Source organism: Pseudomonas simiae, assembly GCF_900111895.1.
Classification (GTDB): Bacteria; Pseudomonadota; Gammaproteobacteria; order Pseudomonadales; family Pseudomonadaceae; genus Aquipseudomonas; species Aquipseudomonas simiae.
In genome coordinates, this window is sequence record NZ_FOKB01000009.1 from 115042 (window position 1) to 172712 (window position 57671).

The following is a 57671-nucleotide window of genomic DNA, read 5'->3' on the forward strand; positions in this document are numbered from 1 at the left end:
GCTGGAACATGGCGATAAAGGCCGAAGCGCTGCTGTAGCCCAGATCAAATGCGACATGTTGCACGCTGCGCTGGCTGTCGAGGGCTTCAATGGCCGCCAGGTAGCGCAGGCGCTGGCGCCACTCGCCGAAGCTCATGCCCAGCTCCCGCACAAACAGGCGAGCCAGGGTGCGTTCGCTCACGTGGACTTGCTCTGCCCAGTGAGCCAGGGGGCGATTGTCGGCAGGGTCGGCCTGCAGGCCTTCCAGTACGCCCAGCAGGCCGGGGTGACGGGCGTAAGGCAGGAAGCAATCGTGGATCGGCGCCTGCTTGAGCTGGTCCACCAGCACCTGGGCCAGGCGAATGTCGGCGTCGGTCTGCGGCATGTTCACGTCACGCTGGGCGAAATCGCTGAGGATGGCCTTGAGGATATCGCTGATGGCCAGGGTGCAAGGCTGTTGCGGCAGCCGCTCACAGAGTTCCGGCGCCAGCCCCACCGAGTGATAGACGATCGCCTCGGCATTGTAGGAGCTGTGTTCGGTGTGGGGTGGCACCCACACCGCGTATTGCGGCGGCGACATGAAGCGGTTACCGGCCACTTCCATGCGCATCACGCCGCTGGCCGAATAGTCCAGCGAACCCCAGAAGTGCTGGTGCGGGGTGCACTCGGTGTCGGGCGCGAAATCCGAATAGCGAAAGTACACCGGGCTCGGCAGCCGGGGAAAATCCGGAAGGCGTACGTTGTGCTTGGCCATATTGTCTGGATACAGAGGTGGTTTGTCTGGATCGCAGTATAGGCTTCGATCCAGACAATGGATAATCCTGCCTCATCAACACACTTGGTTCATTTCGATGCAATACGCTTATCCCTTGCTGGCCATTTTCATCTGGGCTGGCAACACCGTCGTCAACAAGCTGGCCGTGGGCGCGCTGTTCCCTGCAGAAATCGGCTTTTACCGCTGGTTGCTGGCGGCGCTGCTGTTTACACCGTTCATGATCAAGCCGGTGATCGCCAACTGGGCGCTGATCCGCCCGAACCTGGGCAAGGTATTCATCCTCGGCGTGCTGGGCATGGCGGTGTACCAGAGCCTGGCGTACTACGCCGCGTCGCTGACCACGGCGACCAACATGGGGATCATCCTGTCGTTGATGCCGTTGATGGCGCTGACGGCGGCGATCATCAGCCTGGGCCAGCGCCTGACCTACGGCGCGCTGACCGGTGCCGTGCTGTCATTTGCCGGCGTCGTGGTGGTGGTCTCCGCCGGCAGCCTCGACGCATTGCTGCAACACGGGGTCAACCTGGGTGACGGCATGATGCTGGTCGCGACACTGGCCTACGCGGTCTACAGCACCCTGCTGAAAAAATGGCAGCTGCGCCTGCCGCCGTTGGTGTTGCTGTATCTGCAGGTGCTGGTGGCGGTGGTGGTGCTGTTCCCGCTGTTCCTGTTCTCCGCGAAAGCGGGCCTTGGCTGGGCGAACATTCCGTTGGTGCTGTATGCGTGCCTGCTGGCCTCGATGTTGGCGCCACTGGCGTGGATGCATTCGGTGAAGACCTTGGGCCCGAGCCGCACCACGCTGTTTTTCAACTTGCTGCCGTTGATCACTGCATTGATCGCCGCCGTAGTGTTGAAGGAAGAGTTGGCGCTGTATCACTTGGTGGGCGGTTTGCTGACCTTGGGCGGGGTGATTCTGTCGGAGCGCTGGACCACCCCGGTGCGCTAAACCCCGGCAGCCTTCAAGCGCCGGGCATGCTCGACAAACAGTCGGATAGGCTCGGCGCCCTTGCCCACCAGGCCCAGGGACTGGTTGACGATATCGAAGTGGTCCAGGGCGTAGTCATCGCCGATCACCCATCCCAGGTGCGAGCTGTAGCGTCCGACCATGCCGTCGCACTGACCCTTTTCACGCACAAAGCTGCGGGCGAACAGGCGGCAACTGCGGTGGGTGCCATCGAACAGGTTGCGACCACGGTCAGTGATGCCCGGCTGCAAAGTGCCGGACCACGAGTAATAACGCACGCCGTTGACCTCTTCTGCCCCCTGCCCACCCCATGTCTGTGGCAACCCCTGTGGATAGTGCTGATTGAACAGCGCCACGCCCGCACTCGTCAGCGAATGATGGGAGGCCTGCAAGTCCGCCTTGAAGCGCGGCCCGCGATAGCCGGTCTCCAACACGCCCATCACCCAGGCGACCAGGTGAAACAGCGCGCTCATGATCCGCCCCTTCACGCCGTCCACTGGGTAATTGAGATGAATGTGGTCCGCCAGCTCGGAGCCATGGTTGGGCCCGGCCACCGACGTGACCGACGCCACCCACTCCGGGCGCTTGGCCGCCGCATACCGCGCGGTGAGCGCGCCCTGGCTGTGACCGATCAGGTTGACCTTGTCGGCCCCCGTTTCACGGCGGATGCGCTCGATCTGCACCAGCAATTGCTCGCCACGTACCTCACTGGAGTCCAGCGGCGCCACCTGCACAGGAAACACCTGTGCGCCACCCGCCTGTAGCGCCGGGACGATGCCGTACCAATAGGGAAACCAAACGAGGCGCACGAACCCGAGCATGCCGGGGACCAGCACCAAGGGGTAACGCGTGGCAAGGGATTGCGGCATGGAGCAGGCGTCCAGGGCGATGGAAGTAATAGGTCCATCCTAGATCAACCGACGTGACCACCCCATGACATCCGGGCTTTTTAGAAGTGCCCAGCCAGGTCATGCAACTGGCGCTCGGCGTCGGCATAGGCACGTTGGAATACGCTCTTGTCCGACTCTTCACCTTCGGCAGCAATCACCCGCACATCCTCGATACCGATATAGCCCAGTACCGTGCGCAGGTGCGGGTCGGCATGGTTCATCCATTCAAACTCGCCACCCGGACCAAAGCCATTGCCGCCCCGGCTGGTGATGATGAGTGCACGTTTGCCCTGGAGCAAAGGCTGATACTGCGCGATGCCCTGGCTGTCTTGAGTGATATCAAAGGTCAGGCCCATGCGCACGATCTGATCAATCCAGGCCTTGAGGCCGCTGGGCACGCCGAAGTTGTACAGGGGCATGGAAATCACCAGGATTTCGTGGTCAATCAACTCTGCGACCAGTTCATCGCTCAGTTGCAGGTCGGCCTTCATCACCTTGGGCATGGATTGCGGTTCGGGGTAGAAATTCGCCGCGACGAACGCTTCGCTGACGTGAGGAATCGACGCTCGACCCACTTCGCGCCGCGTGACCTGCGCGCCAGGGTTGGCGGCCTGCCACACGTCGAGAAAGGATTCGGCCAGGCGCCGCGAGTGGGAACGTTCGCCACGGGGGCTGGCGTGGATAACTAGCATTTTTTTCATCTGTATGACCTTCGCGAGTTAGACTCAGACGGTCTGGATAGCCGTCGTTCTTAAGCGCAAATCTAGAGTCGCTGGGTACTTCCGACAAATGAGCAATAGTTGATCCGGATGAATCCATTTCATCCATGGAGCTGAAATGTTTGCCTCGCTACCCCTCACCGCGCTGCGCACCTTTGAATCGGCGTCGCGCCTGCTCAGTTTCAAGGCTGCCGCCCAGGAACTGTCGGTCACACCCACGGCGGTCTCCCACCAGATCCGCAGCCTGGAAACCTGGCTGGGGGTGCCGCTGTTCGAACGTCTGCCACGCCAGGTGCGCCTGACGGAGTGTGGCGAACGGCTGTTCCACAGCGTGCACGGTGCCCTGCTGGACGTGGCGCAAAGCCTCGACACCCTGCGCCCGCAACGCAGCACCGGGCACCTCACCGTATCCACCACGCCAGCCTTCGCCGCCTTATGGCTGGTGCCACGGTTGGGACGGTTTTACGCCGCACACCCTGGTATCAACCTGCGCCTGGATACGCAGTGTGAAGTCGTCGACTTGCAGCAAGATGCCAGCGTCGATCTGGTGATCCGCTATAGCCTCGATGACTACCCCAACCTCTATGGTTTGTGCTTGTTCGATGAATCTTTTGCGGTATACGGCTCCCCCGAGCAGGTGGTGCTGGCCCAAACGCAAGCTCCCACACTGATCAGCGTGCGCTGGCACAACTCCAAGCTCTACGCGCTGGGCTGGCAAGCCTGGTGCGAGAAGGCTGGGGAACGCTGGTTGCGGGACGCGCCGATATTGCGCGAATACGACGAAGAGCACTACGCGCTGCAAGCAGCCATCGCCGGTCAGGGCCTGGTCCTGGCCAGCAACATTCTGGTATCGGAAAGTCTGGCTTCGGGGTTACTGGTGCCTTACCGGCCCCGGATCAGCGTGGACGGGGCGGGTTACAGCGCGTTGTGCGTACCGGGCCGCGAGCGCCATCCGCCAGTGCGAGCATTCTTCCAGTGGATGCAGGAGGAAGTCAGGCTGTCCGGTCACGCCTTGTAAAATCCGATAAAACTTTTTGTGTTGCGCGGGACTCACAACTTGGAGCGATCACGCCGGCAGAGCGTGGCGCAAAACCGGATTAGTACCAGGAGATTGAGATGACCGAAGCAAACTTGACTGACGTTGCGACCCTGCGCAGCCGCGCCCGCCAGAACGTCGAGAACGGTGCCGTGACCGAAGGCTACGATGCCGACCGCGAAGAAATCATTCGCCTGCTGAACGCCTCGCTGGCCACCGAGCTGGTCTGCGTACTGCGCTACAAGCGCCACTACTTCATGGCCAGTGGCATCAAGGCTGCAGTGGCCGCGCAGGAGTTCCTTGAGCACGCCACCCAGGAAGCCGAACACGCCGACAAACTCGCCGAGCGTATCGTGCAGTTGGGCGGCGAGCCGGAGTTCAACCCGGACCTGCTGTCGAAAAACTCCCACGCGCAATACGTGGCCGGCAAGGACCTCAAGGAAATGGTCTACGAAGACCTGGTCGCCGAGCGGATTGCCGTCGACAGCTACCGCGAAATCATCCAGTACATCGGTGATAAGGACCCAACCACGCGCCGTCTGTTTGAAGAAATCCTGGCTCAGGAAGAAGAGCACGCCGACGACATGGCGGATATTCTCGAAAGCCTGTAGGCCACCCTCGATAGGCGCCGCCAAAAAAGCCCCAAGGGGAGCGACCGCTCCTACTTGGGGCTTTTTTATACGCAATCACTGCGATAGAAACGGGCATCTACCTGTTAGCGTTGACAGTAGACGAGTTACCGTCAACAGGGCTAATGGATATTTCCCTTCAGGCTCCTGCATATCAGACGCGATTTTCATCCCTACCGGAGGCTAGCCTTTTACTGTTTTCGGCGCCTTGCCTTCCTTCATCTGCTGCAGCAACGGCGCGCACTCATTCGGCTCACCACCGCTCGGCGCGACCAATGCCAGCAACCCGGCCGCCGGGCCGGCAACCACACCCAGCGCAACCATGCCCGCCCCCCGCAATGCCAGCGGAATGGCTTTCACACCCGCATTGGGCTTGATGAACGGCCCGTTGACGTACAGCGGTGAGCGCAGGGAGAACAGGCGGAAGCCTTTGGATTCCGGATTGATGGTCAGGTCCAACTGTTCCGTGGCCATGTTCGCCGTGCCCTCGATGTAAATGATGGCGTTCTCGGTATCGAACACAAACAAACGCGTGGTCGCCAGGCCTGTCTTGATACCGAAGTCCGCCGCCGCGCAGTTGATCTTCACTTCCTTGTCGCCAAACAGGCGGCCCACCACGTAGTTGCCCACGTTGAGCCCGGCGATTTCCATCAGGCCACGGCTAATGGCGCCGTCGTTGATCAGCATCTTCAGGTCACCGTTTGAGGTGCCCAGGAGTGCCGCCACGGAGTTGCCACGCCCGGAAATGTCGGCATCGCCGTTGAGTTCACCGAAGCTGGTTTTCATCGGTTCGAAGGTCGGGAACAGCTGCTTGAGCTTGAAGTTGCGCGCAGTGAGTTTGGCGCGACCTTCCATTGGCGTGATACGGCCGTTGAGGCGAATCTGCGCATCCAGCTTGCCGCCGGCGACGCCGAAACGCAGGGGTTCGAGGCTCAGCTCGCCATCATTGAGCACCAGGTGGGTGTAGAGGTCGGTGAAGGGCAAATCGGCACTGTGCACGATGCGCTTGCCGGTGAACTCCACATCGGCATCCATGACACGCCAGCGCTCGGTGCGGAACTCTTCCACCGGCAACACTTTGGTCGCCGGCTGTTTGCTGTCACCGCCACGGGCTTTTTGTTTGGCGTTGGAGTCGGCGCCGATCAGCGGTGCGAGGTCGGTCATCAGCAGTTGGTTGGACACCAAGGCGCCACTGAGCTTGGGCCGTGGCTGGCTGGCGACGTAGGCGAGGTTGCCGTGGATGTCGCTGTTGCCGATCTTGCCGTTGAAATTTTCATAGCGGAACGAAGCGCCGTTGGGCTCGTGCAGCTTGGCGATGAGATGACCGTCGGTGGAATAGGCTGGCGAATCTGGCAGGGTCACGCCGGTCAGTGGGTAGAGATTGCCCAGACTGGAACCGGCGAGTTTCAGGCGCAGGTCGAGCGCGCCGAGGTTCATCGGGTCGGTCAGCGTGCCGGCCAGGGCGATGCGGGTGTCGCCAATGTTGACCTGGGCTTGCAGCGGGAACGGCTTGGCCGCGTCCTGCAGGGCCAGCAGGCCACCGATCTTGCCGCTGCCGTCGAGCTTCTGGCCGTGGTACTGACCTTTGACCTTGAGGCCGAACGCATAGTCCTGCGGGGCGGAGCCTTTTTCCAAGGCCTTCTTGGCATCAGCGTCGCCGACGATTTCGCCGAAGGGAATGGGTTTGCCCAGCGGGTCGATGATCACATCCAATTGAGTCTTGAGAGTCTGGTCGTCGAGGGTCACGTGGCCCTTATCGAAGCCGATGGCACCGATGTCCACCACCCAGTTGGAAGGCGCGGCGTTTGGGTCCTTGGGGTCGAACTTGAAGGTCCAGTTGGCGCGGCCATCGCTCAGGCGCTGCAATTGCGCGCTCGGCTCGGTGAGATCGATACGCGGGATCACCACACGCTGCACCAGCAACGCCAGGGGAGAAATGCGCAGTTCCACCTTCTTGAGGGTGACCATCTGCGGGTTCTTCGACCAGTCCGGGTTGCCCAAGGTCAGGTCTTCGGCAATCACATGAGGCCATGGCACCCAGGCGCGCCAGCCGTCTTCATCGGGTTCACGCGCCCACACCACCGCCAGGTTGCCGTTGATGGCAAATGGCCGATGCAGTTCTTCAGAAACCTTGGCATTGAGGGGCGGCTTGATGCGGTTCCAGTCAAAGAACACCAGGACCAACACCGCCACAGCGATTAACAGAGCGAAGCTGGCGCAGCTCCAAGCGACAATTTTACGAGTGCGCGTCATTGCACAGGACTCCTGAATACGACTGGCTGGGTGACAGCCTTTTAAGACAGTTTATAGAACTCCGACTGGCAAACCGCCTGGGGGTTTAACCCAATCCCCGATTTGCCTGGAAAAACCTCAATTTCTGACCAACTCGACAGATTCGGCCTACGACGGCGCACCATTGTTACCCACGAACGTGTCGAAAATACCCACCCCGGTGCAAAACCGCGTGCTTGAGAGGCCCGTTCTAGAGCCTCCGCCTAGAACAATCAATTCTGTTGATTATTACCATTGTGTTTATGAACTTTTATATCGACTTATCGAGAGTAGCATTAGCCCTGTACCCACTTTATCGCCCTCCCAAGGAGCAACCCATCATGAAACGCCAACTACTCGCTACCGCCCTGTTATCTATCCTGGCTTCCAGTGCCTTCGCCCTGCCAGCCGCCGAACAGGCCACACCCCAAGTCAAAGCTGACGCCATTCATTTCAGCCAGACCGTCGCTCGCAGCGGTTCGCAAGAAGACGAGAACCGTGACTACGCCAAAGGCGCTGTCGCTGAAAATGGTTCGGAACACGCCAACAAACGCGCTTACACCGAAGGCCTGACCGAAAACGGCCGCAACCGCCTGGAAGAAAAAGGCCTGGTTGAAGGTGGTGCTGATCGCCTGCTGGAGCGCAATGCTGTTGCCGAAGGTGGCCGTGATCGCCTGGAACAGAAAGGTCTGGTCGAAGGCGGTGCAGAACAAGCCAACAAACGCGCCTACACCGAAGGCGTTGCTGAAGGCGGTGCTGACCGTCTGCAAGAACTGCATCAAGCACAGAGCTAACCCCGTGGTGGCCGAGAAAAAAGCCCGATCTGTCGATCGGGCTTTTGCTTTCCTGTAGATCGCGTCACGCCCTTCCCCGCCAAGTTCGACGCCAACAGAACTGTTTTGCTAGAGTGCGTCGCTGTACTCGCCGACAAAGCCCGCCCGCCCATGCTGCCCCGCGCCGAACAGAAGCAACAGACCCGCCTCGCCCTGATGGACGCAGCCCGCCATCTGATGGAGTGTGGCCGTGGGTTTGGCAGCCTGAGCCTGCGCGAAGTGGCAAAAACGGCTGGTATCGTGCCCACCGGTTTCTATCGGCATTTTGCCGACATGGACCAATTGGGACTCGTGCTAGTGAGTGAAGTCGGCCAGACCTTCCGCGCCACGATCCGTCTGGTGCGCCACAACGAATTCGTGATGGGCGGCATTATCGATGCCTCCGTGCGGATCTTTCTCGACGTGGTCTCGGCCAACCGTTCGCAATTCCTGTTCCTGGCCCGCGAGCAATACGGCGGCTGCCTGGCGGTGCGCCAGGCGATCGGTGCATTGCGTGAAGACATCACCCGCGACCTGGCGGCCGACCTGACGCTCATGCCAAAACTGCAGCACCTGGATGCCGAAGGTCTGCATGTGATGGCCGACCTGATCGTCAAAAGTGTGTTCGCCACCCTTCCCGACATCATCGACCCACCGGCCCAGGCGCTGCCTGAACACCTCACGCCCCAGGCAAAAATCACCCAGCAATTGCGCTTTATCTTTATCGGCTTGAAGCACTGGCAGGGTTTGGGCAGCACCGAGTAAAGCCATCACCCTGCCGTGTGGAAACGCTTGGCGGTGGTGTAATTCTTGTTCCAGTAGCTGTTGCTCAATGAGTCGATGCGGATGTGCTTGCCTGCGCGGGGTGAATGGATAAATTTGCCCTCGCCTATATAAAGGCCCACATGGCTGACTTGTCCGCCCCCATTTCCTTTGAAAAACACCGCATCACCCGCCTTGAGCGCATTGCGCCTGATAGTGGCTGCTGTTGACCGCTGCATGGCCGCAGTGGTGCGCGGTAACTGGATATTGGCTTCGGTCTTGAACAGATAGACCAGCAGGCTGCTGCAATCAAAACCCTGGTCCGCCGAGGTGCCACCCCACTTGTAAGGCGTACCCAGCAGTTCGTGGGCGCGGTCGACCACATCCTCGATAGACGCTTGCTTCAGCGAAGTGCTGAAGGACGGATGGGACTTCAAATTCGCGGAAGCCGATGAAAGCGCGAGAGATAGGCTGACAATAACCAGGCAACAAAATGATTTGAACATGATGAACGTCGCAGTGAATTAAACACGGCGCACAGCCTAATGATCTCGCAGGTAAGGTGATGAACGCCGATTCCCCATAACGTGTAGGGAAAATCCGAAAATGCCCATCACGCGTGCAACACGCAACATTGCGCACCACTTTGGCGCACGTCGAGCATTTTTCCTCGCCCTGTTTAGTGGCATGCCGCGCTTGCCTACAGGCAATTCCTACTCCCCATCGAGGTTGGCAAGCCCCTTGCTCTAGCTGCTTCATCGCTCATAGCTGGAAGCTTCCTGATGCTGGTGATCCACCGCCGAATCGCCCCCCAAGCCCTCTGGGCCGCCGAGTTGCTGCTGAACTTCGAAGCCCGCAGCAAAAGCCGCCTGCGCTGTTTCAGTGCCGACGGTGAAGACGTCGGCCTTTTCCTGGAGCGCGGCCAGCCACCGCTGCACGATGGCGAATTCCTACAGGCCGAGGACGGACGAGTCGTACGCGTGTGCGCCCGGCCTGAACACCTGCTGCACGTCACCTGCAGCAGCGCATTTGAACTGACGCGTGCGGCGTATCACCTGGGTAACCGCCATGTGGCATTGCAGGTCGGCGATGGCTGGTTGCGCCTGCTCGATGACTATGTGCTCAAGGCCATGCTCGAACAACTGGGCGCGCAGACGGCAACCATCGAGGCGCCGTTCCAGCCGGAACATGGCGCCTACGGCGGCGGACACCACCACTCGCGCCATGGCGATGAAGATTTCAACTACCCGCCCAAGCTGCACCAGTTCGGCGTGCGTCTATGAACCCAGCCTGGGCGCTGTTGCGTCTGGCCAGTCCGCAATTGCCGATTGGCGGCTACAGCTATTCCCAGGGCCTGGAAATGGCGGTGGAGAACGGTCGCGTCAGCGATGCTGCCAGTGCGCGACGCTGGATCAGCGATCAGTTGCTGCTCAACCTGGCGCGCTTTGAAGCCCCGGTGTTGCTCGCCCACTGCCAAGCGGCGGTCGATGCTGACTGGCCGCGTCTGACCCAGCTGTGCGAGGCACATCGCGCCAGCCGTGAGACCCGCGAGCTGTATCAAGAGAGCCGGCAGATGGGCTACTCCCTGCAACAACTGCTCAACGGCCTGCCGGAACTGGATGAAGCCGCCCGTGCCGTCCTTCAAGCGTGCTCCGAACCGCATTTGGCGTTGGGCTGGGCCCTGGCCGCACGCGCCTGGCACATCAGCCCCGCCGATGCCCTCGCCGCCTGGCTGTGGAGCTGGCTGGAAAACCAATTGGCCGTGCTAATGAAAACCTTGCCCCTCGGCCAGCAAGCCGCCCAGCGCCTGACCAGCGAATTGCTGCCGTTGCTGCAACAAGCCCAGCAGGACGCCAGTCGCATCGACCCCCACCATTTCGGCAGCGCCGCGTTCGGCCTGTCCCTGGCATGCATGGCCCACGAGCGCCAGTACAGCCGCCTATTCCGTTCCTAGGAGAAAAGCACATATGAACACCCAACCTTTGCGTGTCGGTATCGGCGGCCCGGTGGGCTCCGGCAAGACGGCCCTGACCCTGGCCTTGTGCCTCGCGCTGCGTGATCGCTACAACTTGGCGGTGGTCACCAACGACATCTACACCCGCGAAGATGCGGACTTCCTGGTGCGCAACCAGGCCCTCGCGCCGGAGCGCATCATCGGCGTGGAAACCGGCGGCTGCCCGCACACGGCGATCCGCGAAGACGCCTCGATCAACCTGGAAGCCGTCGACCAGCTCAACCGCCGCTTCCCTGGACTCGACCTGATCCTGGTGGAGTCCGGCGGCGACAACCTCTCGGCCACCTTCAGCCCGGAGCTGTCGGACCTGACCATCTACGTGATCGACGTGTCCGCCGGCGACAAGCTGCCACGCAAGGGCGGACCTGGCATCTGCAAATCCGACCTGCTGGTGATCAACAAGATCGACCTGGCGCCCTTGGTCGGCGCGTCGCTGGAGCTGATGAACAGCGACACCACCCGCATGCGCAACGGCAAACCCTTTGTGTTCAGCAACCAGAAAACCGGTGTCGGCCTGGAGGACATCGTCGCCTTCATCGAACGCCAAGGCTTGCTGACCGCCGCCTGATCAACCCTTAAGGAACCTGTCCATGAGCCTCAAGAAACTCTTCACCGCCGCCCTGCTGCTGGCCCCAGCCCTGGCCTTCGCTCACCCTGGCCATGGCGACAACGGCCTGGTGGCCGGTATCAGCCACCCCCTGAGTGGCATCGACCACTTGCTGGCCATGGTGGCGGTCGGTTTGTGGGCCGCCCAACAAAAAGGCGCAGCGCGCTGGGCACTGCCGTGCACCTTTGTCGGCACCATGCTGATCGGCGGCGTGCTGGGTTTTGAAGGCTTGGCGTTGCCGGCGCTGGAAAGCGGGATTGCGGCGTCGGTGCTGGCCCTGGGCCTGGCGGTAGCGCTGGCGGTGCGTCCGCCGTTGTTTATGGCGGTGGGGGCGACGGCGTTGTTCGCACTGTTCCACGGTGTGGCGCATGGTTTGGAGCTGCCGGACATGTCCAGCCCTTGGGCGTATGCAGCCGGGTTTGTCGGTGCAACCGCGGTGCTGCACGCGGCCGGTTATGCGGTGGTGCGCTTTCTGCCGGCGGCAGCGGCGCCGTTGGTGCGGATTGCCGGGGCAGCTTCGGCGGCGACTGGGGTTTGGTTGCTCGCTGGCTGATTTGCAGCGCTGCTGAAGGCTCCTTCGCGAGCAAGCCCGCTCCCACAGTTGACCGAGTACATCCTTGAAATACGGTCCAGATGTGGGAGGGGGCTTGCCCCCGATAGCGGTAGACCAGACACCACCGAACCCAAGCCTGATACCATGCGCGCCTACACCCCTGCCGTGACGACGCCAGCCAATGCCCAGCGCTTCCCAACCCTCCTTGAACACCGTGCTTTCGCACTTCCACAGCCTGATCGTGCCGCTCTGGCAAGGTCCGGGCTGGAATGCCGAACTGGCATTGCCCTATGAGGCGCTCGACGCCGATCATCGCCCTCTGCCCCCGCAACGCTACCGCGCCATGGCCTGCGCCCGGCAGTTGTACCTGTTTGCCAGCCTAATCGACGAGCCCGGCGCTGCCTTCGCGCAAGAGCGTGCAGCGGCACTGTTCCGGTCCCTGCAACGGCACTTCCACGACGCCGAGCACGGCGGCTGGTTCTACAGCATCGACCCGTCCGGCCAGCCGCTGGACAAGCGCAAAGACCTCTACACCCACGCCTTCATCATCTTTGCCTGCGCCCATTACTGGGCCAAGGTGCGTGAGCCGTTGGTGGAATCGGTGCTCAATGCCGCTCTGGAAGTCGTTGCCAAACGGTTTTCCACAGGCGACGGCCTGTACGAGGCCGTATTGGAGCGCAACTGGTCATCGCTCAAGTCCGGCCCGCTGCAAAACCCGCTGATGCACTTGGCCGAAGCGTTCCTTGCCACCCTCGCGGTACGAGCAGACGCCGAGGTGCAAGCCGCCCTGCTGGCGCTGGCGACGGCCATGCAGCAGCGTTTCATCGACCGCCAGCACGGCGTGATGATGGAAAAACCGCTGGGCGCTGTGGATAACTGGTTCGAGCCGGGGCACCAGTTCGAATGGTTCTTTTTGCTGGAGTCTTCGGAAGTGCTCCGGGGTACGCCGCTGCATGCGTCCCTGACCCGGGCTTTCGCCTACGCGGAACTCAAGGGTGTGGATAACGTCAGCGGTGCGGTCAGCGGCATGTTGGCGCTAGACGGCACGGTCCGCGACGGCACCCAGCGTATCTGGGCCCAGGCCGAGTACCTGCGGGCACTGACCTTGCGGCCGGACAGCGAAGCGCTGCTGCAACGCCAATTGCTGGCGTTGCAACAGCACTTCCTGCATGCAAAAGGCTGGAATGAATGCCTGGATGCCAAGGGCGTCGTGAGCCGACGGGACATGCCGTCGACCACGCCATATCACTTGGCGACCTGCTACCAGGGCCTTATGCAATCCACTTGCGATCTCCGGTAAAGCTGATCGTCAGCCAGCGCGCCGCATCCGGCGTGCCGAGCCCTGTGGATATCTCTTCACGCAGCCCGTCCAGGGTCGCAACGTTATCCACCGGGTAATCCGCCGGCAACACCACATGTATCTCGATAAACCGTGCCCGTCCGTGCTTTTGCACGTAGGACACATAGTCGTCAAAACCATGCCTGGCCTGGGCCGCATCCATCACTTCGCGCACCTTGTCGTCCAACTGGTCCGGAGCGATCCCCAGTACCTCGCGCAAGGCCGGGCGCAGGATCTTGAACGCTGGCGCCAGCATGCTCAAGGCCAGCAGGATCAGGATCAATGGGTCGACATACACCGCCCACTCGCCATAGCCTTGGGACTTGAGCAACAGTGCCGCGAGGAAACTGATCAGCAAGCCCACCGACAGCATCGCGTCCACCAGCCAGCTGATGTTGTCGAACTGGATCAGCGATGATTTCAGCTGGCGATTGCGATAACGCACGTAGAAGAAGTAGGCGAACTCGACGACGGTAAACACCGCCGCGTAGATGATCACCAGCCCCAACTCGATCTCGCGGCCGCCATTGATAATGCCGAACACGCCGTTGAGGAACGCATAGATGGCGATCAGCAACAGGAAACTGCCTTCGATCAGCAGCACCATGGGCTCCAGATGCCAATAGCCGAACTGGAAACGTTCGTTGCTTTTCTTCGCGATCAGCTTGGCCGTGATCAACATCAACACCTTGATGGCGGTGGCGATCAGCGAGAAAAACCCGTCGAACAGAATGGATTGGGCGCCGGATACCACACCCGTGACAATCCCGGCGATCGCGACTGCGAACATCAGGATGGTCGATTGTTTGAGCAGTGCCTGCTCACCTCGGTTACTCACATTTCCTCCCGTCAAAACCTTAAATCCGCACGGTGCGGAGGGGTTTTACCGGGTGGAGTGTACCTTATGTCGTGTTTTGGCCGATTTGGCGCCATCGCCGGCAAGCCAGCTCCCACCTTTGACTGTGTGAATACGCTCAAATGTGGAGTTGGCTTGCCGGCGATGCGGGCGAAGCGGTCTTAAGCCTTGGCCCCACGCTCGATCGCAAAGCCAGCCCAGGTCTGGCTCACCGGCATCAACTCCAACCGGTTGATGTTCACATGCGCTGGCGTATTCATGACCCAGAAGATCGTGTCTGCAATATCCTGCGGCTGGATCGGCTCGGCCCCCGCATAAGTCGCGTCATACCGCGCCTGGTCACCGCCAAAACGCACCAGCGAGAACTCGCTCTCGCACAAGCCCGGTTCGATATTGGTTACCCGCACGCCAGTACCTTGCAGGTCACAGCGCAGGTTCAGTGAGAACTGCTTAACGAACGCCTTGGAGCCACCGTATACGTGGCTGCCCGGATACGGGTAATTGCCAGCAATCGAGCCCAGGTTAATGATACCCGCGCCACGACCGTGAGCGATCAAGCGAGGCAGCAGCAGGTTGGTGGTGGTCAGCAGGCCCTTGATGTTGGTGTCGACCATGGTTTCCCAATCATCGAGGTTGCACTTGGGCGCAGGGTCGGTGCCTACGGCCAGGCCGGCGTTGTTGATCAGCCCGCGCAGCGTGGCGAACGACGGCGGCAGGTTGGCGATCGCGTCTTCCATGCCTTTGCGATCCCGTACGTCCACCACCAGGCCGTGCACTTCGGTTTGCTTGGAAAGCTCTTCGACCAGCGCATTCAAACGCTCGGCACGACGGCCGGTGAGCACCAGTTTCCAGCCGGCTTCGGCAAAACGACGGGCGCAGGCTTCGCCGAAACCTGAGGTTGCGCCAGTAATAAACAGCGTGTCGGACATGGTGTTCTCCTTGCGGGCATCGGGAAAAAATCAGCCAGCAGAATGCCCTTACGCCGCGATTGCGGCAACCGCTAAGCACACAACTTGACACTGGACTGATCACTTTTTAACCATGTCACGCAAAGCCCTACAGACCGTGGCTTGTAGCCATATGCGCGCAGGTTATCCACAACTGCGCCCACAGTCTTTGGGGGCAACTACACAATGCTTCAGGCCTCTATTCATAAGGGCTACAGACGGTTTTAGAAAGTTTTTTGCTTGACCTTGGCCGGGGCGTATGTAGGCCCGTCGCCCCTCGAAAAACAGAACGATGGCTCCAGGCCAGTCATTCCGGCCTCTGCGGCCGTCTTTCCAGAGTTTAGTCACAGACTTATCCACAGGCTGGCGAGACATATTTCGGTCATATACCTGTGTCTATAAACAGGTTGACAAAGACCTCTACCGGTTGCCAAAAACCAGCTGATCAAAAAACAACCGTCGCGCTACAAGCCACGCGGTTATTGGCTTTCAGCCAGCTACTCCCACGTTACCCACAGCCGGTTCCACAGCGGATGGGGACAAGTCAAAACTGTGACAAAACAGAGATTTGCGGCGGCTATATGTCGCGCTTTGGAGGGAGCCTGGATTTGTTTTCCACAATTTGGCGGAGACGTTGTGAATGCCACAAAACAAATGTGGGAGCGGGCTTGCTCGCGAGTGCGGTGGGTCAGTTTCAGGTGTACTGACTGATCCACTGCATTCGCGAGCAAGCCCGCTCCCACAGGGGGGCTGCGCCAACCTTTAGATTAGTGCCCGCCGAGGTAGGCGTTGCGCACTTCCTCATTCACCAGCAATTCCTTACCGGTGCCTGTCAGGCGAATCTCGCCGTTAACCATCACATACGCGCGGTCCGACAGGCGCAGCGCGTGGTTGGCGTTCTGCTCCACCAGGAAGATGGTCATCCCGGTGGATGCCAGCTCACGCAGGGTGGAAAAGATCTGCTTCACCACAATCGGCGCCAGGCCCAGGCTCGGTTCGTCGAGCAGCAACAGCTTGGGCCGGCTCATCAGCGCGCGGGCGATGGCGAGCATTTGCTGCTCGCCGCCGGACATGGTCATGGCGCGTTGATTACGTCGTTCCTTGAGCCGTGGGAACAGCTCGAACATGCGTTGCATGTCTTCCTGGGCAAACTTGTCGCCAATGGGGATGGTGCCCATCAACAGGTTTTCCTCGACGGTCATGTCGGGGAATACCCGCCGCCCTTCCGGTGACTGCGCAATACCGTTGGAAGCGATGTAGTGCGACGATTTGTGGGTAATGTCGACACCGTTGTAGAGAATCTGGCCCGACTCGGCCCGTGGCTGGCCGAAGATCGACATCAGCAGCGTGGATTTGCCCGCGCCGTTGGAGCCGATCAGGCTGACGGTTTCGCCTTCGTTGATATGCAGCGAGACTTTTTTCAGGGCCTGGATCGGGCCGTAGTACACGTCCAGGTCCTTCATTTCGAGGATAGGTGCACTCATACCAGCTCCTCTTCGTCGGCGCCCAGATAGGCGGCAATCACTTTCGGGTCGTTGCGGATCGCGTCCGGCCCGCCCTCGGCGATCACGTTGCCGTGGTCCAGTACCACGATGTGGTCGGAAATACTCATCACCATGCCCATGTCGTGTTCGATCAGCACCACCGTCAGGTCGTGTTCGTCGCGCAGCAGGCGAATCATCGCGCTGAGGGCTTCGGTTTCCTGAGGGTTGAGGCCCGCAGCAGGTTCATCCAGGCAGATGATCTGCGGCCGGGTGCACATGGCGCGGGCGATCTCCAGGCGGCGCTGCTGGCCGTAGGAGAGCTCACCGGCCAGGCGGTTGGCGCAGTCGACCAGGTCCACCACTTCCAGCCAGTAGAAGGCGTGATCGAGGGCATCGCTTTCGGCCTTGCGGTAGCCCTTGGTGTTGAGGATACCCGCGAGCATGTTGCGGTTGACCCACATGTGCTGGGCCACCAGCAGGTTTTCCACCACTGACATTTCCTTGAACAGGCGAATGTTCTGGAACGTCCGCGCCAACCCGGCGCGGTTCACCCAGTGGGTGCCGCCGAACATCTTGTAGAACACCCGGCTGAAGAAGCGTTTGGGCGACACAAAGTCGGTGGGCTGGAAACGTTCACCGAGCAACTGGATCACGTTGGTCCGCTTGCCGCGAATGTTCAGTTCGATCTTGCCGCCGCTGGCTTTGTAGAAGCCGGTGAGGCAGTTGAACACCGTGGTCTTGCCGGCGCCGTTGGGGCCGATCAGGGCGAAGATCGAGTTGCGTTCGACCTTGAGACTCACATCGCTCAAGGCCTTGATGCCACCGAAGTGCATCATCAAATGTTCCACGGAGAGCACGACTTCCTTGCTCATGGCGCCACTCCTTTACGTGGGGTCACACCGGTACGGCTGATCCGAATCAAGCCGCGCGGTCGCCAGATCATCATCACCACCATCAACACGCCAAATAGCAGCACGCGGTATTCGGAGAAGCTGCGCAGCAGTTCCGGTGCGACGGTCAATACAAACGCCGCGATCACCACGCCGACCGTCGAGCCCATGCCGCCCAGTACCACGATGGCGAGGATCAGCGCCGACTCGAAGAAGGTGAACGACGACGGGTTGACGAAGCCCTGGTAGCTGGCAAAAAACACCCCGGCCAGACCGGCGGTGGAGGCACCGATGGTGAACGCCGAAAGCTTGACCAATACGTGGTTCAGGCCCATGGAACGGCAGGCGATTTCATCTTCGCGCAAGGCTTCCCAGGCGCGGCCGACCGGCATGCGGGTCAGGCGATGTTTGATGTACAGCACGGCCAGCACCACCAGGAAAAGCACGATGTAGATGAACAGGAATTTGATGTTGGGGTTGTAGTCGATGCCGAAGAACTCATGGAAAGGTATCCCGCCATCCTTGGCGCGCTTGCCGAACTCCAGGCCGAGGAAGGTCGGCGATGGCACCGGCATGCCGTTGGGCCCACCGGTAAACGACAGCCAGTTGTTGAGCACCAGGCGGATGATTTCACCAAAGCCCAGGGTCACGATGGCCAGGTAGTCACCGTGCATTCGCAACACCGGGAACCCGAGTATGCATCCCGCTAACGCCGCCGCGATGGCCGCCAGTGGCAGCACCGTCCAGAAGCCCAGGCCGAGGTATTGATAACCCAATGCCAGGCCGTAGGCACCGATGGCGTAGAACGCCACGTAACCCAGGTCGAGCAGGCCCGCCAGGCCGACCACAATATTGAGGCCCAGGCCAAGCAACACATAGATCAGCCCGAGGATCACCACCGTGAGCAGGTACTTGTTGGCGAAGATCGGGAACACGATGGCAATCACGATCAGTGCCGGGATGATCCAGCGCAGCCGCGACTTGTAGTCCGGCGCCAGTACGTGCACGCCGGAGCCGGTGCTCTCGAAGCCCTGCAGGATCTTCACGCCCTTGGGGGTTTGCAGGAACAGGCTCATGGCAAAGCGGCCGACCATCACGATGGCCACCAGCAGGGCCACGCGGGCCGGTTCCAGGTTGAAGCTGTAGCCGTCGAGGACCACGCCGACGATCGGACCGAACACGACCAGTGAAATCAGCCCGGCGAGGACTGTATCGACCACACTTTTCTTGATATCGATGGGTTTGGCAGCAGACATGTTTACACCTTCGCCACAAGTGGGCGACCAAGCAGGCCCTGGGGACGGAAAATCAGAATCACCACCAGCAGGGAGAAACTGAACACGTCTTTGTAGTCAGAGTTGATCAACCCCGAAAACAACGACTCGGAGATACCGAGGATGATCCCGCCCAACATCGCCCCAGGCAGGGAGCCAATGCCGCCGAGTACCGCCGCGGTGAACGCCTTGATGCCGATGATGAAGCCGGCATAGAAGTCGAAGGTGCCGTAGTTGAGGGTGATCAGCACGCCGGCCAAGGCAGCCATGGCGGCGCCGATGACGAACACATAGGAGATCACCCGGTCGGTGTTGATGCCGAGGATCGATGCCATCTTGCGGTCTTGCTGGGTAGCGCGGCACATGCGGCCGAGCTTGGTGTATTTGATGACATAAGTGAGCAACGCCATGCCGGCAAACGCCGCCACAAGGATGAACACCTTGGTATAGGTGAGCTGGACGAACCCGCTGCCGATGTCGACACGCCAGGCCCCGGCCAGCAGGGTAGGAATACCCTGTTGCTTGGCGCCCTGGGCGATCTGCGCGTAGTTCTGCAGGATCAGCGAGATACCGATGGCGCTGATCAGCGGTGCCAGTCGGGTGGAGTTGCGCAGCGGTTTGTAGGCGACACGCTCGATGACCCAACCGTAAACGCCGGTGACGACCACGGTGAAGATCAAGGTGCCGAGAATGAGCAGCGGGAAGGATTCGATGCCGAAGTAAGCCAGCAGTGCCAGACTGATCGCCGCGAGGTAAGCGGAAATCATATAAACCTCGCCGTGGGCGAAGTTGATCATGCCAATGATGCCATAGACCATTGTGTAGCCGATGGCGATCAGGCCATAGACCGACCCGAGGGTCAGGCCGTTGACCAGTTGCTGCAGGAAAATACCATCCATAACGCAATCTCACGCGGTGAGCACCTGCACACCGGAGGGTGTGCGGCGCTTCTGGAGGAAAAAACAGATATTCATCACGACACCACTCCCCTCCGGGAGCGGGCTTGGGTGGGGGCTGGCTTGCCTGCGATGTACACGCCTCGGTACTTCAGCGCTACAGAGGTGATGCAATCGAAGGCAAGCCAGCGCCCACACAAACCCTGCTCCCACAGGGTCTTTGGGTGATTAGTCTTACTTCTGCTTTTCCAGCTGGTGGTATTTGCCGTCTTTATCCCACTGGTAAACCACGTAGTCGGAGATTTTCAGGTCGCCCTTGGAATCCCAGGCTTTTTCGCCCATGACGGTTTTTACCGGGTGAGCCTTGAGCCACTTGGCGGCATCTTCGCCCTTGTTGGACTTGGCACCGTTGAAGCCGGCGGCCAGGGCCTGGACCGAGGCGTAGGCGTACAGGGTGTAGCCTTCCGGCTCGGTGCCGTTTTTACGGAACTCTTCCACCACCGCTTTGCTGTCTGGCAGCAGGCGCGGGTCGGCGCCAAAGGTCATGTACACGCCGTCGACGTATTGCGCGCCGCCAGCAGTGGCAACCAGTTCGTCGGTCACTACGCCGTCATCGGACATGAACTTGACGTCTTTCAAACCGGCTTCACGGATCTGGCGAACCAGTGGACCGGCTTCCGGGTGCAGGCCGCCGAAGTACACAACGTCAGCACCGGTGGAGCGGATCTTGGTGACCAAGGCGCTGAAGTCTTTCTCGCCACGGGTCAGGCCTTCTTCCAGCACCGGCTTGACGCCGCGCTTGGTCAACTGGGCTGCGGTGGCATCGGCCAGGCCTTTGCCGTAGGTGTCCTTGTCGTTGATGACGGCGACTTTCTTGCCCTTGAGCACGTCGACGATGTAGTCGCCGGCAACGATGCCTTGCTGGTCGTCACGCCCGCACATACGGAACATGGCCCCCAGGCCGCGCTCGGTCACTTGTGGGTTGGTGGAGCCTGGGGTGATGGCGATGATGCCGGCTTCGTCATACACCTCGGAGGCCGGGATGGTGTTGGAGGAGCAGAAGTGCCCGACCACGCCGATCACTTTGTCCTGGTCGGCCAGGCGGTTGGCAACAGCGACGGCCTGCTTGGGTTCGCAAGCATCGTCACCGGCCACCAGCACGATTTTCTCGCCGTTGATGCCGCCGGCCTTGTTGATCACATCGGCTGCCGCCTGGGCACCCTTCATGTACTGCTCACCGAAAGCGGCGTTGGCACCGGTCATCGGCCCCGCGACGCCGATCTTCACATCAGCTTGAACAAACGTAGAAACACCCAGCGCCGCTGCAACGGCGAGGGCCAGAAAACCTTTCTTGTAAAACGTCTGGGACATGAGTGGTGCTCCGATATTTTTGATTTTTGGCACGACAGCTTGCATTCAAACCTTTCACTGAAAGCCCAGAGCAAGGCGCGTGCCATTACGTTTTTATTCTTCAAAAAGACACGGTGTCATTGTTATTGCAGGTGTTTCGGCTCCATTCGCCAGGACGTGCAACCCTCTAGCACCTAAAGGTGCAACCAATGGATCCAAACAGTACAACCGCGACAGGTCGCACCTGCAACCAGGCCTATAAACGACAGTTCCTATCGCTGTAACAAACGGCGTAACGGAACTGCACATTTACAGTGCGTGATTGCTACGACTTGCACCAATACAGATTAGTAGCCTGCTAAGAAAATGCGGGCTTCTGAGCGGTATTTCGCTGATCAGATCACGATCCTCAGGCATTGGCCCGCGTGATACAGCGAAAATCCAGCCTCATACAGACAGCTACGCAAGCCCACCCCCGCCAGGGGTTGCATCGGCGCGAAGGGAATCGGCAGCGCCTGGGGATTCTGGTGACATAAATAGTCGGCAAACGCCTTGCCGACCACGCTGCCGGTGGTCACGCCGCGGCCGTTATATCCCGTAACGGCCACAAGGCCGGGCGCCGGCTCGAACAGGCGCATCAAGTGGTCCGGGGTGAAGGCGATGCAGCCAGTCCAGGTGTACTCCCACTGCACCGATTTGAGGTAGGGGAAGTAGTGCTGCTGCACCCGATCGGCCCACGCCTTGAGGAACCACGTCGGTTTCTGGCTGCCATTGCCCAGGCTGCCGAGCAACAGACGACCGTCGGCATCGCGGCGGATGCTGCTCAAGACCTGGCGCGTGTCCCAGGAACCTTGACCACCCGGCAGGATTTGGCTGGCCGCGTCGTCCGTCAGCGGGGCCGACGCGACCTGGTAGTAATAACCGGGGAAAAAATTGCGCCGCAGTTCGGTCCACTCGCCTTCGGTGTAGGCGTTGGAGGCAATCACCACCTGTGCAGCCTGCACTGAACCCTGCGCGGTTTGCACCGACCAGTGCGCGCCCTGGCGTTCCAGCTGGGTGACAGGAGAATGGTCGAACAACTGCCCGCCCAGACCGACCGCCGCGTTGGCCAAACCACTGGTGTAGGCCATCGGGTTCAGGGTACCGGCACGCCGATCCAGCAAGGCGGCGGCGATCCTTTTGGTACCGGTGGCCTGCTCGCAGGCCTGGCCGGTGAGTAACTCCACCGGCGCGCCACGGCGCTTCCATTGTTCTTCACGGCTGCGCAAATCCGCCTCGCCACGGGCGTTGTGCGCCATGTGCAAGGTGCCTTCGCGGCGTAATTGGCAATCGATGTTGTATTTGTCGATCAGGCTGAACACCAGGGACGGTGCCGCACCCAGCATGCGATTGAGCTGGCTGCCCACCGCTTCGCCGAAACCGGCTTCGATTTCGTCCGGCGGGATCCACATACCGGCGTTGACCAGTCCCACATTGCGCCCCGAACCACCATGGCCGGTGCGATGGGCCTCCAGCACAGCGACGCTTTTACCTTGCTCCAGCAAATGCGTGGCCGCCGACAAACCGGTTATTCCGGCGCCGATCACGCACACATCCACCTTGACCTCGCCCTTGAGCGCGGCACGGTCCGGCCGGCTGGGGGTGAGGTGTTCCCACAAACATGTTTCGCGCAGTGCCATTGCCAGACTCCGATGAGACCTAACAAACAACTAAATTCAGTGTCGACTGGGTAATCCAATCAAATGTGGGAGCGGGCTTGCTCGCGAATGCGGTGGATCAGCTGTAAATCTATTGACTGACACCCTGCATTCGCGAGCAAGCCCACTCCCACATTTTCAACCGCGTTTCGTCAGTGGTTTAGTCGAAGGTAATGCCCTGGGCCAGCGGCAATTCCAGCGAGTAGTTCACGGTGTTGGTCTGGCGACGCATGTACCCGCGCCACGCATCCGAACCCGACTCACGCCCGCCACCGGTCTCTTTCTCACCGCCAAACGCACCGCCGATTTCCGCGCCGCTCGGGCCGATGTTGACGTTGGCGATACCGCAGTCGCTGCCCACAGCTGACATGAACTGCTCAGCCTCCCGCACATCGGTGGTGAAGATGCACGACGACAGGCCTTGAGGCACGGCGTTGTTCAGGCGCAGGGCTTCGTTGAAGTCGCTGTAGCCGATCACATAGAGGATCGGGGCGAAGGTCTCGGTACACACCACATCACTTTGCTCGGGCATTTCCACAATGGCCGGCGACACGTAATAGGCATTGGGGAATTGGTCTTCCAACTGGCGCTTGCCGCCGAACACCTTGCCGCCTTCGCTCAAGGCTTGCTCCAGGGCGTCCTGCATGTTGTCGAAGCCGTGCTTGTCGATCAGCGGGCCGATCAGGTTGCCCTCCAGCGGGTGGCCGATGCGCACCTTGGAATAGGCGGCCTTGAGACGGGTGACGATTTCGGCCTTCACCGACTCATGGGCGATCAGCCGACGCAGGGTGGTGCAGCGTTGACCAGCAGTGCCGACGGCGCTGAACAGAATGGCGCGCACGGCCATGTCCAGGTCGGCGCTTGGGCCGAGAATCATCGCGTTGTTGCCACCCAACTCCAGGATGCTGCGGGCAAAGCGTGCGGCGACTTTCGGCGCCACTTCACGGCCCATGCGCGTGCTGCCGGTGGCGCTGATCAGGGCGACGCGTGGGTCGTCCACCAGTGCGGCCCCTGCATCGCGGCCACCGATAATCACTTGGCTCAAGTACTCAGGGGCGCCGTCGAATTTCTTCAGCACGCGCTCGAACAACGCCTGGCAGGCCAAAGCCGTGAGCGGGGTCTTTTCCGAGGGTTTCCAGATCACGGCGTTGCCGCATACCAGCGCCAGGGTGGTGTTCCACGCCCACACCGCGACCGGGAAGTTGAACGCACTGATCACACCAACCACGCCCAGCGGATGCCAGGTTTCACGCATATGGTGGCCTGGGCGTTCGGAGGCGATGGTCAAGCCGTACAACTGACGCGACAGGCCAACGGCGAAGTCGCAGATATCGATCATTTCCTGGACTTCACCCAGGCCTTCCTGGGTGATCTTGCCGGCTTCCCACGACACCAATTCGCCCAGGTCGGCCTTGTATTCGCGCAACACGTCACCGAACTGGCGCACCAACTCGCCACGACGCGGGGCCGGCACTTTGCGCCAGGCCTCGAATGCATGCTCCGCGCGACTGACCTGTTGCTCCACCTCGGCGGCACCTTCCCAGTGCACGCTGCCGATACGGCTGCCATCGATCGGCGAATGCACGGGCTGCTTGCCCGACTGGTACAGCGCCGGGTTTACCCCGAGACGATCAAGCAATGCGGCAACCATGGGTCACTCCTTCACACTAAAAACAGAAAAATTGCGCCGCGGCCCGCACGACGATCCAGACCTTATTTGTAGCTGGCCCAAGACTTGCCAACAAACGACGATTAGGCGAGATATCATTCCGTTTATTCATGCAAAAAATAAAAAGAGGCGTGCCGTGCTGAACAAAAGACATTTGCCCTCGATCACCGCCCTGCAGTGCTTCGAAGCCGCCACCCGCCACCTGAGCTTCACCCGCGCCGCCGAGGAACTGAACCTCACGCAGAGCGCGGTGAGCAAGCAGGTGGCGCAATTGGAAGAGTTGCTGCAGCATCTGCTGTTCCGTCGCGTGCGCCGGCGCTTGCAGATGACCCCGGCCGGCGACCTGTACCTGGTGGAAGTGCGCAAGATCCTCACCCAGGTGGAGATGTCTACCCATTACCTGCGCTCCTACGGCGGCGAAACCGAAGTGCTGCGGGTGTCCACGCCCTACACCTTCGGCGCACGCTGGCTGGTGCCGCGCCTCAAGGGCTGGCGGCTGCGCCATCCGCAGATCCACCTCGACCTGTGCAACGAGCAGGAGCCGGACGAACTGCTGCAAGGCAAGGCCGACATGGCCTTCTACTTCGGCCAGGGTTCACGCCCCGGCACCGAGAGCCTGAAGCTGTTCAGCGAAGAACTTGTACCGGTGTGCGCGCCGGAGAGCTTGCCCGCACAGCCGTTCACCGACCCCACACAGCTGAGCAACCTGGTGCTGCTGCAAAACGCCTCGCGCCCCCAAGGCTGGCATGACTGGTTCGCCAGCCAGGGCTACCAGACCGAGCACAGCTATCACGGGCCGCGTTTCGACACCTTTTATATGTGCATCCGTGCAGCGCAGGTCGGCTGTGGCGTGGCGCTGTTGCCGCGATTCCTGGTGGAAGAGGAACTGGCCGACGGCAAGCTGGTGATCCCCTGGCAGCATGCGATGCCGAGTGAGGACGCGTATTACCTGGCCTACCCGGAGCATTCGGCGGAGGTGCCCAAGGTGCGCGAGTTCGTAAAGTGGATGATGGAGCAGGTGCTTTAGCGCCTGGAAAATCGCCACCCCAGGCAAGCCACCTCCCCCAGTTTGGCATGCGTTTCAAATGTGGGAGCTGGCTTGCCTGCGATGGCGCCAGTGGCTTCACCGAAAAAATCACTGGCAAAACCCCACAGGTCTATGCGCCACTAGCCCCCTTCCTTAATTGTGCGTAAAGGCCGGCGACCATCGCCGACCCGTCTGGAGATTCCCGTTATGAGCGAGAGTGTGTTTGCCGATCGCATCGTGCAGAACTTGCTCGACACCGACTTCTACAAGCTGACCATGATGCAGGCGGTGCTGCACAACTACCCCAACGTGGAAGTTGAATGGGAGTTTCGTTGCCGTAACAGCGAAGACCTGCGTCCCTATCTGGCAGAGATCCGCTACCAGATCGAACGCCTCGCCGAGTTGAGCCTGAGCCCCGACCAATTGGGTTTCCTGGAGCGCATCAGCTTCATGAAGCCGGACTTCCTGCGCTTCCTCGGGCTGTTTCGTTTCAACCTGCGTTACGTGCAGACCGGTATCGAAAACGGCGAATTATTCATTCGTCTGCGCGGGCCATGGCTGCATGTGATCCTGTTTGAAGTGCCGATGCTGGCCATCGTCAGCGAAGTGCGTAACCGCTACCGCTACCAGACCGTGGTCCTCGAACAGGCTCGCGAACAGCTGTACCGCAAATTCGACTGGCTGACCGCCAATGCCAGCAGTGACGAGTTGTCGGAGCTGCAAGTGGCAGACTTCGGCACGCGTCGGCGCTTCTCGTACCGCGTGCAGGAAGAAGTGGTCAGCGTACTCAAGCACGACTTCCCCGGCCGTTTCGTCGGCACCAGCAACGTGCACCTGGCCCGCGAACTGGACATGAAGCCACTGGGCACCATGGCCCACGAATGGATCATGGCCCACCAGCAACTGGGCCCCCGCCTGATCGACAGCCAGATCGCCGCGCTCGACTGCTGGGTCCGCGAATACCGTGGCCTGCTGGGTATCGCCCTGACCGACTGCATCACCACCGATGCGTTCCTGGGCGACTTCGACCTGTACTTCGCCAAGCTGTTTGACGGCCTGCGCCATGACTCCGGCGACCCCGTGCAATGGGCGGAAAAAGCCATCGCCCATTACCACAAGCTCGGCATCGAGCCGATGAGCAAGACGTTGGTATTCTCCGACAGCCTTTCACTGCCAAAAGCGCTGGAGATATTCCGGGCGCTGCGTGGTCGCATTAACGTGAGCTTTGGCATCGGCACCAACCTGACGTGCGACATTCCAGGTGTGGAACCGATGAGCATCGTGCTTAAAATGACCGCCTGCAATGGCCAGCCCGTCGCGAAGATCTCCGATGAAGCGGGCAAGACACATTGCACCGACCCGAATTTCGTCGCCTATTTGCGTCATGTTTTCAAAGTACCTGCCATCTCTAGCAAGGAGTGAATCATGCAAGCCGTACAGCGTGAGATTGCTGAACAGCTCAAGGTCCAAGCGCCGTTCAACGACCAGGCCGCCCTTGAGGCCGAGGTTGCCCGCCGCGTGACCTTTATCCAGGACTGCCTGCGAAATTCCGGGCTCAAGACGTTGGTGCTGGGCATCAGCGGTGGCGTCGATTCCCTGACCGCAGGCCTCTTGGCTCAACGTGCGATGAAAGAGCTGCGGGAATATACCGGTGATGAGGCTTACCGCTTTATCGCGGTGCGCCTGCCCTACGAAACACAGTTTGACGAAATCGATGCCACGGCCTCGGTGGACTTCATCGAGCCGGACGAGCGCCACACCGTGAACATCGGTCCGGCGGTCAAGGCCCTGGCCAATGAAGTGGCCGCGTTTGAAGGCAAGGCGGCGGTGTCCCGGGATTTCGTGCTGGGCAACACCAAGGCGCGCATGCGCATGGTGGCGCAGTACACCATCGCCGGCGCGGCCGGTGGCCTGGTGATCGGCACCGACCATGCAGCGGAAGCGGTGATGGGCTTTTTCACCAAGTTCGGTGACGGCGCGTGCGACCTGGCGCCGTTGAGCGGGCTGGTGAAAAACCAGGTGCGTGCGATTGCGCGGCACTTTGGTGCGCCGGAATCGTTGGTGGAGAAAGTCCCGACAGCCGACCTGGAAGACCTGTCACCCGGCAAGCCGGACGAAGCGTCACATGGCGTGACCTATGCCGAGATCGATGCATTCCTGCACGGCGAGCCGGTGCGTGAGGAAGCGTTCAGGATTATCTGCGACACGTACCGCAAGACCGAGCACAAGCGGGTCATGCCGTTTGCGCCGTGAAGTGAACCCGATAGGTTTGTACTGATTTTCAGACCGCTTTCGCGAGCAAGCCCGCTCCCACACTTGACCGATTTCCAACATGGGAACGCGGTCGAATGTGGGAGCGGGCTTGCTCGCGAAGAACGATAACGCGGTCTTACTTGACGGTCACAGTGCCTTTCATCATCGAGATGTGGCCTGGGAACGAGCAGAAGAACGCGTAGTCAGTCCCGGCGGCCAGCTTCGACACGTCGAAGGTCACCGAGTCTTTCTCACCGGCACCAATGATCTTGGTGTGGGCGATGATGCGGTCGTCACCGGGTTTCAGGTAATCCTTGTCGATGCCGGCGGCCATGCCGTCGGTGGCAACCGGCTGCATGTTGGCCGCGCTGGTCAGCACCCAGTTGTGGCCCATGACGTTTTTCGGCAGGTTGCCGGAGTGAGTCAGCTCAACGGTGAATGTCTTGCAGCTCTTGTCGATTTCAATGGCTTTGGTGTTAAAGGACATTTGGTCGGTGGAGTCGACAGTGACCTTGCACTCTGCAGCAAGCAACTGGCCGCTCGCCAGAGTCAGCAGGGAAACAGCAACGAGTTTGGCAAACATGTGAATCTCCAAGGCAGGGTTTAGAAAACGCGAATTGCGACAAGGGTGCCTGAAGCAGGCAGGAATTCTTATGATCTGAATCAACAGATTGTATACAACTTTAGGCTATCAGACTTATCAACACAATCTACCAGCCAAAGTACTGCTACCTGCCTATGATCGGCTCATCACCCATCGGAGTCCGAGCCATGCGCCTCGACCAACTGTTCAACGGCCTATTGGCCGCCTACGCCTGCGGTAAGTGAAGGCCAAGCGCACCCTGAAGCTGCTACCATGTCGTCCCAAGGCAGCTGCGCGCCGCCACCCTCACCTTCGACCTTAGAGGATCGCCCATGGCCAAACCTAATTACTCCTTCGCCAAACGTCAGAGAGACTTGGCCAAGGAGCAGAAGAAAGAGGAAAAACTGCAACGCAAGAAAGCCGCTGCAGAAGAAGAGGCCAATGGGCTGAACGCCGATGTTGATGGTAAAGAAACGAGCGAAGAGACCGAAACACCAAAAGATCCGGCTGAATAAATTCCTTTGTGCTGAGCCGGCCCGCCCGGCTCGACACAATCAAGCGTTATTCCAGCGGCATCACCGTCACCCGCACCTCCGGGTCGTGGCTCCCTCCCCCCAGAATTACCCCTCGCAACGGCGACACATCAGAAAAATCCCGGCCCCAGGCCAGGGTGATGTGCTCCAGTGCCGGCTGCACATTGTTCGTCGGATCAAAATCCACCCAGCCTGATACCGGGCAATACACCGAGACCCACGCGTGGGATGCATCGGCGCCGATCAGCCGTGGCTGGCCGGGCGGTGGCTGGGTGAGCAGATAACCGCTGATATAGCGCGCCGCCAGGCCCCGCGAGCGCAGGCAGGCAAGCATCAAGTGGGCGAAGTCCTGGCACACGCCACGGCGGCGCTCCAACACTTCGACAAGCGGCGTGGCGACTTGGGTGGCTTCGGCATCAAAGGTGAATTCGCTGAAGATCTTTTCCATCAGCGCCTGTACGCCCAGCAGCAACGGTTTGCCAGCGGGGAAACAGCTCTCGGAGAATTCGACGAAGGTTTTCTTCAAGTGCACGTAGGGCGATTCGAAGCGGTAGCGACAGGCTTCAATCAGCTCATCGGACATAGCCTGGCTGCTGTAGGTCAGGCTGTCACGGGTCTGGTCCCAGGCGGGTGATTGCTGGAAATCCAGCGCCGGCCGCGCCAGTACTTCCACGGTCAGCCCGGCGTTCACCAGCAATTCATCATGGGGCCGCTCGAATGCCAGCCGAGTGATAGGGTTGCCGAACACGTCCAGCTCGTCGCGGCGCGAGGTCGGTTCCGGGCTGATATCCAGTTGCTGCGAGCTGCAGCGCTGCCAGGCGCACGGTCGTGGCCACAGGTGCGCCAGCTGCTGGGCCAGGGACACCGGGCTGTCATAGTGGTAATGGGTATCGTGGAAAATCTGGTAGCGCGCACTCATCACACCGACACCGTTTGCTGGCTGACATCATCCACATGGGCAAAGTGACGCAAGGCCAGGCGGTCCGACACTTGCCCACTCTCATCGGCCACCGCTTGCAGCAGGTCGGCCAGGCCGTCCAACGCCGCACGCACGCTGGATTCACCAAACAGCGGGTTCTCCAGGCAGCCCAGGTCGAATCGCGCCAGGCGCTCCACCAATGGGCCCAGGCCGGTTTCCCGCGGCACACCAAAGTCATCGTTGAGGCGTCGCAGGGTGCGACTCACCAGCTTGAGCTGGAACAACACCGCGTGGGGGTTCTGCTCGTCGAGCAGCAGCAAGTCGAGTACCGGGATCAACTGCGGCACCGCCAGGTAGCGGGAGCGGTAGGTGATGCTGCTGTTGCCCAACTCCAGCAACCACTCCAACCCAGCCTGATCAAATACCGCCACGCCACGCAGAAAGGCTGCCAGGCTACTGCTAAGAAATTGCAGGCGCTCGATGCGCCGGCCCATCATCAAAAAGCGCCAGCCTTCGTCACGGGTCATATCGTCCAGGGCAAACCCGGACAGCGCCGCCAGGGACATTACCAGGCGGTTGAGGAAATCCAGCAACTCGCCAAAATCCGGTGATTCGCTTTCCAGCTCCAGGGCTTCACGTTGCAGCTCCACCAAGGCCTGCCAGTTTTCCCTGGACAGCTTGCCGCGCACCTGCGATGCCGCCCACTGCAAGCGTTGCAAGTTGGCACGCAGGCTCGATGGCCAGTCATCACCGAGCAGCGCCGCCAGCAGGCGTTCGGGCAATTCGCCCTCCTCCGGCAGCAGCCGCAGGCTTTCGCCCAGCTCAACGGCCGCCTGCAAGGCCAGCGGGTCGTCGCCATCCACATAACGCGCCAGCACGATACGCAGCCAGCGCGCGCTGTCGTCACAGCGTTCGCAGTAACGGCCGAACCAGAACAGGTTTTCCACCACGCGGGAAGGTAGATAAGGATCGCGGCGCACCAGGTCATGGGCGCCAATCGCGCGCTGTGCACGCCAGTGTTCGCCACCGGCGGCGCGTTCGCCGAGCACCCAGGTGTCCTTGCTGGCGCCGCCGCGCTGCATCGACACCACTTCGGCGTCGGCTTCGGCCGCCACCCGCGTCAGGCCGCCAGGCAGCACGCGGTAACCCTCGGCACTGGCCACGGCGTACACACGCATGCCGATGGCGCGGTGTTGCAGGTGGTCGTCCACGGTGTGCCACACCGGCGCTTGGGACAGTTGCGCCAACTCTTGGGCGACATAGGCGTAAGGCCGCGCACGCATACGTTCGGCCAGGGCCTGGCGCTGTTCGTCATTGAGGTCACGGCCGAACACCGGCGCGAAACTCTGGGACGGGAATGCGGGCTTGATCAACAGCTCCGGCATTTTTTCCAGCGCTTCGGCCAGCACCGGCGCTTCACCGCACCACCAGGTGGCGATGGACGGCAGGATCAGCGCTTCACCAAACAGGAACTCGTTGATCTTCGGCAAGAAGCCCAGCAAGCCGGGGGATTCCAGCACGCCGCTGCCCAGGGCATTGGCCACCAGCACGTTGCCTTGGCGCACGGCATCCAGCAATCCAGGTACGCCGAGGGCCGAATCGGTGCGCAGCTCCAGCGGGTCGCAGAAGTCATCGTCCAGACGACGCATGATCGCGTGCACCCGGCGCAGGCCGCTGAGGGTTTTCAGGAACACCGTGCTGTCGCGCACGGTAAGGTCGCCGCCCTCCACCAACGGGTAGCCAAGCTGGCGCGCGAGGTAGAGGTGTTCGAAGTAACTTTCGTTGAACCGGCCGGGCGTAAGCAGCACGATCAGCGGCGGCTGGTCATCACCAGGCGCCTGGCGGGCAAGGGTTTCCTGCAAGGTGCGGAAGAAACCGGTGAGGTGCTGCACCTGCAGGTCACGGTAAAGATCCGGAAAGGCCCGGGACACGATGGTGCGGTTTTCCAGCGCATAACCGGCACCCGACGGCGCCTGGGTACGATCGGCAGTGACCCACCAGCGGCCATCCGGTGTGCGCGCCAGGTCCACGGCGTACAGGTGCAGGAAAGCGCCGTCCGGTGGCTGGATGCCCTGGCACGGCCACAGGAAATTGTTATGCCCGAATACCAGCTCCGCCGGCAGCAAACCTTCCTTGATCAGGCGCTGCGGGCCGTACAGGTCCGCCAACACGGCATTGAGCAGGCGCGCACGCTGGGCAATACCGGCCGACAGGTGCTGCCACTCATCAGCGGCCAACACATGGGGCAGCAAATCCAGCTCCCACGGGCGATCCGCGCCCTTGGGATCGGCGTAGACGTTGTAGGTCACGCCGTTTTCCTGGATCTGCCGGGTCAACAGCGCCTGGCGTTGGGCCAGTTGCGCGGGTGTGCTGCGTTGCAGGTGGTCCAGCAGGCGCCGCCAATGGGCACGCACCGAACCGCTGTCGTCCAGCAGTTCGTGATAAGTGCCCGCGGTCAGCGGGTAACGGTCGAGCAAGTCGGACATGGAACGCTCGGCAGAGGCAAGGGGGCTCAGATTAACTCAAATTACGGCAATCTAATGTGGGAGCGGGCTTGCTCGCGAATGCGGTGGGCCAGTCAATACATGTATCGGCTGATGGACCACATTCGCGAGCAAGCCCGCTCCCACATTTTAACTGCATTTAGTCGTTCTTATTGGGGAAACGCCGGAGATCCAGGGTCATGGGCAACTCATCGTTCACCACTACCGTCGGCACCGGAAGCTTGCCTGGTGTGTGCCCCAGCCGGAAAAACCGTGCCATGCGCCGGCTCTCTGCCTCGTTGGCATTCACCGGCAAGCTGTCGTAATTGCGCCCGCCCGGATGGGCGACGTGATACTGGCAGCCGCCCAGCGAACGCTGCATCCAGGTATCCAGCAGATCGAACACCAGCGGCGCGTGCACCGCGATGGTCGGTTGCAGGCAGTTGGCCGGTTGCCAGGCGCGGTAACGCACGCCAGCGACGAACTCACCGACACGCCCGGTGGCTTGCAGCGGCACCGGGATGCCGTTGCAGGTCAGCAGGTAGCGCTGCGGTGGCAGCCCGGTCAACTTGACTTGCAGGCGCTCCAGAGAGGAGTCCACATACCGCACCGTACCGCCCACCGCGCCCTCCTCGCCCAGTACGTGCCAGGGCTCCAGGGCCTGGCGCAGCTCCAGCTCGATCCCGTTGACGGCGTAGTCACCGACTTTGGGGAAACGGAACGCCAGGTGCGCGGCAAACCACTCGGCGCGCAGCGGATAACCGGCGGCGTTGAGTTCGACGATTACGTCGGCAAAGTCTTGCTCGATGAAATGCGGCAGCAGGAAACGGTCGTGCAACTCAGTGCCCCAGCGTGCCAGCTTCGGCGGCGCGTAGGGTTCGCGCCAGAAGCGTGCCACCAAGGCGCGCAGCAGCAATTGCTGAGTCAGGCTCATGCGTGCATGGGGCGGCATTTCAAACGCGCGCAATTCCAGCAAGCCTAGGCGGCCCGTGGCGCCGTCCGGTGAGTAGAGTTTGTCGATGCAGAACTCGGCGCGGTGGGTGTTGCCGGTCACGTCGATCAGCAGGTTTCGCAGCAGACGGTCCACCAACCAGGGCGGGCATTCCTCGCCGGGCGAAGGCATTTGCGCAAAGGCGATTTCCAGCTCGTACAACGCGTCGTTGCGCGCCTCGTCCACCCGTGGTGCCTGGGAGGTCGGGCCGATGAACAGACCGGAAAACAGGTAGGACAACGAAGGATGGTTATGCCAGTAGCTGATCAGGCTACGCAGCAAATCGGGTCGGCGCAGGAACGGTGAGTCCTTGGGCGTCGCGCCGCCCAGCACAAAGTGGTTACCGCCGCCGGTGCCCGTATGGCGCCCGTCGATCATGAATTTTTCGGTGGTCAAACGCGTTTGCCGCGCCTCTTCATAGAGGAATTCGGTGCGTTCTACCAATTCGTCCCAGGTGGCGGAGGGCTGCACGTTGACCTCAATCACGCCCGGGTCCGGCGTGATGCGGAAGTTGCTCAGGCGCGTGTCGGCTGGCGGCTCATAGCCTTCGAGCAATACCGGACAATGCAGTTCCTCGGCAGAGGCTTCGATGGCTGCCACCAGTTCCAGATAGTCTTCAACGCGCTCCAGGGGCGGCATGAACAGATAGAGGCGCCCTTCCCGTGCTTCGGCGCACAGGGCGGTGCGAGTCAGCCAGTCCGCGGACTCGTCCACCTTGGGCACGCGCTCATCACTCGGCGCGGGCTCACCGTGGCGTTGCAGCTGCGCACTGGATGGCAGCTCCGGCTGATCCTGATTAGGATCAGTCGGATGCACAAACGGGTACTCTGCCGCCGTCACCCAAGGCTGCGAGGCCAATGGCAGGCGATATCCCAGCGGCGAATCCCCCGGCACTAGTCGGCAGTGGTTATCGCGCAGATACCAGCGCCCACTTTGCCAGCGGTCATTAGCCGCCGTGCGCGCCAGCGGCAGCACCTGGCCGATGACTTTATCCAGGCCCTGGTTGAACACTTTGCGCAGGCGCTCGCGCTCCAGGTCGTCACTCAGGCGCGGGTCCTGGGCGTTGACGTTTTGCGGCAGCGCACCCTCGCGCCACAGGTAGTAGAAATTGTCTTCGAAGGCTGGAAACACGAAACGCGCCGGCAGCTTCAGACGCTCGGCGACACTGGCCAGGAACCGCCCGGCCAGCGCACCGTCCGCGCCATAATCCTCTTGTTCATCGGCAATCAGCGCGCTGTTGTGCCAGATCGGCACACCGTCACGGCGCCAGTAGCAGTTGAGCGACCAACGCGGCAATTGCTCGCCGGGGTACCACTTGCCCTGGCCGAAGTGCACCAAACCCTTGGGCGCATAGTGCTTGCGCATGCGCTGGAACAGCTCGGCGGATAACCGGCGCTTGTCCGGGCCAAGGGCGGCAGTGTTCCATTCGGCGCCGTCGGGATCGTCGATGGAGACGAAAGTCGGTTCGCCGCCCATGGTCAGGCGTACATCGTTTTTGAGCAGGTCGCCATCGATCTGACGGCCCAAGGCCTGGATCGCCAGCCATTGCTCTTCGGTGTAGGGCTTGGTGACGCGCGGCGCTTCCCAAATCCGCTCTACCGACATCTCGTGAGTGAATTCGCACTCACACGGTTCCACCAACCCACTGATCGGTGCCGCCGAAGATGGATCGGGACTACAGGCCAATGGTATGTGGCCCTCACCAGCAAACAGCCCGGAGGTGGCGTCCAGGCCGATCCAGCCGGCGCCGGGCAGATACACTTCGCACCAGGCATGCAGGTCGGTGAAGTCCACCTCGGTACCGGACGGGCCATCGAGCGCTTTGACGTCGGCGGTCAATTGGATCAAGTAGCCGGACACAAATCGTGCGGCCAAGCCGAGGTTGCGCAACAACTGCACCAGCAGCCAGGCCGAATCGCGACAGGAGCCGGAGGCGTTCTCCAGGGTGAACTCCGGGGTTTGCACACCCGGCTCCATGCGGATCAGGTAGCCGATATCGGCCGCCAGGCGTTGATTGAGGCCCACCAGAAAGTCCACGGCAGGCAGCGGCGTGCGGTCTATTCCGGCCAGGTAGGCGGCAAACCTCGGCGTCAGCGGCAAGGTTTCCAGGTACGGCGCCAGTTCGCGCTGCTCATCGGCGGCGTAGCTGAAGGGGATGTTTTCGGCGTAGGGTTCGAGGAAAAAGTCGAACGGGTTGAATACCGCCATCTCGGCGACCAGGTCGACTTCGATGCGTAGCTCGTCGGTCTTTTCCGGAAACACCAACCGCGCCAGGTAATTGCCCTGGGGGTCTTGCTGCCAGTTGATGAAATGCTGCTCGGGCAGCACTTTCAGCGCGTAGGACAAAATCCGCGTGCGGCTATGGGCCGCCGGGCGCAAACGCACAATCTGCGGGCCGAGTTCGACCGCGCGGTCGTAGCGGTAATGCGTAACGTGGTGCAACGCGACATGAATCGACACGGCGGCCTCCTGCGAGCCAGGGCATGGGAACAAAGCGCGCAAGACTTATGCCAGAGCGGCGGTCATTGCGCTTTATCGTAAGACCCGGTGCAGTACAGCACCAAAACGGCGCCAACGTACGGGCCACGGTGCAAGAGCCGCACACATTTGTGGCGCCAGTATGAGGATGGGTGGTGAATCTACTCAATCAACGGGTTTTGCGCCTTGCGATTGCGGCTTGGCGCAGGTGGCGTATCTCGAACAGTTTTTTGCGCATTTCGCGGTGGCGTTTGCTGTTGAGCAGCAGTAACCCCAACAGCGGAAAGAGTACAGCCGAGCCATAGACCAGCATGTTGAGATCGTATTGCATCATTGGCAGTACGAACAACAGACAAACGCCCAAGTAAGCCGCCACCAGCCGCGTAGCCCAGGGATAGCCGCGGGCGATCATGACGTTGCCAAAGACCAGCACCGCCACCAGTACCAATATTGCGCCTATTGAATAGTTGGCCTTGAGCGCGGGATCAAGGCCGCGCAAATAGGTCACGCCAGCCATGGAAACCGCAGCGGAGCCGGAGAAGATCGCCATGAAAATCGTCCCCATGAATACGGGGAAATAGCGCGCGAGGAAACTGCCCATCTCGGGGAAGCCGTTCATTCCGTCAAGTCCTCGTACAGGCCAATGGCGATGGTCTCGGCAGTGCCTACGTGGCCCGTTCTATGGCTGCCCCAGATACCCAAGAGCCCGCCCAGGGCATCCTTGAGTTGGGTCAGGGTGGCATGACGGATCTCCGTGGAACTGTAGCTCTTTGTCATCTTGCCGGCGCGCTGCTGCAATTTGAGTAGCTTGGGCGTCAGGCTTGGGTCCCTGAGGCTAAGCAGTTCCCTGGTCAACTTCTTGCGTTCCTGGCGGCTCAGGCCCTTGAGCAGTTCATACCAACTCTTGCCCAATGCTGCGGCCTTGTTGGCCTTGAGCAGCCTGACGGTAGTCAACGCACCCGTGCCAATGCCCACCAAAGAGGCCGCATCGAGGATAGGTGAAACGGCGCCGTACCATTCGGCGTCGTCCATACGGTCATTGGCATCAGGATCAAGCACTTCGTTATACGTACGCGCCACACCAAACCCACATTGCGCGCTGCTGGCCAGCGCCGCCGTGATACCAATGCCAACCACGAATGCACTGGCACCGGCCGTGAACGGTACGGCGACACTGCCGCTGAACACCACAATCCAACCGATTACCGCCGCACCACAGGAAAGGCCCATATCAAACGCCTCTTTTTGAAGGCGTCCTTCCCGAGGATCGGTCTTCACTTGTTCCACAAACTGCGCAGGCGAAATGTACTTCTGCGCCTCGCGCAAAATAATGCGCTTGGGCCTGATGCTGCAGATAGGCTTGAACTCGCGCAGGGTGATCACGTTGAAATCGGCATCGATATACACGACACCCGCGCCGACAATGCCGGGGTCGGCGTCGATGGCCGCGAACAGGCGCGGCAGGTTGATCTGGCTTTCGATGCGCTGGCGCGCCATGAATTGGGAGCGGTTGGAATCCATGCCGATATTGAGCAGGGGGTTGCTCATAAGTGTTCTTCCTTGAAAGGGGTGGTGGCCGTGCGCGCCACCTTAACAAACAGCCTACCCACCGGCTAGAAAGCAAAACGCCAGCACAAGGCTGGCGTTTTGCATGTTCAGGCTGCGATCAACGCGGCACGACCGGCTTGCGCGCAGGCTTGCCGCCCTTGCCCTTGGCCGCATCGGCGCGCTCCTTGGCGGCCTGCTTGTTGCGCGCCTGGGCCGCGGCCTTGGCTTGCTCACGCTTGTCCCACGGGTTGCTGCCGTCGCTACCACGTGGCGGCAGCCCGGTGTGCTGGGTGAGGATCTTGGTGGTGGTTTCCTTGGCGACCTTATGGCTGCCGGCTGGCGTCGAGTTCTTGCGACGCGCGCTCTGGTAGCTGTCGGTAGCCGGCTGGTGCAGCGGGATCAGTTGGTCCTTGCCCGGTCCGATCAGGTCGGCGCGGCCCATGCGGGTCAACGCTTCACGCAGCATCGGCCAGCCTTTCGGATCGTGGTAACGCAGGAAGGCCTTGTGCAAGCGGCGCTGTTCCTCGCTCTTGACGATGGTCACCGCGTCACTCTTGTAGGTGACCTTGCGCAACGGGTTCTTGCCTGAGTGGTACATCGCGGTGGCGGTGGCCATCGGCGACGGGTAGAACGCCTGCACCTGGTCGGCACGGAAGCCGTTGCCCTTGAGCCACAGGGCGAGGTTCATCATGTCCTCATCGGTGGTGCCGGGGTGGGCGGCGATGAAGTAAGGAATCAGGTACTGCTCCTTGCCCGCTTCCTTGGTGTACTTCTCGAACATGCGCTTGAACTTGTCATAGCTGCCAATGCCCGGCTTCATCATCTGGTTGAGCGGACCTTCCTCGGTGTGTTCCGGGGCGATCTTGAGGTAGCCACCCACGTGGTGGGTAACCAGCTCTTTCACATATTCCGGCGACTCAACAGCCAAGTCATAGCGCAGGCCGGAGGCGATCAGGATCTTCTTCACACCCGGCAATGCACGAGCGCTGCGGTAGAGCTGGATCAACGACGAGTGATCGGTGTTCAGGTTCGGGCAGATACCCGGGAACACACACGACGGCTTGCGGCACGCGGATTCGATTTCCGGGCTCTTGCAGGCGATGCGGTACATGTTCGCGGTCGGGCCACCGAGGTCGGAGATCACGCCGGTGAAGCCTGGGACCTTGTCGCGGATCTCTTCGATCTCGCGGATGATCGACTCTTCGGAACGGTTCTGGATGATGCGACCTTCGTGCTCGGTAATGGAGCAGAAGGTGCAGCCGCCAAAGCAGCCACGCATGATGTTCACCGAGAAACGAATCATGTCGTAGGCCGGGATCTTTTCCTTGCCATACGCCGGGTGCGGAACACGTGCGTAAGGCATGCCGAACACGTAGTCCATTTCTTCGGTAGTCATCGGGATGGGCGGCGGGTTGAACCACACGTCCACTTCACCGTGCTTCTGCACCAGGGCGCGGGCGTTGCCTGGGTTGGTTTCCAGGTGCAACACGCGGTTGGCGTGGGCGTAGAGCACCGCGTCATTGCGCACTTTTTCCACCGACGGCAGGCGGATCACGGTCTTGTCGCGGGTCATGCGCGGGCTGGCCAGGATCTGTACGACCTTGGCTTCTTCCGGATCATCCTGCGGCCCCTTTTCCTGCTCGATGGCGCAGGCCTGGGTGTCCTGGGTGTTGACGTACGGGTTGATGATCTTGTCGATCTTGCCCGGACGGTCGATCCGCGTGGAGTCGACTTCGTACCAACCCACCGGCGTATCACGACGAATGAACGCGGTGCCGCGCACGTCGGTGATGTCTTCGATCTTGTGCCCCCACGACAGGCGCTGGGCAACTTCGACAATCGCACGCTCGGCGTTGCCGTACAGCAGGATATCGGCGGTGGCATCGATCAGGATCGAGTTGCGCACACGGTCCTGCCAGTAGTCGTAGTGAGCGATGCGGCGCAGGGAGGCTTCGATGCCGCCGAGTACGATCGGCACGTTCTTGTAGGCTTCCTTGCAACGCTGGCTGTACACCAGGCTGGCGCGGTCCGGGCGTTTGCCGGCCATGCCGCCAGGGGTGTAGGCGTCGTCGGAGCGGATTTTCTTGTCGGCGGTGTAGCGGTTGATCATCGAGTCCATGTTGCCGGCCGCGACGCCGAAGAACAGGTTCGGCTCGCCGAGCTTCATGAAGTCGTCTTTGGACTGCCAGTTCGGCTGGGCAATGATCCCGACGCGGAAGCCCTGGGACTCCAGCAGCCGGCCGATGATCGCCATGCCGAACGACGGATGGTCAACGTAGGCATCACCGGTGACGATGATGATGTCGCAGGAATCCCAGCCAAGCTGATCCATCTCCTCCCTGCTCATGGGCAGGAATGGCGCTGGACCGAAACATTCGGCCCAGTACTTGGGATAGTCAAATAACGGCTTGGCTGTTTGCATGACGGTGACCGGTGTTGAGATGGAAAATCGCGGGCGCGGAATATAGCACAAATTTTGACCAATTCCGACGGTAATGGTCGGAATTGAGCAGACGGGTTATTCGTCGTCGTCGAAGTTGTAGCTGCCTGGCGCGAGGTTTTCGAAGCGGGTGTACTTACCGATGAACGCCAGGCGGATAAAGCCGATGGGACCGTTCCGCTGTTTGCCGATAATGATCTCGGCAATGCCCTTGTGCTCGGTCTCGGGGTGATACACCTCGTCGCGGTACACGAACATGATCACGTCGGCGTCCTGCTCGATCGCTCCGGATTCCCGCAAGTCGGAGTTCACCGGGCGCTTGTTGGGACGTTGTTCCAGGGAACGGTTGAGCTGGGACAGCGCCACCACCGGGCAATTGAATTCCTTGGCCAAGGCTTTCAAGGACCGAGAGATCTCGGAAATCTCGTTGGTCCGGCTGTCACCGCTGGAGCCCGGGATCTGCATCAACTGCAAGTAGTCGATCATGATCAGCGCGATGTCGCCGTGTTCACGCACCAGGCGGCGGGTACGTGCACGCATTTCCGAAGGACTGATGCCCGCGGTGTCGTCGATGAACAGCTTGCGGTCATTGAGCAGGTTGACCGCTGAGGTCAGGCGCGGCCAGTCGTCGTCTTCCAGCTGGCCGGAACGCACCTTGGTCTGGTCGATACGCCCCAGGGACGAGAGCATACGCATGATCAGCGACTCACCTGGCATCTCCAGGGAGTAAACCAGGACGGTCTTGTCGCTGCGCAACACGGCGTTTTCCACCAGGTTCATCGCGAAGGTGGTCTTGCCCATGGACGGACGACCGGCGACGATGATCAAGTCGGACGGCTGCAGGCCGCTGGTCTTCTCGTCGAGGTCGGTGTAGCCGGTGGAAATACCGGTGATGGCCGCGTCAGTGTTGAACAGCGTGTCGATACGGTCGATGGCCTTGGTCAACAGCTCGTTGACGCCCACCGGGCCGCCGGTTTTCGGGCGGGCCTCGGCGATCTGGAAGATCTGGCGCTCGGCCTCGTCAAGGATCTCTTCGGCGGTGCGCCCTTCCGGGTTGAAGGCGCTGTCGGCAATCTCGGTGCTGATGCCGATCAGTTGGCGCAACGTGGCCCGCTGGCGAACGATCTGGGCGTAGGCCTTGATGTTGGCGACGGACGGCGTATTTTTCGCCAGCTCACCGAGGTAGCCGAGGCCGCCGACCTGGGAGGTCTGGCCTTCCTTGTCCAGTTGCTCGGCCAAGGTCACCACATCGATAGGTGAGTTCTGGTCGGCCAGCTTAGCGATGGCGCGGAAAATCAGGCGGTGGTCATGGCGATAGAAGTCACCGTCCGAGACTTGATCCAGCACGCGTTCCCAGGCGTTGTTGTCCAGCATCAAACCACCGAGCACAGCCTGTTCGGCCTCGATGGAATGCGGCGGCACCTTCAGGGCAGCGGTTTGCAGATCGTATTGCTCAGGAGCTGAAATATCGTTCATGGCCACTTGGAATTAGGGGTGTGTAGAAAAACAAAAGGCACGACCTGTAAACAGGATCGTGCCCGATGTTAACCGCCTGACACCGGGGGTGCCAGTCAGTTAGCTTGCTTTAAGCTGCTACCACGACAACGCGTACGGTGGCTTCAACTTCGGCGTGCAGGTGCACGGCTACGTCGAATTCGCCTACGTTGCGGATGGTGCCGTTCGGCAGACGAACTTCGCTCTTCTGCACTTCAACGCCGGAGGCGGTCAGTGCATCAGCGATGTCGTGGGTGCCGATCGAACCGAACAGCTTGCCTTCGTCACCGGCGGTGGCAGTGATAGTCACTTCCAGCTCAGCCAGTTGGGCAGCGCGAGTTTCGGCCGAAGCTTTTTTGTCTGCTGCTGCTTTTTCCAGCTCAGCACGACGCTCTTCAAACGCAGCCAGGTTGGCAGCGGTTGCAGCGGTGGCTTTGCCGTATGGCAGCAGGTAGTTACGACCGTAACCGGCCTTAACGTTCACTTTGTCGCCCAGGTTGCCCAGGTTGGCGACTTTTTCCAGAAGGATCAGTTGCATGTGAAAATCCTCTAACTTTTAACCTTCACCGTTCGCGTTATCGGCGTCTTTCGGCGCCAGACGACCGCGAAAATCAATCAGGCCGTCGACAATGGCCAAAACCACGAGTAACGGATAGATCAGTTGCATGAACACCAGCATCGTTACGTACATCCCCACCAGCCAGAACTTGGCCAGGCGCTTCTGCGCGACCAGCCCATGCATCAGGGCCAGTCCGGAAAACACCAGCGGTACGCTGCAAAACAGCACCAGCAAGGCGGCGTGTGAACCGAAGTACGGTCCGACCACCATGAGTGCCAGCAGCAACATCGCCGGGCCCACGGGGATTCTGATACTGCGAAACTCGCGACCAAAACCACCCGGGTTGTACAACAACGCCTGCCAATAACGCCCAAGCATCAGGCTCAGCAAACTGACGATCTGCATCATTACCGCCATCAGGCCGATCAGGGCCGGTGCAATCAGTGTTGCCAGTCGCGCTCGCTCTTCTACCGACAGCTGCTGGTAGAGTTCCCCGAGGGCCATCGGCAGGATCTTGACGATCTCTTGCGACAGCGCCTCGATCTGCGGGCGGAAAGCCGCGTCAATCAACACCGAAAACACCAACCCCAGTGCCACGCTGACCAGCAGCGTGCGGACCCAGGACTCACTTGCGCGCAAAACCAACGCAAGGCTCGACGACCCCAGCAGCACCAGAAGCACTTTGGGTTCGCCCAGTTGCAGCCACCAGATCAAGGCAGCCACGACTCCCAGGGCCAGGACGCCAATGGCATCCTGCAAACCGCGCCGCAGGAGCACAAGGCATCCAGCGGCAGCACCCAACCAATACAACAACGGCAATGCTGCACATCCAGCCACTACCAGAGTGGCCTGCACACGACCGCGCATGATGAACTCAGCTAAGGCGCGCATGCATTCAATCCCTTACTACTTGTCGACTGCCCGGTCTCAGCGGCCGTGGCTGTCGGTGTAGGCCAGCAGGGCCAGGAAGCGGGCGCGCTTGATAGCGGTGGCCAGCTGACGCTGATAACGTGCTTTGGTACCGGTGATACGGCTTGGAACGATTTTGCCGGTCTCGGATACGTAGGCTTTCAGAGTGTTGAGATCTTTGTAATCGATCTCTTTCACGTCTTCAGCGGTGAAGCGGCAGAATTTACGACGACGGAAGAAACGTGCCATTTGATAGGCTCCTTAAAAGGTCCGTGGATTACTCGTCAGCGTTATCGCTGTTGTCGCTGTCATCACTATCAGCGCTATCAGCGCCTTCGTGCTCAGGACGGTCGCGACGCTCACGGCGCTCACTGCGGTTTTCTTCAGCCTTGAGCATCTCGGATTGGCCGGTAACGGCTTCTTCGCGACGGATGACCAGGTTACGGATCACAGCATCGTTGTAGCGGAAGTTGTCTTCCAGCTCGGCCAGGGCCTTGCCAGTGCACTCAACGTTCAGCATCACGTAGTGAGCCTTGTGAACATTGTTGATTGCGTAGGCCAGTTGACGACGGCCCCAATCTTCCAGACGGTGGATTTTGCCGCCGTCTTCTTCGATCAGCTTGGTGTAACGCTCAACCATGCCGCCGACTTGCTCGCTTTGATCCGGGTGGACCAAAAAGATGATTTCGTAATGACGCATGAATGCTCCTTACGGGTTGTAGCCTGCCGCTCAAAAACGGTCAGACAAGGAGTGAATGACACTTATGGATCTTGCCACGGGGAGGCACATCGGTGCCCGCCTGGAAGGCAAGGGGCGCAATTGTAGAGAAGGGGGAGAAGCGGCGCAAGGTGATTGGTGATTATTTGAACAATGGTTACTGACACCGGAAACCAATGTGGGAGGGAGCTTGCTCCCGATAGCAGTGTGTCAGCCAAACATCAGCTGACTGATACACCGCAATCGGGAGCAAGCTCCCTCCCACATTTTGGTTCTGTGCCAGGCTCGGGATTACTTCTTGGCCTTGGCCTTGGCGCCACGCTGGCGCTGGGCTTCGAACAGGCACACGCCGGTGGCGACCGACACGTTGAGGCTGCTGACGCTACCGGCCATCGGCAGATGCACCAGGTAATCGCAATGCTCGCGAGTGAGGCGGCGCATGCCCTTGCCTTCAGCCCCCATGATCAGGATGGTCGGGCCGGTGAGGTCCTGGTCATAAATACTGACCTCGGCCTCTCCGGCCGTGCCCACGACCCACAGGCCGCGCTGCTGGAGCTTCTCCAGCGTGCGCGCCAGGTTGGTCACAGCCACCAACGGAATCACTTCCGCCGCGCCGCATGCGACCTTACGCACGACGGGTGTCAGGGTCGCCGACTTGTCTTTAGGCACGATCACCGCCAGCGCACCGGCAGCGTCCGCCGAACGCAGGCAGGCGCCGAGATTGTGCGGATCGGTCACGCCGTCCAGCACCAGCAGCAATGGCGCACCTTCGGTACGGTCGAGCAGCTCGTCGAGCATCGCCTCGCCCCAGACCTGGCTCGGACTGACATCCGCCACCACGCCCTGGTGGACGCCCTCGACCCATACGTCCATTTCGCGACGCTCGGCCTGGCCGATGGCAACCTTGTTTTGGGTCGCCAGCTCGACCAACGCTTGCACGCGCGGCTCGCTGCGGCCTTCTGCCAACCACACTTGCTTGACGCGTTTAGGGTGGTGACGCAGCAGTGCTTCTACGGCGTGGACGCCGTAGATTTTTTCCAGACTCATGACTTGGCCTTAGGTTTGCGCGACCCGCCGCTTTTCGCGGGAGCCGAACCCGCTTTGGGCGGGCCTTTACGGTGTTTACTAGGCTTGCTCGACGGATTTTCCGCCCCGCGGGACTTTCCCCCAGACGCCGCTTTACCACCGCTTTTGGCTTCGTTGAGCAACTGCTGCTTCAACTCGCGGCTCTTGCGCAGCTCGGCGTTTTTCGCCGCAGCGTCGCTTGGGCGGTAGGCTTCGGGGGCCTTTTCCTTGGTCGACGAGCGACGACCGGCCTTGGCTGGCGCAGGCTCGGCGGCCGTTGCCTTAGCGGGCGCAGCCTTGCCTTTACTGGCCGGTTCACTGCCACGCTTTTTACGGCTGCCAGGCGATTCGGCTGGCTTGTCAGACATGCCGAAGTCGATCTTGCGTTCGTCGAGGTCGACACGCATGACCTGCACTTCCACGGTATCACCAAGGCGGAAGCTACGGCCGGTGCGCTCGCCCGCCAGGCGGTGATGCACAGGGTCAAAGTGGTAATAGTCACCCGGCAAGGCGGTGACATGCACCAGGCCTTCGACGTAGATGTCGGTCAGCTCGACAAACAAGCCAAAGCCGGTCACGGCCGTGATCACGCCAGGGAAGGTCTCGCCCACACGATCTTTCATGAACTCGCACTTGAGCCAGTTCACCACGTCGCGGGTGGCCTCGTCGGCACGGCGCTCGCTCATGGAGCACTGCTCGCCCAACTGTTCCAGGGCCGCTTCGTCGTACGGATAGATCCGTGCCTTCGGAATGGTCATCGCACCGGCGCGCTTGACGTGCGGCGTGTTCTGCTTGGAGTGGATCACGCTGCGGATCGCGCGGTGCGTGAGCAGGTCCGGGTAACGACGAATCGGCGAGGTAAAGTGGGTGTACGCCTCGTAATTCAGGCCGAAGTGGCCCTGATTGTCGGCGCTGTACACCGCCTGGCTCAGGGAGCGCAGCATGACGGTCTGGATCACGTGGTAATCCGGACGGTCCTTGATGCTGGCGAGCAGAGCCTGGTAGTCCTTCGGCGTCGGGCCGTCCTTGCCTTTGTGCAGGGACAGGCCGAGCTCTCCGAGGAAGGCGCGCAGTTTTTCCAGACGCTCAGGCGGCGGACCGTCGTGCACACGGTACAACGCAGGAATCTCATGCTTCTTCAGGAATTCAGCCGTGGCTACGTTGGCCGCCAGCATGCACTCCTCGATCAGCTTGTGCGCATCGTTACGCGTGGTCGGGGTGATCGCGGCAATCTTGCGCTCGGAACCGAAGACAATCCGGGTTTCCTGGGTTTCAAAATCGATCGCGCCACGGGTATGACGTGCGCCCAGCAACACCTTGTACAGCGAGTAAAGCTGTTTTAGGTGCGGCACCACACCAGCGTACTCGCTGCGCAGAGCCTTGGCTTCGCTGGTCTTCGGCGTTTCCAGGATGGTGCTGACTTTGTTGTAGGTCAGACGCGCCTGGGAGTGGATCACCGCTTCGTAGAACTGGTAGTCGGTCATTTCGCCGGTTTTCGAGATGGTCATCTCGCACACCATGGCCAAACGGTCGACTTTCGGGTTCAGGGAGCACAGGCCGTTGGACAGCTGCTCAGGCAGCATCGGGATCACGCGCTCAGGGAAGTACACGGAGTTGCCGCGTACCTGGGCTTCGTTATCCAGGGCCGAACCGATCTTCACGTAGCTGGACACGTCGGCAATCGCGACGAACAACTTCCAGCCCCCGGAGAACAGGCGCAGCTTGCCGGGCTTGGCCTCGCAGTAGACCGCATCGTCGAAGTCGCGGGCGTCTTCGCCGTCGATGGTGACAAACGGCAGATGGCGCAGGTCGATGCGTTTTTCTTTGTCTTTCTCTTCCACTTCTGGCTTGAGCTTGCCGGCTTCTTTCAGCACAGCCTCGGGCCAGACGTGAGGAATATCGTAGGTGCGCAGCGCAACGTCGATTTCCATGCCCGGCGCCATGTAGTTGCCGACCACTTCAACGATGTCGCCCTGTGGCTGGAAGCGCGCCGTTGGCCAGTGGGTGATCTTCACCTCAACGAACTGGCCGACCTTGGCGGCGCCATTACGGCCCGGCGTGATCAGCACTTCCTGCTGGACCTTCGGGTTATCCGGCACCACAAAGCCGATGCCGCCTTCCTCGAAGTAACGGCCAACGATGGACTCGTGGGCGCGGGATACCACTTCGACAATGACGCCTTCACGGCGACCGCGACGGTCCAGGCCGGAAACCCGCGCCAGGGCACGGTCACCATCGAACACCAGGCGCATTTGCGCCGGGCTCATGAACAGGTCGTCGCTGCCGTCATCCGGAATCAGGAAACCGAAGCCGTCACGATGGCCGGCAATGCGCCCCAGGATCAGGTCGAGCTTATCCACAGGCGCGTAAGTGCCACGGCGGGTATAGATCAGTTGAGCATCGCGCTCCATGGCACGCAAACGGCGGCGCAGGGCTTCGAGCTGGTCTTCGGTGGTCAGACCGAATTCTTCAACCAACTGCTCGCGGCTAGCAGGCGAACCCCGATCGGCGAGATGCGCCAGGATCAGTTCGCGGCTAGGAATAGGGTTTTCATATTTTTCCGCTTCACGAGCGGCCTCGGGATCGAGGGACTGCCAATCGGCCATTAGAGAGTTTTCACCTTGTCTATATGCGGGTTAGTTTGGCATACGCGTATTGAAACGGGAAATTTCAGACGCCAACAAGCCTTTAAAAGCCCTTTGCAGCCCCCGACGAGCAGCTTGCACGACCATTGGCGAAATTTTCCAGGATTTTTTCGTGGCGGGGGTTTACAGCTTAATGACCCCTCCGTATAGTGCGCGCCATCGACGACGGCAACGTTGTTGGATAATGCCCAGGTGGTGAAATTGGTAGACACGCCAGCTTCAGGTGCTGGTGATCGCAAGGTCGTGGAAGTTCGAGTCTTCTCCTGGGCACCAAATTCAGATTAAACCCGCGAAAGCGGGTTTTTTCGTTTCAGCCCTTTGATTTTTAACGGAAAACTTGATTTATTTTTTCGAATCAGGGGTTTACAGATCAAAAAGGCCTCCGTATAGTTCGTTCCATCAACAGCGCAAGCGTTGCTGATAATGCCCAGGTGGTGAAATTGGTAGACACGCCAGCTTCAGGTGCTGGTGATCGCAAGGTCGTGGAAGTTCGAGTCTTCTCCTGGGCACCAAATTCAGATCAAACCCGCGAAAGCGGGTTTTTTCGTTTCCGGGCCTGAAAAACTTCCCCAGCGATTTGCCCCTCGCCCGCACCTGAGAAGCTTTATCGTTTATCCTTGCAATGATTTGTTGCACATAAGCGAGGAAAACTTCGGATGACCATCCGCGATACCCGTCTCAAGACATCTCTTCTGCGTGGCCTGACCCTCACTCTGCTCGGCCTGACCCTGCTCTCGCCCACCGCTTATTCCGCCGACAAGGTTTCCCTGACCTTGTACAACGGCCAGCACAAAGAAGTCGGCGATGAACTCGCCAAAGCCTTCGAGGCCAAGACCGGCATTCATGTCAACGTACGCAAGGGCAGCAGTAATCAGCTCGCCAGCCAGGTCGTTGAAGAAGGCGACCGCTCGCCTGCCGACGTGATCTACACCGAAGAATCGCCACCGCTGAACAAACTCGGCGAGCAAGGCCTGCTGGCGAAAATCGACGCCAGCACCCTCGATGTATTACCCAAGGACTATGTCGGCGCCAATGGCGACTGGATGGGCGTGACCGCGCGCACTCGCGTTGTGGCCTTCAACCCGAAACTGATCGCTGAAAAAGACCTGCCGAAATCGGTCCTGGATTTCGCCGGCCCCGAATGGCAAGGCAAGGTCGGCTTCGTGCCCACCAGCGGCGCTTTCCAGGAACAGGCCGTGGCGATTATCAAGCTGCACGGTCGTGAAGCCGCCGAAGAATGGCTGACCGGCCTGCGCGCCTTCGGCAAGGTGTACAGCAACAACATGGTCGCCCTCAAAGCTGTTGAAAATGGCGAAGTGGCTACCGTGCTGGTGAACAACTACTACTGGTTCGCCCTGAAAAAAGAAAAAACCAACCTGGATTCCCAACTGCATTACTTCACCAATGGCGATGCTGGTGGCTTGATCACTGTGTCTTCGGCGGCGGCGCTGAAGTCCAGCAAGCATCCCAAGGAAGCCCAGCAACTGCTGGCATTCATGGCCAGCGAAGAAGGCCAGCGCGTGATCACCAACACCTCGGCCGAGTACCCTCTGCGCAAAGGCATGGAATCCAACCGCGGCCTCAAGCCTTTCAGCGAGCTGCAACCGCCGAAAGTCACCCCTGCCGACCTGGGCAACGCCGAAGAAGCCCTGGACCTGGAACGTGACGTTGGCTTGAACTGATGAACCCATCGCTACCCGCCCCCGCCCTGCGCGGGGGTTTCAGCCCAAGGCCCAAGCGACCGTCGATCTGGCTGTTGTTGCCGGTGCTGTTTTTGGTCGGCTTGAGCCTGCTGCCGCTGGCCTATGTCGGGCTCAAAGCCTGGCAGGCCGGCTGGGCGGAAGCGGTACACCTGCTATGGCGGCCGTATGTGTTCGGGTTGCTGCGCAACACCTTGGCGTTGATGGTCGGGGTGACGGTCACGTGCGCCGTAATCGGCCTGTCCCTGGCCTGGCTGCTGGAGCGTAGCAACCTGCCAGGGCGACGCATCTGGGGCGTGATCCTGTGCCTGCCATTCGCGGTACCGGCGTTTGTCAGCAGCTTCACCTGGGTGTCGCTGAGCGCGAGTTTCGAAGGGCTCGGCGGCGCCATCCTGGTGATGAGCCTGTCGAAATATCCGCTGGTTTTTCTGCCGGTGGCAGCGACCCTGCGCAATCTTGACCCCTCCCTGGAGGAGTCGGCCCGCACCCTGGGGCTGAATCGCTGGGGCGTGTTCTTTCGCATCACATTGCCGCTGCTGTGGCCGTCGCTACTGGCCGGGGCATTATTGATTGCACTGCATATGCTGGTGGAGTTCGGCGCGCTGTCGATCATCGGCTTGCAAACTTTTACCACCGCGATCTACCAGCAGTTCGAACTGGAATTCAGCAATGCCAACGCCGCGATGCTCTCGGCGGTGCTGTTGGTGATGTGCCTGACGCTGCTATGGCTGGAATTGCGGGTCCGCGGCAAGGGCCGGCATGTGCGTATCGGTCAGGGCGCGGCGCGGCATGCGGAGCAGGTTCGACTGGGTCAGTGGGCACCCTTGGGCCAGGTGTATTGCCTGGCGTTGGCGATCATCGGCAGCGGGATTCCGCTGGGGATGCTCGGTTACTGGTTGGCAGTGGGATCTTCCGCAGCATTCCCGGTGGCGGAGATCGGCGAGGCGTTGCTGTCCTCATTGGCGCTGTCCCTGGCAGGCGCCGCGCTGTGCCTGGTATTGGCCGTACCGGTCGGGTTGCTGGTGGTGCGCTACAAGGGCCGGCTGGCGATCTGGGCCGAACGCCTACCGTACCTCCTGCACGCCCTGCCAGGCCTGGTGATTGCACTGACCCTGGTGTATTTCGCCCTGCACTATGTGCCGGCGCTGTACCAGACCTCCGCGCTGTTGCTGATTGCTTATGCGCTGCTGTTCTTGCCGCTGGCCCAGGCGCCGATTCGCACAGCGCTGAACAAGGCTGCGCCGCAGCTTGAAGACGCTGCGCGCACGCTGGGCGCCTCGTCGTTCAGTGCATTTTGCCGGGTGACCTTGCCGATTATCTTCCCGGCGCTCGGCGCAGCATTTGCACTGGTATTCCTGGATGCAATGAAAGAACTGACGGCGACGCTGCTGCTCAGTCCGACCGGGCTCAATACCCTGGCGACGGCGGTGTGGGCGCACACCTCGAATGTGGAATTCGCGGCGGCGGCGCCCTATGCAGCACTGTTGATCCTGGTGTCTGGGTTGCCGGTGTATGTGCTCACGACACGGATATACCTGAGCCGCTGAGACCGCTATCGCGGGCAAGCCCGACTCCCACCTTTGGAATGCATTCCAAGGCGGGAGCTGGACTTGCCCGCGATGACGCCGTAACAGGCGACGCTAGGCCCGGAATTGCCCCAGGCTCGCCTTCAACTGCGCTGCCAATCCATCCAGCACCTTGCCACTTGCGGTGGTCTCCTGCACCGCCTGGGCGGCACGTTCGGCCTGGGCATGGATGACCTCGACCCGACCACGCACCGCATGGGCACCCTGGGCCTGGTGCTCTGCCGCACGCGTCGCCAAGCCTATCGCGGCATGCACCTGCTCCACCGAAGCCTGCACCGTCTGCTGCAGGCGCACGCTGTCGCGCAGTACCAGCAAACCTTCACTGGCCTGGCGCCCGGCCTTGCCGATGGTGTCCACCGCCTCCCGCGCGCCCTGCTGCAACGCCACAATATGCGCCTGGATATCGCCCGTGGAGCTTTGTGTCTTGCTCGCCAACGCCCGCACTTCGTCCGCCACCACGGCAAAGCCGCGTCCGGTTTCACCGGCACGCGCCGCTTCGATTGCCGCATTGAGCGCCAGCAGGTTGGTTTGCTCGGCGATACCATGAATCACGGTCAACACCACCTCGATCTGCTCGCTTTGCTGGGCCAGCCGCTCGATCACCTGGGACCCCGCCTGTACCTGGCCCGCCAACGCTTCGATCAGGCTGCCGACCTCGGCTGAAGTGCGCGAGTTCTCATCGGTCGCCTGGCGAATATCCACGACCTGCTGCAACGCCGCCTGCATCGCATGGCTTTCGGCCTGTGCCTCGTCGGCCATCTGCGACAGTGCGCGCAAGCTCTCAGCCACTTCATCGCGCTGCAAGCCGGCCGCTGCATCAGCACCGGCATTGCGCAAGGTCATGGCACCGATTTCCACACCCGTACGCTGGGCCACATCCCCGGCTTCGCGCACGATGGGCTGCAACTTATCCACAAAGCGATTGACCGCCGAGGCCATGTCGCCGATTTCGTCCTTGCTGCTGATTTGCACGCGCTTGGTGAGGTCGCCCTCGCCCGCAGCCAAATCATCCATGGCCGCGATCAGCAACTTCAGGCGATTGACTACCCGGCGCCCCAGCACGATGGCGATCAACAGCAATACGCCCAAACCGACCAGCGCGAGCCCCATGCCGATACGCCAGCGCAAGGTGCCAGCAGCGTCCTGGACGGCGCCGGTGGTATTGGCGGTCATCTGGGTTGCAGTGGCCTGTGCGGATTGCAGGCGGGCGCCCATGGCGGCAGCGCTATCAGCCGCCGCGCCCTTGAGACTGTCGCCCACCAGCTGGTCACCACTGGCGATCAGTGCGGCGAAACGCTTATCCAGCGCCACCAAGTCAGCCTCCACCGCGGCAGTGGAAACCCCCATGCGCACCTTGCCGATCTCCACGCCATTGGGGCTGATGGACGCTTCGACATAAAACACAGAAGGGTCGTCTTTCGCCGCGTTCAACACTTTATCCAAGGCGCGGTCACCCTTGCCCTTTTCCAACAGCGCCTGGTTGATCGGGTTTTCACGGTTGAGGTAGCGGGTCAAATGCTCACCCGCCGCGTCGTCATACACTACGAACAGCACGTTGGGATTACGCTGGGCACGCCGGGCGAACTCCGACAGCGTCGGCACGTCGCTGTCCCACATGGCACGCGGCGCCACCGAGGCCAGCAGCTGCGCCATGTCATTGGCAGAGTCCTGCAGGTCTTTTTCCAGGGTCGCACGCAGCTGCTTCTGCTCTTCCTGCAGGCGGGTTGAAAGCCCCGCGGTCAGACGCTGACGGGTACTGGTCGACAAGCTGTCCAGGCTGGATGTGACTTCTTTACCAGCCTGGGCCAGCTCAGCCGACAGTTTCTGGCTGTCGATACCCAGGCGATTGCCCAGATCAGCCTCCAGCGCCGTGACCGTGCTGCGTGTGAGAGCAACCGCCACCAGCACTTGCACCAAAAGAGCGATACCTAGGGTAACGAACACCGGCCGCAACAGACGGCTTTGTAACAATGAGAGAACGGCAGACATCGGGAATCCCTCGACCACGGGTGCCATTAATTTGATAGCACCGCGAAAGAGAGAACCGAAGCAAAGGTCGTGCCGCCCGAACGACAGAAACGACAAAGGGCTCCCCGAGGAGCCCTTTGCTTTTTACATCAACAGCTTATTAAGCGAACGGGTGACGCAGAACGATGGTTTCGTTGCGGTCCGGACCTGTCGAAATAATGTCGATCGGTGCGCCGATCAGCTCTTCAACACGCTTGATGTAGGCACGGGCGTTCGCTGGCAGTTCTTCCAGGGTTTTGGCACCCACGGTCGATTCGGTCCAGCCCGGCACTTCTTCGTACACAGGCTGCAGGCCTACGTAGCTGTCAGCGTCAGTCGGGGCCACATCTTTACCTTCTGCGTCTTTGTAGCCGATGCAGATGTTGATGGTTTCCAGACCGTCGAGCACGTCCAGCTTGGTCAGGCAGATGCCCGAGATGCTGTTCACATCGATAGCGCGACGCAGGATAACCGCGTCGAACCAGCCGCAACGACGAGCACGGCCGGTGGTCGCGCCGAACTCGTGACCTTGCTTGGCCAGGTGCGCACCGACTTCGTCGAACAGCTCAGTCGGGAACGGGCCCGAACCTACGCGAGTGGTGTAAGCCTTGGTGATGCCCAGGATGTAGTCCAGGAACATCGGGCCAACACCCGAACCGGTCGCAACACCACCCGCAGTGGTGTTGGAGCTGGTCACGTACGGGTAGGTACCGTGGTCGATGTCCAGCAGCGAACCTTGGGCACCTTCGAACATGATGTCTTTGCCAGCGCGACGCAGGTCGTGCAGCTCGGCGGTCACGTCCAGCATCAGCGGCTTGAGCAGCTCAGCGTATTCCTTGCACTCGGCCAGGGTCTTTTCGAACTCAATGGCTGGCTCTTTGTAGTAACCCACCAGCATGAAGTTGTGGTAATCCACCAGTTCACGCAGCTTGTCTTCAAAGCGCGGCATGTTGAGCAGGTCGCCCACACGCAGGCCACGACGTGCAACCTTGTCTTCGTAGGCCGGGCCGATGCCGCGACCGGTCGTACCGATCTTCAGCTCGCCACGGGCCTTTTCACGGGCCTGGTCCAGCGCAACGTGGAAGGACAGGATCAGCGGGCAAGACGGGCTGATACGCAGGCGCTCACGCACCGGTACGCCTTTCTCTTCCAGCTTGGTGATCTCACGCAGCAGGGCGTCAGGTGCAACCACGACGCCGTTGCCGATCAGGCACTGCACGCCTTCGCGCAGTACACCCGACGGGATCAGGTGCAAGACGGTTTTTTCGCCATCGATGACCAGGGTGTGGCCAGCGTTGTGACCACCTTGGTAGCGCACTACGGCGGCAGCATGTTCGGTCAGCAGATCAACGATCTTGCCTTTGCCCTCATCACCCCATTGGGTGCCCAGGACTACGACATTCTTACCCATAACACTTGTCCTCATTCGCGCAAACTTGGTGCCGGCGATGGCCGGCAGGAAAACTCAAGAAGCCAGTGGCGATACTTGCCAAAGCCCGTTCTGCAGAATCAATTGCCGGTCGCAGTCCGCTTCACGGGCGGCGGCCAATGGTTGCCCAGGCAAAGCCTGGACGACACGCTGACCCTCACTGCGCAACTGGCAAACCTGCTGCCAGAGTGCTGCGTCCGTACTGTCGGGCATCCAAATGCCACCAGACGGTAGCTCGACCTCAGCACGCCCCAGGGTCACCAGGGTTTTCAAATCGGTGGAGAAACCAGTGGCCGGACGCGCCCGACCGAAGTCGGCGCCGATATCGTCATAACGACCACCTTGGGCGATGGCCTGGCCAACACCCGGTACAAATACCGCGAACACCACACCAGTGTGGTAGTGGTAGCCGCGCAACTCACCCAGATCAAAGTACAGCGGCAGCTCCGGGAAGCGCGCCGACAACTGCTCGGCAATCGCCAGCACGTCGTCCAGCGCAGCCAGTACCGGCGCCGGCGCGTTGGCCAGGCGCTGACGCGCGGCGACCAGCACTTCACGGCCGCCGCACAGGTTGACCAATGCACGCAGCATGTCAGCCAGATCGGCAGGCACACCGGCGGTCAGGGCGATCACTTCATCGATGGCCTTGCGTTGCAAGGCATCGAAGAGCTGCTGTTCCACTTCACCGGACAAACCAGCCGCACGGGCCAGGCCACGGTAGATACCCACGTGTCCCAGGTCCATGTGAACATCCGGCACATCGGCCAATTGCAGCATGGCCAGCATCAAGCTGATCACTTCAACATCGCTGCTCGGGCTGGCATCGCCGTACAACTCGGCGCCCAGCTGGATCGGGCTCCGGGACGACGACAACGCACGCGGCTGTGCATGCAGCACGCTGCCGGCATAGCAAAGACGGCTCGGACCTTCGCGGCGCAGGGTATGCGCATCGATACGCGCCACTTGCGGCGTGATGTCGGCACGGAAACCCATTTGCCGGCCCGACTGCGGGTCGATGACCTTGAAGGTGCGCAGATCCAGGTCCTGGCCCGCGCCGGTCAGCAGGGATTCCAGGTACTCGATATGGGGGGTCACGACAAACTCGTAACCCCAGCTCTGGAACAGATCCAACACCTGGCGACGCGCTACTTCAATGCGCGCAGCTTCTGGTGGCAGTACTTCTTCGATGCCATCTGGCAGCAGCCAGCGGTCTACCGTTGCCATTACGCCATTCCCCTTTGATCCGGGCGGCCAGCCCTCGGCCGAGCCTTGAGTGAAGCAGAAAACACCCGCCCCCTGCATAAACCACGCGCAAGAGCGACGTGACGAACGGCCTGCAATCGGCCTCGTCGGGCACTTTCCTCGAAAAACCTGTCACGCCTGCCGAATCAAACATGCAGACGCAAAAAAGCCGGGAATTTCCCGGCTGCCGCATCATACACCCGTTTTCTGAAAGGATCACCCCGCCAGGCGTTTTAGCCGCCCGACGGAGATGACACCTACAGAATCACAGGCTGGTTACTTGGACTTTTCCAGGTAGCGGAAGAAGTCGCTGCTTGGGTCCAGCACCATGACGTCGGTTTTGTTCGCGAAGCTTTCACGGTAGGCGCGCAGGCTACGGTAGAACGCGTAGAACTCCTGGTCCTGTCCGTAGGCCTTGGCGTAGATCGCCGCCGCTTGAGCATCGCCATCACCACGGGCCTCTTCAGACTCGCGATAGGCTTCGGCCAGCAGGACACGGCGCTGACGGTCGGCATCCGCTCGGATACCTTCAGCCAACTCGTTACCCTTGGCGCGGTGCTCACGGGCTTCACGCTCACGCTCGGTGCTCATCCGCTCGAACACGCTGCGGTTCACTTCCTTCGGCAGGTCGATAGCCTTGACCCGGACATCAACCACTTCGATGCCCAGCTCTTTTTCCGCCATCGTGTTCAGCGAACGGGTGATGTCAGCCATCAGCGCATCACGCTCACCGGAAACCACCTCATGCAGGGTGCGCTTACCAAACTGGTCACGCAGGCCCGACTCCAGACGGCGCGACAAACGCTCGTCGGCAATCTGCTTGAGGCCGGAGGTCGCAGTGTAGAAGCGCTCGGCATCCTTGACGCGCCACTTGGCGTAAGCGTCAACCATCACGGCTTTCTTTTCCAGGGTCAGGAAGCGCTGTGTCGGTGCATCCAGGGTCATCAGGCGGGCGTCGAACTTGCGCACCTGGTTGACGTAGGGGACTTTCACATGCAGGCCCGGCTGGACATCCGCCTGGACCACGCGACCGAATTGCAGCAGCACCGCACGCTCGGTCTGAGCCACGATGTAGAAGCAGTTCCAGGCAGCGATGACCACGACGACGCCCACAATCAGGGCGGTCAGCGATTTATTGCTCATCAACGACTCTCCCTGGTACGTGTTTGCTGTTGCAGCAAGTCAGCGGCCGCACGGGCGCTCGCTTCGTTGGCAGCGGCAGTGGAACCGGTGGACGGTGCGCTGGTGCTGCTACGACCACCTTCGATCATCTTGTCCAGCGGCAGGTACAGCAGGTTGTTCTGCCCACCTTTGCTGCCGGTCACGAGAACCTTGCTGGTGTTGCTGAAGACTTCCTGCATGGTGTCCAGGTACAGACGCTCACGCGTGACTTCTGGCGCCTTGCGGTACTCGGCGACCAACTTGGTAAAGCGATCCGCCTCACCCTTGGCACGAGAGACCACTTCGTCGCGATAACCGTTGGCGTCCTCGAGGATGCGCTGGGCCTGACCACGGGCTTCCGGCACGACGCCGTTGGCGTAGGTTTCAGCCTGGTTGCGCGAGCGCTGCTCGTCTTCACGGGCACGGATCACGTCATCGAAGGCTTCCTGTACTTCGCGCGGTGCGGCTGCGCTCTGTACGTTCACCTGGGTGACGGTAATACCGGTGCGATAGGTATCGAGGAACCGTTGCAGGCGCTCCTTGATCTCGCTGGCCATCAATTCACGCCCTTCGGTCAGCACCTGGTCCATCGCGGTAGAACCGACGACATGGCGCAGGGCACTTTCGGTAGCGTGTTGCAGGCTGATTTCCGGCTGATCAACGTTCAGCACGAAGTCCTGCAGGTTGCTGATCTTGTACTGCACGGTCAGCGGCACTTCGACGATGTTCTCGTCTTCGGTCAGCATCTGGCCCTGCTTGGTGTAGGCACGCTCACGCGTGACGTTTTCCATGTACTTCTTGTCGATCGGCGGGAAATAGATGTTCAGGCCAGGGCCGACAGTCTCGTAGTATTTGCCGAAGCGCAGCACCACGGCTTGCTCCTGCTCGTCCACCACGTAGACGGCGCTGTACAGCCATACGGCCGCCAGCACGACAAGACCCAGGCCCAGCAGGCCATAGCCGCCGCCCTTGCTTGTGCGACCACCGTCGTCACCACCCCGTTTTTTTCCACCACCGAACAACCCATTCAGGCTTTCCTGCAGCTTTCGGAAGGCCTCGTCGAGATCTGGTGGCCCCTTGCGGTCGCCATTATTGCGGCGTTTACCACCCCAAGGATCCTGATTATTCGAGTTGCCACCCGGCTCATTCCAAGCCATAGCGCTCTCCATCTGATAAAGCAAAGACGCACCCACGGCGCGCCGACCAATGCTACAGAATGCCTGCCACCGCGGCACAACCGCTTTAGGAGGCTTTTATTGCAAAGTGTGTTGTTCGATGAACTCTGCCGGTACAACGCCTTCACGGCTGACCAGCCGATTCAGCTCCGAGCGCGGCAATCGAACGGCCAGCAAGCTGACACCTTCTTCGTCGTGTTCTTCTTTCTGCACCGCACCCAGCTCGAAAAACTGTGCACGCAGTCGAGCAAAACGCTGGGGCAAGCGCAAGGTGCCGACGAACAAATCGCTGCCGAGCAACTCGGCAATGGCT

At 60.8% G+C, this 57671-nt stretch carries 50 protein-coding genes and 2 tRNA genes (2 of these 52 only partly in view); 18 read left to right on the forward strand and 34 right to left on the reverse strand.

Annotated elements, in window-relative coordinates; translation table 11 throughout:
• A protein-coding gene (locus BMZ57_RS24065) for an AraC family transcriptional regulator (protein ID WP_010213548.1) crosses the window boundary here: on the reverse strand, positions 1 to 733 show its 5' portion. Its footprint begins 56 nt before the window's first position; only the first 733 of its 789 coding nucleotides appear in the window; it begins with the start codon at positions 731 to 733; its stop codon lies beyond the left edge, outside the window.
• Positions 734 to 830: 97 nt separating this feature from the next.
• On the opposite strand from BMZ57_RS24065, the gene BMZ57_RS24070 reads away from it, so the two are divergent.
• Positions 831 to 1700: a DMT family transporter gene (locus BMZ57_RS24070; protein WP_010213549.1), complete on the forward strand. Its 870-nt coding sequence runs from the start codon at positions 831 to 833 to the stop codon at positions 1698 to 1700.
• On the opposite strand, the gene BMZ57_RS24075 is transcribed toward BMZ57_RS24070, so the two are convergent.
• Positions 1697 to 2587: an esterase/lipase family protein gene (locus BMZ57_RS24075; RefSeq protein ID WP_010213550.1), complete on the reverse strand. Its 891-nt coding sequence runs from the start codon at positions 2585 to 2587 to the stop codon at positions 1697 to 1699. The two genes, BMZ57_RS24070 and BMZ57_RS24075, sit on opposite strands and share 4 nt — an antisense overlap.
• Before the next feature lie 80 nt (positions 2588 to 2667).
• Positions 2668 to 3309 (reverse strand): FMN-dependent NADH-azoreductase, encoded by a 642-nt coding sequence (locus BMZ57_RS24080; protein WP_021493231.1) that lies wholly within the window; start codon positions 3307 to 3309, stop codon positions 2668 to 2670.
• 136 nt (positions 3310 to 3445) lie between these two features.
• Between BMZ57_RS24080 and BMZ57_RS24085 the strand changes: the two genes are divergently transcribed.
• The gene (locus BMZ57_RS24085) at positions 3446 to 4345 is read left to right on the forward strand and encodes a LysR substrate-binding domain-containing protein (RefSeq protein ID WP_021493232.1); all 900 of its coding nucleotides are present in this window, start codon (positions 3446 to 3448) and stop codon (positions 4343 to 4345) included.
• A 98-nt stretch (positions 4346 to 4443) separates the two neighbouring features.
• A complete protein-coding gene (locus tag BMZ57_RS24090; RefSeq protein WP_010213553.1) occupies positions 4444 to 4974 on the forward strand; it encodes a ferritin-like domain-containing protein in 531 nt (176 codons plus the stop codon).
• Positions 4975 to 5175: 201 nt separating this feature from the next.
• Here BMZ57_RS24090 and BMZ57_RS24095 read toward each other — a convergent pair whose 3' ends face one another.
• A complete protein-coding gene (locus tag BMZ57_RS24095; protein ID WP_069672799.1) occupies positions 5176 to 7245 on the reverse strand; it encodes an AsmA family protein in 2070 nt (689 codons plus the stop codon).
• A gap of 359 nt (positions 7246 to 7604) precedes the next feature.
• Here BMZ57_RS24095 and BMZ57_RS24100 point away from each other — a divergent pair, with 359 nt between their 5' ends.
• Together BMZ57_RS24100 and BMZ57_RS24105 are read left to right on the forward strand one after the other, a co-directional pair.
• Positions 7605 to 8057, forward strand: coding sequence for a hypothetical protein (locus tag BMZ57_RS24100; RefSeq protein WP_010213556.1), 453 nt, complete (start codon positions 7605 to 7607; stop codon positions 8055 to 8057).
• Positions 8058 to 8207: 150 nt separating this feature from the next.
• The gene (locus BMZ57_RS24105; protein WP_010213557.1) at positions 8208 to 8840 is read left to right on the forward strand and encodes a TetR family transcriptional regulator; all 633 of its coding nucleotides are present in this window, start codon (positions 8208 to 8210) and stop codon (positions 8838 to 8840) included.
• Positions 8841 to 8845: 5 nt separating this feature from the next.
• Here BMZ57_RS24105 and BMZ57_RS24110 read toward each other — a convergent pair whose 3' ends face one another.
• Positions 8846 to 9343: a C40 family peptidase gene (locus BMZ57_RS24110; protein WP_021493234.1), complete on the reverse strand. Its 498-nt coding sequence runs from the start codon at positions 9341 to 9343 to the stop codon at positions 8846 to 8848.
• Positions 9344 to 9619: 276 nt separating this feature from the next.
• On the opposite strand from BMZ57_RS24110, the gene ureE reads away from it, so the two are divergent.
• From ureE to BMZ57_RS24135, 5 genes are all read left to right on the forward strand, one after another.
• Entirely contained in the window at positions 9620 to 10120 is a 501-nt protein-coding gene (gene ureE / locus BMZ57_RS24115) for an urease accessory protein UreE (RefSeq protein ID WP_010213559.1), read from the forward strand.
• Positions 10117 to 10791, forward strand: coding sequence for an urease accessory protein UreF (locus BMZ57_RS24120; protein WP_010213560.1), 675 nt, complete (start codon positions 10117 to 10119; stop codon positions 10789 to 10791). Before ureE ends, BMZ57_RS24120 begins: the two co-directional genes overlap by 4 nt.
• Before the next feature lie 13 nt (positions 10792 to 10804).
• Positions 10805 to 11419 carry an urease accessory protein UreG gene (ureG, locus tag BMZ57_RS24125; RefSeq protein ID WP_010213562.1) on the forward strand — a complete coding sequence of 205 codons (615 nt, stop codon included), beginning with the start codon at positions 10805 to 10807 and terminating at the stop codon, positions 11417 to 11419.
• Between the two features lie 22 nt (positions 11420 to 11441).
• Positions 11442 to 12011: a HupE/UreJ family protein gene (locus BMZ57_RS24130; protein WP_069672800.1), complete on the forward strand. Its 570-nt coding sequence runs from the start codon at positions 11442 to 11444 to the stop codon at positions 12009 to 12011.
• A gap of 181 nt (positions 12012 to 12192) precedes the next feature.
• Positions 12193 to 13311 (forward strand): AGE family epimerase/isomerase, encoded by a 1119-nt coding sequence (locus BMZ57_RS24135; protein WP_069672801.1) that lies wholly within the window; start codon positions 12193 to 12195, stop codon positions 13309 to 13311.
• Here BMZ57_RS24135 and BMZ57_RS24140 read toward each other — a convergent pair.
• From BMZ57_RS24140 to amaB, 9 genes are all read right to left on the reverse strand, one after another.
• Positions 13283 to 14188, reverse strand: a complete 906-nt coding sequence (locus BMZ57_RS24140; protein WP_021493237.1) for a cation diffusion facilitator family transporter — start codon at positions 14186 to 14188, stop codon at positions 13283 to 13285. The genes BMZ57_RS24135 and BMZ57_RS24140 overlap by 29 nt on opposite strands.
• A gap of 179 nt (positions 14189 to 14367) precedes the next feature.
• Positions 14368 to 15135 (reverse strand): SDR family oxidoreductase, encoded by a 768-nt coding sequence (locus BMZ57_RS24145; protein ID WP_010213568.1) that lies wholly within the window; start codon positions 15133 to 15135, stop codon positions 14368 to 14370.
• A gap of 785 nt (positions 15136 to 15920) precedes the next feature.
• On the reverse strand, positions 15921 to 16637 hold the full coding sequence (locus BMZ57_RS24150) for an ABC transporter ATP-binding protein (protein ID WP_010213569.1): 717 nt from the start codon (positions 16635 to 16637) through the stop codon (positions 15921 to 15923).
• Positions 16634 to 17509: an ABC transporter ATP-binding protein gene (locus BMZ57_RS24155; RefSeq protein WP_010213571.1), complete on the reverse strand. Its 876-nt coding sequence runs from the start codon at positions 17507 to 17509 to the stop codon at positions 16634 to 16636. The genes BMZ57_RS24150 and BMZ57_RS24155 overlap by 4 nt, the downstream gene beginning before the upstream one ends.
• Positions 17506 to 18783: a high-affinity branched-chain amino acid ABC transporter permease LivM gene (livM, locus tag BMZ57_RS24160; protein ID WP_010213574.1), complete on the reverse strand. Its 1278-nt coding sequence runs from the start codon at positions 18781 to 18783 to the stop codon at positions 17506 to 17508. Before livM ends, BMZ57_RS24155 begins: the two co-directional genes overlap by 4 nt.
• Before the next feature lie 2 nt (positions 18784 to 18785).
• Positions 18786 to 19700, reverse strand: coding sequence for an ABC transporter permease subunit (locus BMZ57_RS24165; protein ID WP_010213575.1), 915 nt, complete (start codon positions 19698 to 19700; stop codon positions 18786 to 18788).
• A gap of 231 nt (positions 19701 to 19931) precedes the next feature.
• Positions 19932 to 21068, reverse strand: a complete 1137-nt coding sequence (locus BMZ57_RS24170; RefSeq protein WP_010213577.1) for a branched-chain amino acid ABC transporter substrate-binding protein — start codon at positions 21066 to 21068, stop codon at positions 19932 to 19934.
• A gap of 374 nt (positions 21069 to 21442) precedes the next feature.
• Positions 21443 to 22726 carry an L-pipecolate oxidase gene (amaA, locus tag BMZ57_RS24175; RefSeq protein ID WP_010213579.1) on the reverse strand — a complete coding sequence of 428 codons (1284 nt, stop codon included), beginning with the start codon at positions 22724 to 22726 and terminating at the stop codon, positions 21443 to 21445.
• Between the two features lie 178 nt (positions 22727 to 22904).
• On the reverse strand, positions 22905 to 24395 hold the full coding sequence (amaB, locus tag BMZ57_RS24180; protein WP_010213580.1) for an L-piperidine-6-carboxylate dehydrogenase: 1491 nt from the start codon (positions 24393 to 24395) through the stop codon (positions 22905 to 22907).
• 154 nt (positions 24396 to 24549) lie between these two features.
• Between amaB and BMZ57_RS24185 the strand changes: the two genes are divergently transcribed.
• The 3 genes from BMZ57_RS24185 to nadE all read left to right on the forward strand — a co-directional run bounded on the left by BMZ57_RS24185 (position 24550) and on the right by nadE (position 27693).
• Entirely contained in the window at positions 24550 to 25440 is an 891-nt protein-coding gene (locus BMZ57_RS24185) for a LysR family transcriptional regulator (RefSeq protein ID WP_021493238.1), read from the forward strand.
• A 207-nt stretch (positions 25441 to 25647) separates the two neighbouring features.
• Positions 25648 to 26862 carry a nicotinate phosphoribosyltransferase gene (gene pncB / locus BMZ57_RS24190; protein WP_010213584.1) on the forward strand — a complete coding sequence of 405 codons (1215 nt, stop codon included), beginning with the start codon at positions 25648 to 25650 and terminating at the stop codon, positions 26860 to 26862.
• A 3-nt stretch (positions 26863 to 26865) separates the two neighbouring features.
• On the forward strand, positions 26866 to 27693 hold the full coding sequence (gene nadE / locus BMZ57_RS24195) for an NAD(+) synthase (RefSeq protein WP_042570865.1): 828 nt from the start codon (positions 26866 to 26868) through the stop codon (positions 27691 to 27693).
• A 136-nt stretch (positions 27694 to 27829) separates the two neighbouring features.
• On the opposite strand, the gene azu is transcribed toward nadE, so the two are convergent.
• Positions 27830 to 28276, reverse strand: a complete 447-nt coding sequence (azu, locus tag BMZ57_RS24200; RefSeq protein ID WP_010213586.1) for an azurin — start codon at positions 28274 to 28276, stop codon at positions 27830 to 27832.
• A gap of 332 nt (positions 28277 to 28608) precedes the next feature.
• Between azu and BMZ57_RS24205 the strand changes: the two genes are divergently transcribed.
• Entirely contained in the window at positions 28609 to 28791 is a 183-nt protein-coding gene (locus tag BMZ57_RS24205; RefSeq protein WP_010213587.1) for a hypothetical protein, read from the forward strand.
• A 46-nt stretch (positions 28792 to 28837) separates the two neighbouring features.
• Here the strand turns inward: BMZ57_RS24205 and BMZ57_RS24210 are convergent, their stop codons facing one another.
• The 13 genes from BMZ57_RS24210 to rnr all read right to left on the reverse strand — a co-directional run bounded on the left by BMZ57_RS24210 (position 28838) and on the right by rnr (position 47019).
• Entirely contained in the window at positions 28838 to 29728 is an 891-nt protein-coding gene (locus BMZ57_RS24210) for a transglutaminase family protein (protein WP_010213588.1), read from the reverse strand.
• Positions 29728 to 32214 carry a circularly permuted type 2 ATP-grasp protein gene (locus BMZ57_RS24215; RefSeq protein WP_010213590.1) on the reverse strand — a complete coding sequence of 829 codons (2487 nt, stop codon included), beginning with the start codon at positions 32212 to 32214 and terminating at the stop codon, positions 29728 to 29730. Before BMZ57_RS24215 ends, BMZ57_RS24210 begins: the two co-directional genes overlap by 1 nt.
• Before the next feature lie 157 nt (positions 32215 to 32371).
• On the reverse strand, positions 32372 to 35662 hold the full coding sequence (locus BMZ57_RS24220; protein ID WP_069672802.1) for a transglutaminase family protein: 3291 nt from the start codon (positions 35660 to 35662) through the stop codon (positions 32372 to 32374).
• Between the two features lie 187 nt (positions 35663 to 35849).
• Positions 35850 to 36299, reverse strand: a complete 450-nt coding sequence (locus BMZ57_RS24225; RefSeq protein ID WP_010213594.1) for a hypothetical protein — start codon at positions 36297 to 36299, stop codon at positions 35850 to 35852.
• Entirely contained in the window at positions 36296 to 37228 is a 933-nt protein-coding gene (gene ssp4, locus BMZ57_RS24230) for an Ssp4 family T6SS effector (protein WP_021493241.1), read from the reverse strand. The genes BMZ57_RS24225 and ssp4 overlap by 4 nt, the downstream gene beginning before the upstream one ends.
• A gap of 118 nt (positions 37229 to 37346) precedes the next feature.
• Positions 37347 to 39650, reverse strand: a complete 2304-nt coding sequence (locus BMZ57_RS24235; protein ID WP_010213596.1) for a YgiQ family radical SAM protein — start codon at positions 39648 to 39650, stop codon at positions 37347 to 37349.
• A 96-nt stretch (positions 39651 to 39746) separates the two neighbouring features.
• Positions 39747 to 41144 carry a replicative DNA helicase gene (gene dnaB, locus BMZ57_RS24240; RefSeq protein ID WP_010213597.1) on the reverse strand — a complete coding sequence of 466 codons (1398 nt, stop codon included), beginning with the start codon at positions 41142 to 41144 and terminating at the stop codon, positions 39747 to 39749.
• 109 nt (positions 41145 to 41253) lie between these two features.
• Positions 41254 to 41700: a 50S ribosomal protein L9 gene (gene rplI / locus BMZ57_RS24245; protein ID WP_003171376.1), complete on the reverse strand. Its 447-nt coding sequence runs from the start codon at positions 41698 to 41700 to the stop codon at positions 41254 to 41256.
• An 18-nt stretch (positions 41701 to 41718) separates the two neighbouring features.
• Complete coding sequence (locus BMZ57_RS24250; protein ID WP_010213598.1) at positions 41719 to 42612, reverse strand: YybS family protein; 894 nt, start codon at positions 42610 to 42612, stop codon at positions 41719 to 41721.
• Between the two features lie 36 nt (positions 42613 to 42648).
• Positions 42649 to 42879: a 30S ribosomal protein S18 gene (gene rpsR, locus BMZ57_RS24255; RefSeq protein WP_002551829.1), complete on the reverse strand. Its 231-nt coding sequence runs from the start codon at positions 42877 to 42879 to the stop codon at positions 42649 to 42651.
• Between the two features lie 28 nt (positions 42880 to 42907).
• The gene (rpsF, locus tag BMZ57_RS24260; protein WP_003236224.1) at positions 42908 to 43330 is read right to left on the reverse strand and encodes a 30S ribosomal protein S6; all 423 of its coding nucleotides are present in this window, start codon (positions 43328 to 43330) and stop codon (positions 42908 to 42910) included.
• A 309-nt stretch (positions 43331 to 43639) separates the two neighbouring features.
• Complete coding sequence (rlmB, locus tag BMZ57_RS24265) at positions 43640 to 44395, reverse strand: 23S rRNA (guanosine(2251)-2'-O)-methyltransferase RlmB (RefSeq protein ID WP_010213600.1); 756 nt, start codon at positions 44393 to 44395, stop codon at positions 43640 to 43642.
• Complete coding sequence (rnr, locus tag BMZ57_RS24270; protein WP_010213601.1) at positions 44392 to 47019, reverse strand: ribonuclease R; 2628 nt, start codon at positions 47017 to 47019, stop codon at positions 44392 to 44394. The genes rlmB and rnr overlap by 4 nt, the downstream gene beginning before the upstream one ends.
• Positions 47020 to 47244: 225 nt before the next feature.
• On the opposite strand from rnr, the gene BMZ57_RS24275 reads away from it, so the two are divergent.
• The 4 genes from BMZ57_RS24275 to BMZ57_RS24290 all read left to right on the forward strand — a co-directional run bounded on the left by BMZ57_RS24275 (position 47245) and on the right by BMZ57_RS24290 (position 50305).
• A tRNA-Leu gene (locus BMZ57_RS24275) sits at positions 47245 to 47331 on the forward strand.
• 152 nt (positions 47332 to 47483) lie between these two features.
• Positions 47484 to 47570: transfer RNA gene (locus BMZ57_RS24280), tRNA-Leu, on the forward strand.
• 144 nt (positions 47571 to 47714) lie between these two features.
• The gene (locus tag BMZ57_RS24285; RefSeq protein WP_010213602.1) at positions 47715 to 48740 is read left to right on the forward strand and encodes an iron ABC transporter substrate-binding protein; all 1026 of its coding nucleotides are present in this window, start codon (positions 47715 to 47717) and stop codon (positions 48738 to 48740) included.
• The gene (locus BMZ57_RS24290) at positions 48740 to 50305 is read left to right on the forward strand and encodes an ABC transporter permease (RefSeq protein ID WP_010213603.1); all 1566 of its coding nucleotides are present in this window, start codon (positions 48740 to 48742) and stop codon (positions 50303 to 50305) included. The genes BMZ57_RS24285 and BMZ57_RS24290 overlap by 1 nt, the downstream gene beginning before the upstream one ends.
• A gap of 93 nt (positions 50306 to 50398) precedes the next feature.
• On the opposite strand, the gene BMZ57_RS24295 is transcribed toward BMZ57_RS24290, so the two are convergent.
• The 6 genes from BMZ57_RS24295 to hflX all read right to left on the reverse strand — a co-directional run.
• Entirely contained in the window at positions 50399 to 52333 is a 1935-nt protein-coding gene (locus tag BMZ57_RS24295; RefSeq protein ID WP_010213604.1) for a methyl-accepting chemotaxis protein, read from the reverse strand.
• 139 nt (positions 52334 to 52472) lie between these two features.
• Positions 52473 to 53762 (reverse strand): adenylosuccinate synthase, encoded by a 1290-nt coding sequence (locus BMZ57_RS24300; protein WP_010213605.1) that lies wholly within the window; start codon positions 53760 to 53762, stop codon positions 52473 to 52475.
• A gap of 54 nt (positions 53763 to 53816) precedes the next feature.
• The gene (locus BMZ57_RS24305; protein ID WP_010213606.1) at positions 53817 to 55004 is read right to left on the reverse strand and encodes an ATP phosphoribosyltransferase regulatory subunit; all 1188 of its coding nucleotides are present in this window, start codon (positions 55002 to 55004) and stop codon (positions 53817 to 53819) included.
• A gap of 294 nt (positions 55005 to 55298) precedes the next feature.
• Positions 55299 to 56165, reverse strand: a complete 867-nt coding sequence (gene hflC / locus BMZ57_RS24310; protein ID WP_010213607.1) for a protease modulator HflC — start codon at positions 56163 to 56165, stop codon at positions 55299 to 55301.
• Positions 56165 to 57340, reverse strand: coding sequence for an FtsH protease activity modulator HflK (hflK, locus tag BMZ57_RS24315; RefSeq protein ID WP_010213608.1), 1176 nt, complete (start codon positions 57338 to 57340; stop codon positions 56165 to 56167). The genes hflC and hflK overlap by 1 nt, the downstream gene beginning before the upstream one ends.
• Before the next feature lie 96 nt (positions 57341 to 57436).
• Positions 57437 to 57671: the final stretch of a ribosome rescue GTPase HflX gene (hflX, locus tag BMZ57_RS24320; protein WP_010213610.1), read on the reverse strand. Its footprint extends 1067 nt past the window's final position; 235 of the gene's 1302 nt are visible here — the last part of the coding sequence; its start codon lies beyond the right edge, outside the window — the gene reads right to left on this strand; its stop codon occupies positions 57437 to 57439.

Coding starts and splice junctions, on each gene's coding strand:
- BMZ57_RS24070 (WP_010213549.1), top strand. CDS start 831: ATGCAATACGCTTATCCCTTGCTGGCCATTTTCATCTGGGCTGGCAAC.
- BMZ57_RS24075 (WP_010213550.1), bottom strand. CDS start 2,587: ATGCCGCAATCCCTTGCCACGCGTTACCCCTTGGTGCTGGTCCCCGGC.
- BMZ57_RS24080 (WP_021493231.1), bottom strand. CDS start 3,309: ATGAAAAAAATGCTAGTTATCCACGCCAGCCCCCGTGGCGAACGTTCC.
- BMZ57_RS24085 (WP_021493232.1), top strand. CDS start 3,446: ATGTTTGCCTCGCTACCCCTCACCGCGCTGCGCACCTTTGAATCGGCG.
- BMZ57_RS24090 (WP_010213553.1), top strand. CDS start 4,444: ATGACCGAAGCAAACTTGACTGACGTTGCGACCCTGCGCAGCCGCGCC.
- BMZ57_RS24095 (WP_069672799.1), bottom strand. CDS start 7,245: ATGACGCGCACTCGTAAAATTGTCGCTTGGAGCTGCGCCAGCTTCGCT.
- BMZ57_RS24100 (WP_010213556.1), top strand. CDS start 7,605: ATGAAACGCCAACTACTCGCTACCGCCCTGTTATCTATCCTGGCTTCC.
- BMZ57_RS24105 (WP_010213557.1), top strand. CDS start 8,208: ATGCTGCCCCGCGCCGAACAGAAGCAACAGACCCGCCTCGCCCTGATG.
- BMZ57_RS24110 (WP_021493234.1), bottom strand. CDS start 9,343: ATGTTCAAATCATTTTGTTGCCTGGTTATTGTCAGCCTATCTCTCGCG.
- ureE (WP_010213559.1), top strand. CDS start 9,620: ATGCTGGTGATCCACCGCCGAATCGCCCCCCAAGCCCTCTGGGCCGCC.
- BMZ57_RS24120 (WP_010213560.1), top strand. CDS start 10,117: ATGAACCCAGCCTGGGCGCTGTTGCGTCTGGCCAGTCCGCAATTGCCG.
- ureG (WP_010213562.1), top strand. CDS start 10,805: ATGAACACCCAACCTTTGCGTGTCGGTATCGGCGGCCCGGTGGGCTCC.
- BMZ57_RS24130 (WP_069672800.1), top strand. CDS start 11,442: ATGAGCCTCAAGAAACTCTTCACCGCCGCCCTGCTGCTGGCCCCAGCC.
- BMZ57_RS24135 (WP_069672801.1), top strand. CDS start 12,193: ATGCCCAGCGCTTCCCAACCCTCCTTGAACACCGTGCTTTCGCACTTC.
- BMZ57_RS24145 (WP_010213568.1), bottom strand. CDS start 15,135: ATGTCCGACACGCTGTTTATTACTGGCGCAACCTCAGGTTTCGGCGAA.
- BMZ57_RS24150 (WP_010213569.1), bottom strand. CDS start 16,637: ATGAGTGCACCTATCCTCGAAATGAAGGACCTGGACGTGTACTACGGC.
- BMZ57_RS24155 (WP_010213571.1), bottom strand. CDS start 17,509: ATGAGCAAGGAAGTCGTGCTCTCCGTGGAACATTTGATGATGCACTTC.
- livM (WP_010213574.1), bottom strand. CDS start 18,783: ATGTCTGCTGCCAAACCCATCGATATCAAGAAAAGTGTGGTCGATACA.
- BMZ57_RS24165 (WP_010213575.1), bottom strand. CDS start 19,700: ATGGATGGTATTTTCCTGCAGCAACTGGTCAACGGCCTGACCCTCGGG.
- BMZ57_RS24170 (WP_010213577.1), bottom strand. CDS start 21,068: ATGTCCCAGACGTTTTACAAGAAAGGTTTTCTGGCCCTCGCCGTTGCA.
- amaA (WP_010213579.1), bottom strand. CDS start 22,726: ATGGCACTGCGCGAAACATGTTTGTGGGAACACCTCACCCCCAGCCGG.
- amaB (WP_010213580.1), bottom strand. CDS start 24,395: ATGGTTGCCGCATTGCTTGATCGTCTCGGGGTAAACCCGGCGCTGTAC.
- pncB (WP_010213584.1), top strand. CDS start 25,648: ATGAGCGAGAGTGTGTTTGCCGATCGCATCGTGCAGAACTTGCTCGAC.
- nadE (WP_042570865.1), top strand. CDS start 26,866: ATGCAAGCCGTACAGCGTGAGATTGCTGAACAGCTCAAGGTCCAAGCG.
- azu (WP_010213586.1), bottom strand. CDS start 28,276: ATGTTTGCCAAACTCGTTGCTGTTTCCCTGCTGACTCTGGCGAGCGGC.
- BMZ57_RS24205 (WP_010213587.1), top strand. CDS start 28,609: ATGGCCAAACCTAATTACTCCTTCGCCAAACGTCAGAGAGACTTGGCC.
- BMZ57_RS24210 (WP_010213588.1), bottom strand. CDS start 29,728: ATGAGTGCGCGCTACCAGATTTTCCACGATACCCATTACCACTATGAC.
- BMZ57_RS24215 (WP_010213590.1), bottom strand. CDS start 32,214: ATGTCCGACTTGCTCGACCGTTACCCGCTGACCGCGGGCACTTATCAC.
- BMZ57_RS24225 (WP_010213594.1), bottom strand. CDS start 36,299: ATGAACGGCTTCCCCGAGATGGGCAGTTTCCTCGCGCGCTATTTCCCC.
- ssp4 (WP_021493241.1), bottom strand. CDS start 37,228: ATGAGCAACCCCCTGCTCAATATCGGCATGGATTCCAACCGCTCCCAA.
- BMZ57_RS24235 (WP_010213596.1), bottom strand. CDS start 39,650: ATGCAAACAGCCAAGCCGTTATTTGACTATCCCAAGTACTGGGCCGAA.
- dnaB (WP_010213597.1), bottom strand. CDS start 41,144: ATGAACGATATTTCAGCTCCTGAGCAATACGATCTGCAAACCGCTGCC.
- rplI (WP_003171376.1), bottom strand. CDS start 41,700: ATGCAACTGATCCTTCTGGAAAAAGTCGCCAACCTGGGCAACCTGGGC.
- BMZ57_RS24250 (WP_010213598.1), bottom strand. CDS start 42,612: ATGCGCGCCTTAGCTGAGTTCATCATGCGCGGTCGTGTGCAGGCCACT.
- rpsR (WP_002551829.1), bottom strand. CDS start 42,879: ATGGCACGTTTCTTCCGTCGTCGTAAATTCTGCCGCTTCACCGCTGAA.
- rpsF (WP_003236224.1), bottom strand. CDS start 43,330: ATGCGTCATTACGAAATCATCTTTTTGGTCCACCCGGATCAAAGCGAG.
- rlmB (WP_010213600.1), bottom strand. CDS start 44,395: ATGAGTCTGGAAAAAATCTACGGCGTCCACGCCGTAGAAGCACTGCTG.
- rnr (WP_010213601.1), bottom strand. CDS start 47,019: ATGGCCGATTGGCAGTCCCTCGATCCCGAGGCCGCTCGTGAAGCGGAA.
- BMZ57_RS24285 (WP_010213602.1), top strand. CDS start 47,715: ATGACCATCCGCGATACCCGTCTCAAGACATCTCTTCTGCGTGGCCTG.
- BMZ57_RS24290 (WP_010213603.1), top strand. CDS start 48,740: ATGAACCCATCGCTACCCGCCCCCGCCCTGCGCGGGGGTTTCAGCCCA.
- BMZ57_RS24295 (WP_010213604.1), bottom strand. CDS start 52,333: ATGTCTGCCGTTCTCTCATTGTTACAAAGCCGTCTGTTGCGGCCGGTG.
- BMZ57_RS24300 (WP_010213605.1), bottom strand. CDS start 53,762: ATGGGTAAGAATGTCGTAGTCCTGGGCACCCAATGGGGTGATGAGGGC.
- BMZ57_RS24305 (WP_010213606.1), bottom strand. CDS start 55,004: ATGGCAACGGTAGACCGCTGGCTGCTGCCAGATGGCATCGAAGAAGTA.
- hflC (WP_010213607.1), bottom strand. CDS start 56,165: ATGAGCAATAAATCGCTGACCGCCCTGATTGTGGGCGTCGTCGTGGTC.
- hflK (WP_010213608.1), bottom strand. CDS start 57,340: ATGGCTTGGAATGAGCCGGGTGGCAACTCGAATAATCAGGATCCTTGG.